We start from the raw sequence: 57,671 nt of genomic DNA, 5'->3' as shown, positions 1-57,671 counted from the left end.
ATTTATATTAAATTTGTTGTTATTATGTAATTTAATCGTAATAATTGAGAAACGAATCTGCATTATATTTCGTTTATATTGAGCATTGGCGAGGTGTCTTGAATGTCAATGCTCAGTCATATATGTAGTTTCGCTTTCAAAAAACGCTATTTGGGAATAGGTTACGGCTCAGGAGCACGATCCTGCCACTGTTCTAGCCAGCGTAAAACTTCTGCGGTAGCTTGGATAAGATCGGCAGGAATATAGTGGTCGATTAGGCCATCCTGATAAAGCGCCCGGGCCAGAGGAATACGTTGTAACACCGGAATACCTTCCTCTTCGGCAATACGTCGAACTTGTAGGGCCTGAGCATCGGTGAACTTGAGCGTGATAAGGGGTAATGGTGTTTCCCCTTTCTTGTAACGGATACCCACTGCAATGTGAGTTGGGTTGGCGACGATCACTGATGAGTTCTTGACGCTAGCACGCATATTGCTCGACTGTAATTCTTGATGAAATTGACGTCGCTTACTTTTGATCTCTGGGCTGCCTTCACTCTCTTTGTATTCCCGTTTGATCTCGTCTTTGCTCATTCTAAGCTGCTTAATATGTTGGTAGTGTTCGAAAGCATAATCAGCGATAGAGATCACGATAAATCCAATGCCACACACGGTCATTAACTGGGTTAACATCATTCCCAGTACAGGGGTGATGCATTTTTCCCCACACTCTGGTAGGTAGAGTAACGCCTGTAGGTTGCCAGCCAAAGTCACCCAAACCAAGGTACAGAGCAGCCCCACTTTAAGTATTGATTTGATGAATTCCACCAGACTCTTGATAGAGAAGATTCTTTTAGCGCCTTCAACAGGATTGATCTTTTTAATATCAGGTTTGATGGAATGTCCACTCAGTAGAAAACCGTATTGGGCGAAGTGTGAAGCCAGCGATAGCAAAGCGGAAACGCTCAGAATTGGCAAGCAGAGGTAGACCAGCTCCTGCATCAAGTTTTCAACCACATGGTTTAAGGCTTGGGGAAAGGGTTTATCTAGCAGATTAGCCGGGATTAGCATCAGTTTACTCAGATGCTCCAAATAGTATTCAGACATGACCATCATCATGCCGATTAGCCCCAAGATTAAGGAGGTAGAGACGACTTCGTTACTCTTGGTTACTTGGCCTTTCTTCCGGGCATCTCTGAGTTTCTTGGGGGTAGGCTTTTCAGTCTTTTCTCCACTCATGGCGCCTCCAGAATAGGGATTAACATGCGTACCGGGGAGAGAATTAACAGCACCTTATCATAGGCGTGATGCATCAATAACTGGATATAGATAACCAGTAGCAGGCTGGCAATTGCGCTTTTGATTGGCATTGCCAACACGAAAACGTTAAGAGAAGGAGCGAAGCGGCTAATCAGTGCTAACCCGAACTCAGCCAGAAACATGGCAATTAACAAAGGGGCGGCCATCAGGGCGCAGAGTTGCAGCAAATAACTAAACTGGCCGTAGAAAAAATGGAGCCATTGGTTGGTAATTTGGGGGAAGAACTGCGTTACCGGCCAACTGTTATAGCTCTGAAAGAGAGCGCCAAGTAGGCTAAGAAAAGCGCCGCCGGAGAAAAAGAGTGTGATTAGCGTTTGAGTTAATAACAGACCTGTGGGTGAGGTTTGACTTCCCAAGGAAGGGTTAAGCACTGACGCCATTGTTGCTCCCCGTTGGTTATCTATAATAAAACCGGTGGCTTCCATCGCCCAAAATGGAATAGAAGCGATAAAGCCAATGAGCAAACCAAGCAGGACTTCTTTACCGAGTAACAGCGTCAACTCCAGGCTACCTAATGTGGGCAGTGGGTTACCGGCTACAGTTGGGTAAGCATAGAGGGCCAGTGAACAAGCCACGCCGTTGCGGATTAACCCACCACCTAGCATCTGTTTGCTGAGCACAGGGAATATCACAAAGCAGCTCATGATGCGCGGTAATAGCAGGGTATAAGCCAGCATTTGCTGCTGGAGCTCTGGTAGGGTCATTTGATCAGCGGCACCTTAAGAAAGGTCATGTTGGCAAAGCTATAGAGTTCGTTGCCAAGCCATGTAGCTGTCGCGAACAAGGTGATAACGACCGCGATTAATTTAATAACAAAACCCAATGTTTGTTCTTGTATTTGGGTGAGTGCTTGGATTAGCGAGACTAATGTTCCCACTGCCGCAGCCATGAGTACCGGAGGCAGGGAAAGGATTAACACTAACCAGAGCGATTGGCTGGTGAAATGCAAAATATCAGCATTACTCATATTCAATCTCCGTAACTGATAACAAGGCCGTGTGTCAGGCGTGTCCAGCCATCAAGCAGGACAAATAACAGTAACTTGAAAGGAAGAGAGATAGTCATTGGAGAAACCATCATCATTCCCATTGCGAGCAGAATGTTAGAAATAATGAGATCGATTGCAATAAACGGCAGATAAAGCAGAAACCCGATTTCAAAAGCTCGGGTTAATTCACTGACTGTAAAGGAGGGTAACAGTATCAACAAGCTGTCTGGTTCTAGCCGATCTGCATACTGGCTTGGCCAAATTTGTCGGGTACTGTCGATAAAAAAAGTACGTTCACTGGGCTTAATATGCTGTTTAAGAAAGTTTCGGTAAGGCGTCAGACCCTCTTCCACAAATTTCTCTACTGATTGTGCGTTGCTGAATGAAACTTCATTTTGACGCAGGTAATCTTGAGTGGCGAAACCCACCGGAGCCATCACATAGATAGTGAGGATAATGGCTAATCCATACATTGCCATGTTAGGTGGGATCTGCTGTACGCCCAACGCGTTACGCAGTAAGGAAAATACCACGGCCAGTTTGAGAAAAGAGGTCGCCATCACCGCAATAAAGGGAAGCAGAGCCAGCAAAGCCAGACCGATGATGAGATCCAATTCGTTTGGTAACTGGATCATGATTGTTTCTCCACGGAGAGATGTTCGATTCTTACTCCCAGACGCCCCTCAATATCGACCAATCGCCCTGAACCCAGGCATTTCTGATTGACAAGAATACGTACTACACCATCTGAGGGAACGCCAAGATCGAGTAATGAACCGGGTTGCAGGCTGGTGAGTGTTTGTAGATCCAAGGTCTGACGACCCACTTCGAAACTGACATGAACCTCTAGGTCGTTTAAGTCCGTTACTGGCAGAGTGTCGTCAGAATTGTCAGAGGAGGGGGTGTGCATAGTGATTAACTCCAGTTTATGGTCATGGGATTTAAAGTAGGCCCAAGGGCGTCCTTCCAGATACGCTAATAAAGGGGCGTCTGGTTGTTGCTGTGGGGGCAGTAGCAGCATATCCCCTGATTCCAGGGTGCGAAACGCATCTAAAGTCAGGGTTATTGCCCCCCATTGCAGAGAAAGTCGTAATGGAATGGACAGGCGCTCGCCAGGTTGACGTTCTGGCAATATAGCAATTAAAGGGGATGGCTCTGGTAACCAGAGCGGCAATGTGGCCCCCGGCCGTTCAAGGCGTAATTGTAAACAAGCTGACAAAGGGCGTTTCGACGTGGTATGCAGTGCTGACCATGACAGAGTGGGTAGCACTTTGCTCTGATATTCCAGCAGTGCCAGCAGCAGATCTTGAGGGAGCGAGGTGAGATCCGCTTGTTGTAGATCAGGAGCGAGCCACAATGCTAGCTCGGCTGCATGGCAGTAAAAGGAAAAAGTTTGTCCCTGCCAATGGGCGATCAATACCCTGTCCAACGTTTGGGGAGGGGGGGCCACATCCAGCGAGAGATGGCTATTATCCCAACTAAATTGTTGCTGGTGGCGACTCAGGGTCTGATGCAGCGTTAATTCTTCTAATGAAACTTTGGATAGGGTTAGGTCATTCATGCATCTTTTTTCCATTCTTCATATACGCTGCGACGTTGACGTGATCCGTGTTCACTATCCGTTTGAGGCGGAAGAGAGAGTTCGACAGTTTGTGTTGGGTAAAGAAGTTGTAAACGTTCAATCAATTCAAAGCGTGCCTGTTTCAGGAGTTGTTGAGCTGCGGGATTCGCCAAAATCTCTATTTGAAGTTTGCCATGCTCATTAGTGAGTTGGATCTCAAGCGCCCCCAGACTAGGAAGTGTCAAATGTAATGTGGCCGGACGCGATTGCTGGGTGAGTTCGATACTGATCTCCACACTCAGTTTGTCGATCAATGCTTCCAAAAGGGGAGATATGGTTGAAGTTGCTTGCATTGCGGCGAGGATACGTTCCCCCGGCAGGAGTTGTGTTTGTGGCAAGAGAGGTGTTTGTCCATCTGATCCGCCGGAGTGAGAGGATTGAGAGTCAGACTTTTTTGGTTTTGATGCCAACAAATGGTAGGTCTCGATTTCATCCAACGCTTTTTTTTCCGTGATGTTGCTTTCGTTGGTATAGCGAGCAGGTATAGGTAAAGTCGGATCTGTTTGTTGGTGAGGAGTAGCACCGCGTTGTGTGTCTGGCTGAGATGGAGATTGGCCAGGCGCTGTCTGCATCACTGCATGATATGCCAGTTCATCGTTTGCGTCTTGCTGTACAGGCGTCATTGTTGCGTCAGGGTGGCCAGTCACAGTGATATCAACCGGTTTCAGGCCAGAATCAGACAAGACGTTCAGGTTTGGCTGATGCGTTGGGATTCCAGGTGCTGACAGAGACTCTTGTATCTCGCTAGCGATCTCACTAAGGCGATGAACAGAGGTCGATAAATTTTTTTTCTGATTTTGAGGTGGCGCAGGCATGTCATGGACTGTCAATGGTAAGGCTTGCTTGCGCGGATCATCAATTACCGGTTGGGGAGAATCGAATAGTGGAAGCTCCTCATCTGAGTCATGTGTAGCATGCCGATCCGCTGTTTTACTATTTGTTGTGTTAGTTAACGTTGTTGTATTAGTTAACGTTGTTGTGTTAGTTAACGGTTGTTCCGTCCGCCGTGTGGCTGACTGGCGCGTGTTGGCGGCATGAGAGGTGATAGCTTGCTCGAAACGGCGTTGCAAATCTGCGTCTGCTTTTGCGGGAGACGACGTTGGGAGGGAGGAGACATCTTTGCCGATAGCTGTCAGTGGGTTCATACTCTTCTGTTTTACACTCTTTCTTGGCGATGGAACTCTTCTTGTTCCAGCTCTTCCTGGTATTCACCTTGGGCACGGATCGCCTCCTGCTGCTGACGACCCAATTCATTAAATTTTTCTTGCTGCTGGCGTGCGTGGTGCAGTACACGCTGACACTCTTGTAATTGACGGAGTTCCAGCTCCACTTTTTCTTTCATTTCAGCCGCTTGCTTTTCCAATTGCGCTTCATTTTCGCGCAACAAGGCAACTTGTTGTTGCCAGCGTTCAAGACCTTTACGGTCAATAGGTTTGCCCTGACACAGTGCAAAAAGCCGCTGTTCCTCTTCTATTCGCCATTGACCGTAATCTTGCAGGGTTTGCAAAGCCTGTTGATGGTTTTGACGGGCTGTTTGTAGTTTCATTTGTTGCAGAGAAAAATGTTTTTCAGCGCGTTCGACTCGTAAGGCTTTTATGCGTTGTAAACGGCTAATCATTATCTTGTTATCTGCTGTAATAGCGCTAAAGTTTGCGGTAAATCACTTGGCTCATGAGTGCCTTGGCGTAACCAGCTACGTATTGCGTCAATACGCGCAATGGCATTGTCAGCAACGAGATCTTGCCCCTTTTGATACTCTCCAATCTGCAACAAAAGCTCCACTTCTTCATATTTAGCTAACCAGTTGCGTAACAGGCCAGCTTGAGCCTGATGTTCAGGAGTAATAATTTGATTCATTACCCTGCTGGCGGAACGTAGCACATCGATAGCGGGATAGTGGTTAGCCGCAGCCAGCTTACGTGACAAAATAATGTGACCATCAAGGATAGATCGAGTCTCATCTGCTACGGGTTCTGTCATGTCATCGCCTTCCACCAATACGGTATAGAGGGCGGTAATCGAACCTTTGTCGGATTGACCCGCGCGTTCCATTAATCGTGGCAAAGCCGCGAACACTGACGGAGGATAACCACGCCGGGTTGGTGGTTCACCGGCAGCTAAACCTATTTCTCGTTGCGCTCGGGCGAAACGGGTCACAGAATCCATCAATAGCAGTACACGTTTGCCTTGATCACGAAAATATTCAGCGATTGACGTAGCGACAAACCCTGCTTTAGCTCGCTCCATTGCCGGGCGATCTGAGGTCGCGACCACCAACACTGAACGTTTTAGTCCCTCTTCACCAAGATCCGATTCGATGAATTCCCGTACTTCACGGCCACGTTCACCAATGAGCGCCAGCACGGTAACATCAACTTCGGCGCTACGAATCAACGTAGATAGCAATGTACTTTTTCCGCCGCCCGCCGCGGCAAAAATCCCCATACGTTGACCTTCACCGCATGTGAGTAAGCCATCAATAGCGCGTACACCGAGTGAAAGCGGGTGTTCAATCCGTTTACGGCTCATAGGAGCCGGGGCATCTCGATAAACGGGATACCAGGCTTGTGGTTCCGGCAATTGGCCGCCGGCAAACGGATTACCTAGCCCATCAAGGACTTGTCCTAACAGGTAATCACCCACACCAACTTGGTGCATGGCTCCGGTTGGACTGACTTCAGTATTTGAAGAGATGCCAAACATTTCACCAAGTGGCGTCAACAGCGCTTGATGTTGTTGGAATCCAATCACCTCCGCCAAAAGCGACAGCGTGTTGTCAGGATTGCGTAAGTGACAAAGTTCACCTATCCGTACACCAGGAATGACGGCTTTAAGTAGTGTACCCGTGACCTGTGTAACCCTGCCGCGAATCTGAATTAGCCGGCATTCATTAATGGCGTGGCGCATTTGGCCGGGAATATGGTCAAGGGAAAGCTTCATGATCGTTTATATAACCTCTGCTGCAAATACTATAAAGAAGGGAGAGGGGGAGGGATTGCAACCTGAGTCGGGAGTTTTTAGAAAATGGTTGGAGTTTGCCTGGACGTTCCCTGCTTTATCGGTGAGATTTCCTGATCTTATTCACGGCGTATTGTTCATGCTTGATGCGCTTTACACCAGACCAATGGGACTCTGCCTTGGGTTACGACGGATTTTGCTAAAAATTCACGACTGATTTTGGCATAGGCGCTGGGACGGTATCTTTATAATTTGTTCATTATTAACTCTGATATGACAAGGTAGGCTATGGATATTATCCAGAATCATCTTCATTCGATAACTTTATCAGAACCGGGTACCGGGGTTACCGCACAACAGGAGCAGGCTAAGGTTGGTCAGTTTCAGGGAGAGAAAGTCGTGTTGGTATCGGCATCCCAATCTTTTGCTGATGCGGCTGAAGAGCTGACCTTTGCATTTTCGGAGCGCAAAGATATGCCGCTCTCCAAGCGTAAAGTTAGCGATGGGCATGCCAGGGTACGAGAAATTGAGGCGCTGGTGGGCGAATATTTGCAGAAGGTGCCGGATTTGGAGCGTCAACAAAAGGTCAAGGCATTGATCTCTCACTTAAATAGCGCTCAACTGACTAATATTGCTCAGTTACAGGCTTATCTGGAAAGTTTCTCTGGCGAGGTGAGTGAGCAATTTTATGCGCTGAGTCAGGCCCGTGACGCGCTGGCTGGCAGGCCGGAGGCACATGCCATATTGACATTGATTGATCAGGAGTTGTCACGTTTAGCGCAAGAGCAAGGGATTGCTATCGAGTTGGGAGCCCGCATTACGCCTGATGCCACGACAGCGGCGAGAAATGGGGTTGGCAACTTGCAAGCGTTGCGCAACATCTATCGTGATGCAGTGATGGATTATCAAGGGCTGTCGGCTGCCTGGCGAGATATTCAAGCCAATTTCAAGAGTAGTTCCCTGATGGAAGTAACCGGATTCATCATGAAAGCGCTGAGCGCTGATTTGGACAGCCAACAGCGACAACTCGATCCGATTAAGCTGGAACGTGTAATGAGTGACATGCATAAACTCCGTTTGCTTAACAGCTTATCGGTTCAGGTTGAGCAGTTATGGAAAAGCGTGATAGAGGGGGAGAGTCATGGCATACGGGCCTTCTGACCTTATGGGGGATGTCGTTTCTCTGGTTGAGAAACGTTGGGCCAACGTGCGGGATATTGAAATGCTCGGTCATGCTTTGGGATTGCAAGATAGCCAAACTCAAATTCATTTCTATCGGGAGTTGAAGCGATTGATTCGCTTGATTCCGGTGGAAGTGTTCAGTGATGAAGAACAGCGTCAAAATTTGCTTAATGCTTGTCAACTGGCGCTGGATACAGCGATTGAGAGAGAAGAAGACGAATTGTGGTCGGGAGAGGGAGCGTCATGAACTGGATAGAGCCACAGTTGCTCCAGTTTTGTCAGGATTTGGGTATGGAGATGTCTGATGTTTCTAGTCCCTTGATTCAAATCGATTTTGAGTATTCTGGTACGTTACAAATTGAGCGCTATGGTGGCGCATTAACACTTTGGCTGGCCCGCGAAATTCCTTGGCATCAGGGAAAAGAGGTCATGATTAAGGCGATGTTACTCACTTTCAGTGGTCAGGGGCCAGAACTGCCCTTGCGTTGTGGCTGGTTGGGGGAAGATCGCCTGTTATTATTTGTGACACTGGATGAACGAGATATAACCTTGCCTTTGCTGCATCAGGCATTTCGCTCTTTATTAAGAGTACAGCGAGAGGTGCTCGCTTCGTGAGCAAAATCGCTGCCGCCCATATAGGAATTGAACAACTAACGGCGATCAGTCGGGAAGAGATAGGGGTTAGTTTACCTGATCGCTACGCGTTATTGCCTGATGGTCAATCCGTTGAGACTCACTCTGCACGTCTTTATCCCGCTAACAAGGCTGATCAGGCTTTGTTGGCTTTTGCTTGCCCGCAAGATGGGTTTCACTCTCTGTTGCGCCCACATGATTTCCGTCAGGCTGTGAGTGGTCTGCGTACAATTTTGCAACAAGATGATGACGTCAGGGTACAGCATGCTGTCTCCCTGTTGGAAAAAATGAATCAAGATGAACAGTTGTTGCAGATGGCTCTGCACCTGTTGCACAAGGTATGACCATGACTCTCAGTGCTAAACAGCAGAGCGCCCTGTTGCTGCTCGGCTGGCTACAACTTCAATACGGTCATCCTGACCGAGCGCGTATTTTATTGGATGCATTGCTGGCTTTGCATCCAGAACATCAGGAAGGGCGTCGCGCCTTGGTGGTTTCATTACTTAAACTGCAAGAGGGGAGCGCGGCAAAAGAACATTGTTCTCTCTTACAAGAACAAGGCGAACAAAGCGCTGCCCTCTGGCTTTGTGTTAGCCGCGCCTGTCAACAGGAGGGGAACCTGGAAGAAGCGCGCAGTGCTTATCAACGTTATCTCGCTCAAGGGGCGCTATTATGAGCCGTGGGTTTGCGTTATTGCGTCTGATTGGCGAGCGTAAAGACATCATGTTGGCGATATTGTTGCTAGCTGTGGTCTTCATGATGGTGTTGCCGCTTCCGCCTATCCTGCTTGACATTTTGATCGCTATTAATATGACCATCTCTGTTGTGCTCATGATGATGGCGGTCTATATCAATTCCCCCTTACAGTTTTCCGCTTTTCCTGCGGTCTTACTGGTGACAACGCTATTTCGTCTGGCGCTTTCAGTCAGTACCACCCGGATGATTCTCCTACAAGCCGATGCCGGTAAGATAGTCTATACCTTCGGTAATTTCGTTGTCGGCGGCAACCTGATTGTCGGGATAGTGATCTTTCTGATCATCACCATTGTACAATTTATCGTCATAACCAAAGGTTCGGAACGCGTAGCTGAGGTGAGCGCCCGTTTTTCCCTTGATGCCATGCCCGGTAAACAGATGAGTATCGACGGAGATATGCGTGCCGGCGTTATTGACGTCAATGAAGCCAGAGAGAGGCGCAGCATTATCGAAAAAGAGAGCCAGATGTTTGGTTCGATGGATGGTGCGATGAAATTTGTTAAGGGTGATGCGATTGCAAGTCTCCTTATCATCTTTGTCAACATTTTGGGTGGGATAACCATAGGAGTCACCCAGAAAGGGATGTCGGCGGCTGATGCATTGCAGCTCTACGCTATTTTGACCGTTGGTGATGGTATGGTCTCTCAGGTTCCGGCGCTATTGATCGCTATCACCGCGGGTATCATTGTTACCCGGGTTTCGTCGGAAGACGCCTCGGATCTGGGTAATGAGATCGGCGAGCAGGTTGTTGCCCAACCAAAGGCGCTGCTGATTGGCGGTGTTTTATTGGTGCTATTTGGCCTTATTCCCGGATTCCCTACATTAACCTTCTTAACGCTTGCACTGGTAGTGGCAGGTGGCGGTTATTTGCTGTTCCAACGCCAGCGACAAGCCAGCGCCAGCCAGGAAACGGATCTTCCTAGCCTATTAGCCCAAGGAGCAGGCGCCCCGGCAGCCAAACCTAAGCCCAAAAGCGGTAGTAAGGCCAAAGCTGGCAAGCTGAGTGAGAAAGAGGAATTTGCGATGACGGTTCCTTTGCTTATTGATGTGGATGCGGGATTACAGGCTGAACTGGAAGCTATTTCACTGAATGATGAATTAATACGGGTACGACGCGCCCTCTATTTGGATTTAGGGGTACCATTTCCGGGTATCCACTTACGCTTTAATGAGGGAATGAAGGAAGGGGAATACCTGATCCAGCTACAAGAAGTGCCTGTTGCCCGTGGTCGGCTTCGTTCATCACATTTGCTGGTGCAGGAACCGGTCAGTCAGTTGGAATTGCTGGCTATTCCTTATGAAGAGGGGGAACCGCTATTACCTAATCAGCCTACTCTGTGGGTAGCCGAAGCACATCAGGAACGTTTGGCGAAGTCCGGGCTGGCGGTTTTATCCATGTCTCAGGTGATCACTTGGCATTTATCACATGTGTTGCGGGAGTACGCCGAAGATTTTATTGGCGTGCAGGAAACCCGTTATCTTCTGGAACAGATGGAGGGTAGCTATGGTGAATTGGTCAAGGAGGCCATGCGCATCATTCCATTGCAGCGGATGACTGAGATATTGCAACGGTTGGTCGGTGAGGATATCTCCATTCGTAATACACGTGCGATTCTTGAAGCTATGGTGGTGTGGGGGCAGAAGGAGAAAGATGTAGTGCAATTAACGGAATATATTCGCAGTAGTCTCAAGCGTTACATTTGTTACAAGTATGCTAATGGTAACAATATCCTGCCCGCCTATCTATTAGATCAACAGGTAGAGGAGCAGATCCGGAGTGGTATTCGTCAAACGAGCGCAGGTAGTTATCTGGCGCTGGACCCAGCGGTGACGCAAAGTTTCCTTGAACAGATGAAGAAAACAGTGGGCGATTTAACACAAATGCAGAATAAGCCAGTGTTAATCGTATCAATGGATATTCGTCGCTATGTCCGTAAGTTAATTGAAGGTGATCACCACGGCTTACCGGTACTCTCGTATCAAGAGTTGACTCAACAGATCAATATCCAACCTCTTGGCAGGGTGTGCCTATGAACCATGATCCACTTACACCTTGGTTTGAGGAGCGGGGTTATTCGGTTCACCCTCACTATATGGGAAGTAGCGCGATCCCTCTTGGTTGGCGTGTGTGGTATGAAGATTGTGAAATTGCCTGGCGCTATGATGCGCCGCGAGTTTGGATCATCATGTTACGTCGCACCCGGCAGCGCCGGGGGCTTGCTAATCCATTTGCGCCTCTTTATCTGTTAGCGACAGCAACGATGGCAGTGCTTGGGCCGGGTAGCCGACTTTATGGTCAAGTAAATACTTTGGTTGATTCTCCCCTTAATGATGAACGTTTGGCCCGCTTTTATCACCGCTGGACAGGCGCAAGTGAAATCGAGCCTGGCTGGTTCGAGTTAGAAGCTAGTTGTGTTATCTCGCTACATCAAATGAGAAAACAACAAAAAAAAGTCCAACTTTGACAGGAAGAATCAATATCTCTCTTTATTATAGGAGTCGCTGATGCAAGAGAAACCTAACGCCAAAGTACTGCAAGCTGCTGAGGCGGCCATTAAGGACAGTGATCACAGACTGCAACTATTGCAGGAGATGTGGCAGTCTCTTGGCATCAACCCAAGTGTGGGTACAGAACTGTTTGGTCATGCTGACGTTACTTTGGCTCAGAATGCTGAGCAAGAGTTGCTGACAGAAGTTAATCGCTTACGAAGCAACCAACCTCCTTCTTTGGAAGAGGGAAAGCGTCTCCGTCGCCCACCTCGTATGCGTGGCATTATTGTATAAGGAGTTTGAAGGTGGAAATTAGGCCATATCAAAATGACCCACAGCTTTTTTTGAAAGATCTGAACGGGGTTTCGCTAGAGCAATTACAAGGTTCTGGATCTTCTGAACTCAATGAATTGGTTGAGCTTATTCTTAATAAAAAGATCAAGATTGAAGCAAAGTATGATCCGAATAGGGATAAAGAGGTATTTAGCGATCAGGTTATTACTCAGGATGGTAGGGACGATAAAGGACTCTTGAAAAAACTGATTGCCTATTTTCTGCCAGCGAACGCTATTGTCGAAAATGGTCATTTCGATAGCCAAATAAAGAATGGTATCAAGAATCTTAAATCCTTCTTGAATAGCCCGACATTAAAAACTGATTGGACATTAAGGGATTTTCTGGCTGCGGTTCATTTTAATTTAACGCCGGATCGTCTTGATGATGATGTAATCGATATATTCGTTTCTGTTATGTCAGGTCATGATAAAAAACGGGAGGATTTGCGCAAGGAATTAGGTGCATTGACCGCAGAGTTAAAGATTTACAGTGTTATTCAATCGGAGATTAATGCGAAATTATCCGCAGGGAAAGACAAACAGAAACTTGATATTAGTGATATATCTTTTGATTTACGGGACCATAAGAAATATGGCTTTAGCGATGAGACTGCTTTTAAAGATAGTGCTGAATATGCTCTGTTAAAAAAGATGTTCCCTAAATTAGAAGAAAGAGTTTCTATTAAGAAATTCTTAGAAAGCCCCAACAAGCAAAGTGGCGCTATGACGGGTCTGGAGAACTCTTACGAATATGACAAGGATAATAATAAGTTAGCCAATTTCTCTACTTCGGTTAATGATCGTGTAAATCCACTAAACAATACTGTCCAGGAAAAAACAACACGCTTAAATGAGGCGAGTTCCCGTTATAACGCGGCTATCGAGGCGTTAAACCGTTTTATTCAAAAGTATGACAGCATCATGCGCAATATTCTCGGCGCAATTTAAGGAATGATTATGGAGCATCAAGAAACATCAACGACTTCTGACCAATATGCACAAGAACTGGAATCTTTTCTTCATGATGGCGGCACCTTTGCCATGTTGAAAGATATTTCTAGTGATACGTTGGAGCAACTTTACTCATTAGCGTTCAACCAGTATCAGTCAGGCAAATGGCAGGATGCACATAAGATATTCCAGGCTTTGTGTATGTTGGATCACTATGATTCCCGGTTCTTCCTTGGATTGGGCGCGTGCCGTCAGGCTATGGGGCAATTGGAACAGGCAATTCAAAGCTATAGCTACGGAGCGATGCTTGATATTAATGAGCCCCGTTTTCCATTTCATGCTGCCGAATGTCTCCTGCAATTAGGAGAACTTGATGGGGCCGAGAGTGGCTTCTACTCGGCTCAACAACTTGCGGCAGCTTTGCCGGAACAGGCCGCTTTGGCTGCCAGTTCCAGTGCAATGTTAGAAGCTATCACAATAAAAAGGACTCAGGAAAATGGTTCAAGTCAGTGAATCTAAAGTTCTTCAACCGAGGGTCGACAGTTTTCAAGTTGATGAAATCCTCGCAACTATACCCCCTAAAAGCGAGCAGCATGTTACGCCTAGCCAGGCAAGTGACTTGTCTACTGATGTAGCTAAGTCACGAAGGGTATCATTGCCAGCGCCATTGGCTGTGAGTAATACCCGCCTTGGGCGAGAAGAAATGGCTAAGCTCGAATCGATTATGCAAGAGGCTAAGCAGGCTACAGGGCTGATAAAGGCACTGACAGCAAAGCTGACAGAAACTTCGCGGTTGGCTTCTCTATTACTATCTTCATCTGAGGCAATAGAGATTGAATTGGGCAAATTGACCAGCGAGCTTGATCGTAATCAGACAAATCTCAAAATCCAAGATATCCAGCGAGCACGTCAGCAAAGCTTGCAGAAAATGGATGAGAACCAGCAGAAGATTAAAGAAGCTGAAAATTCTGCTAAAGAGGCGCAAAAATCTGGATTATTTTCCAAGATCTTTGGTTGGATCAGTGCGATTGCTTCAATTGTGGTCGGAGCAATTATGGTGGCCACCGGTGTTGGCGCGATAGCTGGCGCGATGCTAATTGCCGGAGGAGTAGTGGGAGCAGTATCTCAGGGACTACAACAGGCGGCTCAAGATGGTTTAATCAGCAAGGAAACCATGAAATGGTTGGGTCCAGCAATGATGGCGATTGAGATTATAGTGTCTTTGGCGGCGCTGGCAGTCAGTTTTGGTGGCTCGGCAGCTGGGATTATAGCCAAAATGGGATCTAAGATTGGCGGTAAAGCGGCTGAGATGGCAGCTAAGGCTGCGGAGTTTTCTGCTAAAGCTGCCAGTATGGCCGCGAATACCACGGCTCGGAGCGTGAAATTGGCTGTACAGGTAAGTGACATGACAGTGGATTTTGCTAATGGCGCCGCTCAAACTGTCAATACAGCCTTCCAGAGTAAAGCGGCTGACCGACAAGCTGACGTACAGCTTTCACGTAGTGAATTGACTGCGTTTCAGGCTGTTATGGACAGGCTTAAAGAGGAGTTGTCCCAAATGGTAGAGTCTTTCCAACATGTGATGGAAATGATTTTCCAGATGCTCAATGCCAGGGGAGACATGATAAATAACCTTGCCAGCCGACCACAGGAAATTTAGGGAGTAAGAAGATGGAAGCTATTAATAATATCAGTAGTTCTCAGGTGAACAGTGTCAATAATAGTGTTGATATTGTAACTGACAAAATCCCCACACCGACAACACATGAAGCTGCTATTCAACAGTCGGAAAAAACCAGGCTCACGGATAAGGTTGAATTGATTGTACCGAAACAGGGTTTCGATCCCAGTCGCTTAGGAAATGTCGGACAAGAATTAAATAATACGCTAGATATGATGTCGCTGCTGTTTGAGATTGCAAAGAGGATGCGTGAACTGGGTATTTTGCAGCGTGACACTGAAAATAAAGCGTCCATTGATGCTCAGAAGTCACAAGTGGATGAGATGCGACATAGCGCCAAATTGATGATTGCTATGGCAGTGGTTTCAGGCTTAATGACGATTGGTTCGGGGCTGATAGGTGGTTTTTCTTCCGCTAAAAATAGTCAAGCGATTAAGCAGCAGAAGACGTTGGAAGGTAATATTGCTGGTCGTAACGAATTAATTGATCTTAAGTTGGAACAGCTAGGTAAGAGTAGCGATGCGGATCGGGCAGCAATTGGTAGAGTATGGAATGTAGCACAAGATGCTGACAAGAGTGCTCTGAAATCTATTACCTTGGTTTTTGAAAGTCGTAACAGTAAGCAGCAGTTCTTAAGTTCAGTGATGAAATCTTTAGAGAGTATGTCCAATAATTCGGTGCAGGTAGAACAGGGACTTTCTCAGGCTAAAGCTAAAGAACATGAAGTGGATTCATCTATTTCTCAACATGAAAAACAGAAGAGTGAAGATCAGATCTCATTGAATAACAACTTCATGAGAGAGGTTTTGCAATTGATACAGCAGCTTTATCAGAGTCATGTCCAAGCATGGCGCGCGGCGACTGGCGTGGTGTAATGCTAGCGAATAAGTCTGAGTGCACCGAGAGGTGCGCTCTTATCGATGGATGCTGCTATTTAAGCTCGTTTTTAAAATCTACTAATAGCGTTAAAGGTAAAAGTATAGAAAAGCGAAAATACCCAATTAAGATTTCAATCTTTGACAGGCAGAACGTGTTAAGGAAAAAAAGCACGCGTCTATGCTCTGGTGTTTGGTTTTTGATAATCACCGGAGTGACCTTTTTATTAAAAGAATTGCCCTTGAGTGACAGAGGCACAAAAGATGATGGTAGTAAACTGGCCCCCTTTTCTGCGGGAGTAACCCGTTTGTTTGACCATTCGGTAGTTCAAGTTGGTCTGATTGCCTTCTCTAGCAGGAGTAACCCATGATGGATGTGATAGCCATCGTCAACCAAGTTTTGTCTGAATTTGCTGTTAAATTCGGCTTGCCGCACCTGGCTTTAAATCATGAAGGTGTGGCCGCTCTCTGTTTTGATGAGCACCTTCACCTCTCTTTGATCTTAATTCCTGAACGCGACCAGCTCGTTTTACAGATAGATGTAGCTGATATTACTGCGGTTGGAGAAGGGATTTTCCGTCAATTAGCCAGTTTTAATCGTCATTGGTATCAGTTTGATCTTCATTTTGGTTTTGATGAGTCAACGCTAATGGTACAGCTTTATCGGCAGATGTCAGCTAGTCGGCTAAATTTGGCTCTCTTTGAAGAAAGCCTTTCAAGTATGTTAGATCATGCTGAGTTTTGGCAGGAGTTATTGCAAGCTCAACTTCCGGCTGACTCTCAACAGCGCGAATCTTTGGGAATGCGAGTATGAAAATTGAAAATTCGTTACCCATTCATTTAACAAGCGTGCCCCATGAAAATAATAGTCTTTGTTGCGGCCGTCGGGTTACTTTGGGACACATACCGCAAAATGTTAATGAGCCACTTTCTGTGGTGCTAAGTAGAGGTCTTGTCGTAGGGCTTGAACATGAGACAACATTGCAGCGTTTGTTGGATGGGCAGCATACTCCGTTGTCACAACGTAGGATCAGCCAGCCGTGACCAAAATAGGGCTGGTCTTGTTGTGCTTGCTGATTACTGGTTGTGTCAGTGAAGTAGTCAAGCATGATGCATCACGGTTGATTGAGGGAGATGTGACCATGCCGGTTTCTCTGCCTAAAACGGCAGACGTTGAGGTGTCGTTGCTTACTGTGGTTGAAGGTAAAGTATTGACAGTGGGTGAGATGTATTATCGCTTGGACATGTTACCCCTCACTTTTTCTATGCGTTTAAGCCCACAGTTTTCTCATGGTGAGTTATTCTTAAAGGCCCGTTTACGTTGGGATGGGAAACGAGCGATACAGGCGAAAAGTCAACAACGAGTTGTTGCAGGAAAAAGAATTATAGTGCAATTGTCTCCTTTACCGTGTTATCCAGAATGTTTATGAGTTTTAAATATTTCTCCATTAATAAATAAGGCAATAATTATTGCCTTTTAAATTTTTAAATGCCATTTGATTATAGGTTAAATAAGAGTAGCATCTACTATAATATCTATTTTAATATTATTTTCTAATTGGTCATGATAAGCTTTACATCTATTATATTATTATAGCTAGTAAATATAGTTAATGTTTTTCGCCCTTCTCTATTGTTTTATTCTATTTCTTATTTTTGATTACATTTGTTTTTTTACCTTAAAATATTTAATTGTATTTATATGTGTAAGATTACAGTAATCTTAGTAAATCAAAAATATTCTGTTGATTTTATCTGCTACATTTACCGATTTATTTAAACTGTTCCAATAGGTTTGGATGAATGTTTCTATCTTTACAAGAGACGGTAATGTGTAAATTACAGATATATTCTTTCATCATTATCACACTTAATCATCTGCTTTTTTGATGAAAATTTTAATCCCATCTATAACTGATGCTTAAAATATTGTATGGTCTGTGAATAGCAATGGGGAAAAGGCACATTTTTACTATGAAAATAATGTTCTTATCAAAAACAACTAATTCATTAAAAGGACTATAGATGTTTCAGTTTGATATTACTATCATTATCCCACTATTTAATAATGAAAGTTATATAGCCTGCTTGTTAGATTCAATATCTGTGCAAGAGAATGTTAATTTTGAGGTTGTTATTATTAATGACGGCTCAACGGATAATAGCTTAGGAGTAATTAATGAATATAAAAAAAGAGATAATAGAATACGGATCTTTAATCAAGAAAACCGTGGTGTTTCAGTAGCTAGAAATCATGGCATAAAATATGCAAGAGGAGAGTGGGTTTTATTTATTGATAGTGACGATTGGCTGAAACCGCAAATATTAAGAAAATGGCTTGATCAAGCTATTGCACAGAAATTAGATGTGTTAATTGGCAATGGAGTTAGTTTCACAGAAGAGCCATACTTACAGGAGAATAAAAGAATAACACGTAGACAACCTTATGGCAGGGTATTAACGGGTAAAGAGTGGATAGAGTATTGTGTTGAATGTAGAGAATGGCCACATTTTGTTTGGTTACAACTTATTAAAAAGGAGCTGATTATAAATAACCAGCTAAGTTTTAAAGACAATACCCTTCACGAAGATATTTTATGGACCATTAATTTGTCACTTATCGCGAATCGAATTGGCTTTTGTGAGGAGTTATTATATTGTTATCGACATAATTTGGAATCAATAACTCGCTCAAAAGAAATTAAAAAATTATATCATCGGGCTGATAGCTATATTACTGTAGTTGATTCAATTATTAACATCTCAAAAGAAATTAAAGGTGAAAAGTCGTTAAGAAGATCACTGAGCCGTCATGCAATACGAGAGGTTGGCAGTTTTTTTATTTTGTATAGAAAAAGGATAAAAGATCCTGCCTTAAAAAAATTACTTGCGAAACGTTTTATTGAAAAAATTGCTTTGAGAGATTTATTGCCAGGTGTACATAATTATCATGAATTGTGGTTCATTATACGTTGTAATCTAATATTAGTATTAAGGAGATTTATGGGCTAGTGGCTATGATATGTTAGATGCTCTATTTTTTAATTGTTTTCACCTGATTACTTTGTCATTTCACAATCTATTGGGAAGGGTAATCCAACATTTAAGTTGGCGGTGAGGATATAAAATATTTTGGATATAATTGTTTGTTTGAGTAACAAAAATCTTCCTGTGAACGTTCATTTTTCCAGGTTAAATGATTGAAAATATCAGCATATATTTAGGGGTATTTGCGCAAATTGATAGAAACAAAGGTTTTTATATTAGAAAGATGGAGAAGTGATTTAGCCTTGATTTAGCGTTTATTTTGTTTTTAAATGAATCAGCAGAAATGAGATCACTATAACAAGATAAAAATACATTCCAGATTTTAAGTACACGGTGATCATGTTGATACTTGAAAGTAACAGGTTCAAGGCGAAGTAATAATTCTTTGCTTTTGATTGAAGGATGGATTATTGGGAAATTAAAAAATAGATAGAATATGGTTTCTTGTAGAATAATAGCTAACAGAAAGAGTATTGTTTAATTGGAATAGTTAATGCCTTAATAAATTATGTATCTGTTAATTATTATTATTCCCTTATACGTAATGACATACAACCAGAGTTTGTTGATGAGCTCGATATTATACTAAATGTAAGTAATCACCTTATAAAATTTAAGGCTGCGCTATGTGTGGCCTTTTCTTATTCTACTGATTTCGCAGTATTCCTATTAACTGAAATTTAAGGCTACACGGCAGCCTATGGATTCCCATTATATGAATGGGAGTAAAGGATGAAATACATGGATAAACAGCCTGACATCTGGATGCAGCTATGGGTATGGTTGCTGTCAGTCAAAGAACAAGGTATAGGAGCGGCACTGGCTGCCGCAATGGCTTATCTCAGAGGTCGATATAACGGCGGTAAATTTTGGACGTCAATTATGGATTCTATTATGTGTGCCATGATTGCTTGGTTTATCCGTGATGTGTTGAATTTTTTTGGTATGAGCACGGACTTGGCTTACATCGGCAGTGTCATTATTGGTTATCTGGGAACTGACTATTTTGGTCAGATCTTAAGAAAAGTTGTTAATAACAAAACAGGTAATAAACAGTAGGAGTGAATTATGAGCAGAGGTATTCGAAATAATAACCCTGGCAACATTCGTTGGGGTGATGATTGGCAAGGTTTGGTACCAGAATCACAACGTACCGACAAATCTTTCTGCCAGTTTGTCAGCCCTGAATATGGTATTCGGGCAATGATTAAAATTCTGCATAATTACAATCGGAAATATGGTCTTAAAACAGTGAAAGGTATCATTTCACGATGGGCTCCCCATAATGAAAATAATACTGATGCTTATATTAGCCATGTATGTAAAGACACTGAAGTGACTTGTGATCAGGTTGTTGATGTATTTAATGAAGTATTTATGACAAAGCTTCTTAAGTCCGTTATTACCATGGAAAATGGTAGTCAGCCTTATAGCAATGCGGTCATTGATAAAGCTTTTTCACTTTTGTAGAGCGATATTATGAAGTTTAACTCTCATGGTTATACTGTTATTGCACTAGCGCTTGTCTCGCTTCTGGCTTACCACTATTACGGTAAGTATACCAAACAGCTTGATACGACAGTTAAGCTACAGAGTGAGTTGCTGGAGCAGCAGAATGAAATCGTTAATCAGCAGGAGCGGATAAGGCTCCTGTCTGAACTGGATAATCAGCATACAAAGGAGCTTGCTAATGCGAAATCTGAAATTGATGTGCTTCGCAACGATGTTGCCGCTGGTCATCGCCGGTTGCGCATCGCGGCCACCTGTAATCAAGGCAAAGCCGGTTCCTCCGGCAGCGTGGGCCATGCAGTCCCCCCACGACTTAACCCAGCAGCTGAACAAGATTATTTCGATCTCCGAAGAATGATTGTTGAGAACGAACAGCAAACGAAATACTTGCAAGAATATATCAAAACTCAGTGTCAATAGCTGAGTTTTGATAATGTTATTGCGTAATATAAAACAACGTAGGTATGGGTTGGTTATTAGGGCAAGTATGCTTAAGGTCGATTAATAATCAAACAGGGAATACTGTGTTTTGTAACACAACCCGATAACCATCAATATCTTCGAATGTTTTACCATCAATATCCCAATATGGGTTGTAAGAGGGGACTGCAATAAAGCCAGCGTTTCTCATTAATGATATCTGCTCTAACCATTCTGAATGGTCTGATATATAGAAGGCCAATAAATTGTCCTGCGTGGGGGATCTTCCTACTGTTGTGCCACGATGATGGGTAAATTCGAGATGCCAGAGATGGTTTGGATGCCCTAGAATAATACCATCAAAATTTTCATGATCTTCGAATTGCTCCAGGATAATAAATCCTAAACCTTGGCAGTACATTTCAGAAATTTTAGTTAAGTTGTCAGTTGGTCTGGCGATTCTTAGTATGGTTGATTTTTTCATGGTAATCCCAGTTGATAAAGTTTTTGTGGAATATGCCCAATTCTCAGATCTTCTATTGCTATATAAAACAATCGATAATGGTAGTTGATAAAAGAGAAAAGTACAAAGTGGTGAGCTTCAAAATTAAAACAATCTAAAAATATTCGATACTACCGAGCTATTATTTATAATATGGCAAAATTTATGGTTTTATAATTGGCGTTTTTTGATAGGTTAGTTGGTTGTTTTTTTATTTTCTATCATCTTAATTACTAAAGTCTCTTATATGAACACGGATTTGATGTAAGTAGGTCCGTGTTTTTTCACAATGTTATCGAGAGTATGTATTCAGTTCCGATAAATTCTGATAAATATCTTCACTATTATTTTATGGGTCGCTCTTACTTTCTGTTTGCAATAATATCTTATAAGATATATTAAATAATAAAATAATTAATAAATTTACTACCTATTATTTAATGGCCTGAATTTTTCAAAGCCATTAAGTTGATTTCTATTGTTTTTACCAAGTGATACGACCAGTAGCCTAGTGTCTTGTGGCCCTTAAGCAAAATTTTTATATTATATTATATTTTATTATATTATAATCTAGTTTTGTTAGGGAGATTATAATTAATACTATTTTCTGTATTCTTTTTTGTTTATTATTTTTTAAGGATAAATTTCTGATGAATATTAAGGAATTAATTATAGTTCTGGCGTTGTCCTGTTCTACACTATTAGGTGGTTGTACTGTTGTGCCTGGGAGTGGCCTTACTGTTTATAATAAAGAAATAATCAATGATGATGATAGTAACTATGATATTAATAATTTGGTAAACGTTTATCCAGTAACACCACAGTTAATTGAAAAGTTACGAGTGAATTCTGCTATTGCACGTCCTAATCCTGAATTAGATAAAGAGTTACAACAGTATGAATACCGTATTGGTGTGGGGGATGTCATTATGGTTACTGTTTGGGATCATCCTGAATTGACGATACCAGCCGGGCAATACCGTAGTGCCAGTGATACGGGAAACTGGGTGCATTCTGATGGAACGATTTTTTATCCCTATGTTGGTAAACTTCATGTAAAAGGGAAAACGGTCACTCAGGTGCGCACAATGATTACTGATAAGTTATCGAAGTACATCGAATCACCTCAAGTTGATGTTAATATTGCTGCTTTCCGTTCACAAAAAGCCTATGTAACAGGTGAAGTTGCCAGGTCTGCTCAACAACCTATCACTAACGTTCCTTTAACCATTATTGATGCGATCAACCATGCTGGCGGCTTAACCGAAAATGCTGACTGGCGGAGGATCATTTTGACTCATAAGGGAAAAGAGACGATTATTTCTCTTCAAGATTTAATGCAGAATGGTGATCTAAAGCAAAATCGTCTGCTCTATTCTGGCGATATTTTATACATTCCTCGTAATGATGATTTGAAAGTGTTTGTTATGGGGGAGGTCAAAAAACAGACTACTCTGCGTATGGATCGCAGTGGAATGACTTTGACTGAAGCATTGGGTAATGCCGAAGGTATAGATCAATTATCAAGTGATGCTAATGGCATTTTTGTCATCCGCTCATTGCGTAATGTAACTGATAATAAAGGGAAAATAGCCAATATCTATCAGCTCAATGCGAAAGATGCAACGGCGTTGGTGTTGGGAACTGAGTTTAATTTGCAACCTTACGATATTGTCTATGTCACCAGTGCTCCAGTCGTTCGCTGGAATCGGGTTATTAATCAGTTGGTGCCAACGATATCAAGCATTAATAGCCTGACTGAAACAACTAAGTGGATTCGTAAGTGGCCGAATTAATGTTTAATTCTATTCTGGTCGTTTGTGTGGGTAATATCTGTCGATCTCCGACAGGAGAGCGTTTATTGCGGCAGATATTTCCCCAGAAAGAGATTTATTCTGCGGGGATATCTGCTTTGGCTGGTAATCCTGCAAATGAGCTTTCAAGTAGGGTTGCGGCTAAGTATGGATTGTCCTTGGATGGACATACAGCACGTCAGCTAACCAGTGAATTATGCCAGCAGTCAAGCTTGATTTTGGTTATGGAAAAAAGACATATTGAAGCTGTAAATAGGATAAATCTAGGAGTCAGGGGGAAAACAATGCTTTTTGGCCATTGGTTAAATAAAATGGCAATTCCCGATCCATATAAGTCTGATATCGAGGTTTATGAATATGTGTATCAGTTATTATTTGAGAGTGCTAATAGTTGGCTTGGGAAATTATAACTTATAAGTATTTTCAAATTCTGGGTTTTCTATTTTTCATTACTTATCAATAAAGTAATTATAGGCTTTTTATGACTACATCAGATAAATCAAGTCACACTCATACGGATAGTGATGAAATTGATTTAGGCCGTCTTCTTAGTGCCTTATTCGATTATCGCTGGGTGATTGGTGGAATCACTCTATTGTTTACCGTTATTGGCCTTTGTTATTCCTTGATTGCAACTCCGATATACAAGGCAAATTCTTTATTGCAGGTTGAAAAGAGAAGTAGAGTATTGCCTTTAATCGGCGACATGGCGGATATGCTTTCTGGGAGACCGTCAGATACATCGGCAGAATTGGAGTTATTAACTTCCCGAATGATATTGGGAAAGACGGTAAAGGATCTAAATTTGGATGTTCAGGTTACTGCGGATTATTTTCCTGTGATAGGTAAGGGAATTGCCCGTCTCCGTGGTATGCCAAAACCAGATATTGTTATTAAACATTTTGCAGTATCACCCGAATATATGAACAAAGGGATAAAAATATATGTTGACGATTCAGAAAATTATCGGTTGCTGTTTGATGATCAGGTTTTCCTCGGGCAAGTGAACAAAGTATTTGATACTGATGGCATAAATTTGCTTATCTCAAATATTTCAGCTTCTCCAGGGCAAAGTTTCACGTTGGTTAAACGGGGGCAATTGGGTGTTATTCGTGGGTTGCAACAAGCTTTGCGGGTAAAAGAAAAAGGTAATAGTACAGGTATTATTTCGCTTGAAATGGAAGGTGATGATCGTGCAAGAATAAAGTCAATACTGGATAGTATTGGTAAAAATTACTTGCAACAAAATGTGACAAGAAAGATGGAAGAGGCTGAAAGTAGTCTTAATTTCTTAAAAAATCATTTACCTAAAGTTAAAATTGAGCTCAATCGTTCTGAGGAGTTGCTTAACCAATATCGTCAAGCGAATGAATCTATCGATTTATCACTTGAAGCAAAATCGGCTTTGGAGACATTGGTCCAAATTGAGAAACAGATTAATGAGTTGACTTTCAAAGAAGCTGAATTACAGCAATTGTATACTAAACAACATCCTGCTTATGTTGCGTTGCTTGATAAACGTAAGACTTTGGTTGATACCAAAAAGGAGCTGAATCAGTCAATCAAACGGTTACCTAAAACACAGCAGGAAATTTTACGTTTGACCAGAGATGTTCAAGTTGGTCAAGAAATTTATGTGCAGTTACTCAATAAACAGCAAGAGTTGAACATCTTGAAAGCAGGGACAGTGGGTAATGTACGTATTATTGATGAAGCTATTGTAGAAAATTCAGCGGTAAAACCGAAGAAGTCACTGATTATTGTATCTATGATGGTATTGGGGTTTATATTGTCTGCTGGATTGGTTTGCATACGAGTCATGTTTCGTAAAGGAATCGAAAGCCCTGAACAATTGGAAGAAATAGGTGTTTCTGTTTATGCCACTATTCCACTATCTGGGACTCAGATTAAACTTGAACAACAACAGAAAAAGCGAACTCATCGTCATAAATTACGGTTATTAGCGATTCAAGATCCCACAGATTTAGCTATTGAAGCATTACGTAGCCTTAGAACAACCTTGCATTTTTCAATGATGGAATCTGCAAATAAAATTATTCTTCTTTCAGGTTCTGCGCCTGAACTAGGAAAATCTTTTATTTCAGTAAACCTTGCTGCTGTATTGGCATTAAGTAATAAACGTGTGCTTTTAATCGATGCAGATATGAGAAGAGGTCGTTTACATAAGGTGTTGGAAAGTCCTCAATCTCTGGGGCTGTCTGAATATTTGGCTGGTCAGCATCAGATAAAAGAGATCATTACCAGAACTTACCTTACTGAGCTTGATTTTGTTAATCGAGGTGTTATTCCGCCTAATCCGTCGGAATTACTTATGCATAACAAGCTTAAAGAATTATTATCTTGGGCAGAAGAGCATTATGATTATGTCTTGGTAGATACTCCTCCTATTTTGGCTGTAACTGATGCTGCGATTATTGGGAGATATGCAGGAACTTCATTGTTAATTGCTCGTTATCATAAAACAAGGGTTAAAGAAGTTAATATTGCTATTCGCCGGTTTAGACAAAATGGCATTCATGTTAAAGGTGTGTTGCTAAACGCGGTAGAGAAGAATTCTGGTCTCTATTATGATTATGGCGGATGTTATCAATACAGTTATAAGGATTGATCACCTTTCTCCGGCTTGTGGGGCCGGAGAAATTTTATCAATGAGATCTTATTTCCTTTCATATGTTTCTTCATAGTCAGTCAGTTCGTTCAATTTAAGGGAAAATGGATCATTTTTCCTTTCATCTTACAAACATAGCTATGGTGAAACCCAGAGACTTTTCTTCTGGCGACTTTATGGCTTTACAGTTGTAGAATACCGTCATAAGATGTATTTTAAATGTAGTTTATGGTCAGGGAACCTTCTATGAGCGACCTCATTTGTTATAAACGAATACCAATCTGGCAGAAAAATACTATTCCTGAAATGTTCACTGAAAGACATAACACTAAAGAAGGGACTTACGCTTGTCTTGAGATCTTTGAAGGTGAACTGGAATTTGTGATTTTCGATGGTGATCAGGAAGAAACCGCTTATTTTAATGTGCAAAAGCAGCCTCCCATTATTCAGCCACAGGTCTGGCATAAAATTAAATGGGTGAGTGATGATATTAAGTGCCAGCTCTCTTTTCTATGTGAACCACAATATCTGTTTTATAAACAAAATAATTTGTCATTACCTCACTCTGAAATTAGATATCTGGCAAATATTATTTCTCCTTGTAAGACATTAGATCTGGGGGCTGGTCGTGGCCGGAATACTTTCTATCTGGCAGAAAGAGGTTATGATGTTACAGCCGTGGATATTAATCCACAATATATTAACGCAATTAATGCTATTAAAGAAAAACAGCGGATTAAAAATATCTGTACGGCTGTTTATGATATCAACTCTCACAATATTATCGAAAAATATGATTTAATTATTTCAACGGTGGTGCTGATGTTTCTGCAACGGGAAAAGATCACCGATATTATTTACAATATGCAGAAACAGACGAATAAAGGTGGTATTAATCTGATTGTTTGCCCGGTTGAAACAGATTCTGCGCCATATTCATTATTGCCATTCAAAAGTTTCCTCATGTCAAGTGAATTGGAGAATTATTATTCTGACTGGGAAATTATTAAATATAATGAAAATCCTGGTCATCTTCATAAAACAGATGAAAATGGTAATAGAATAAAATTAAATTTTGCTACGCTTATTGCCAGAAAGCGATGAAACATTTATACCCGTTATTTTTCAAGTTGCCTCTTTGTTGGCTGAGCTCACTCACCCCGGTCACATAGTTTGCTATGCTCCCGGGGATTCGCTCCCTTGCCGTCGCGATCCATCTTGAAATCCATAGGGTATATGCCTGTTTTTATCATTAAAAGTTAATCGCCGATTTGCATGATTTCGTTATATCGTTGCTGGTCCCGGTACATTTGCAGATAGACCTGATATTTGGCTTGATGAAATGAAAATGTCTCTTTTTCCGGTTTGATAATGTTGCCGTCACTTACCATCGATTTCGCTGCTTGAGCGAAGTCGGTAAAGGAACCACAAGCAACGGCACCAAGCAAAGCAGAACCAAGATTGACAGCATCCTCTTCCTGAGTGAGATGGATTTCGCGCCCGGTGGCGTTGGCATATTCACGTAACCATAGTGGGTTTTTAGTTGCGCCGCCACACATCACTAGCCTGTTTATCTTATGACCTGCTTCTACTAATGCATCAATAATATGGCGGGTGCCATAAACGATAGATTGCAGCGTTGCCAAGTAATGGCGGGCCAGAGTATCACGGCTATCTGCCAGCGTCAGCCCGCTTACCACTCCTTTGGCATTAGGGTTTGCCCTTGGTGAGCGGTTGCCGTGATGGTCACCTAAAATATGAAGTTGTGCGGTCGGGTATTTTTCTTGCTTTTCTAACTGTGCGACAGCTTCATTCAGTAGTTGGTAGTAATGGTGACCAGATTCCTTAGCTTCGATTTCTAGCTCCAGCCAGTTATTGTGTTGACGAATTGACCACTCAACTAATGAACCGGCGGCGCTTTGTCCACCTTCGTTGAGCCAATAACCGGGTAGCATAGCGCCGAAATAGGGGCCCCAAACCCCTGGAACCATGACAGGATGAGGACTGACAATCATATGGCAGTTTGAGGTGCCGCTGATAATGGCCAGACTGCCCTCTGGATCGGCGCCAGCCAGGGCCAATCCGCCGGCATGAGCGTCAATAATACCACTGGCGACGATGACCCCTGTGTGCAGCCCAAAATCTTTAGCCACTTCAACAGTCAGGTAACCTGCTTTTTCGCCAAGTTCAATGATGGTAGACGGAACTTTATTTATTAAATCTTCTAACCCCACATCATAAAGTAGTTTTTCGCTGAACTGTTTTTGATGAGCCAAATAGTTCCATTTACAAGTGAGCGTGCAAATACTGGCTACATCAGCGGCAGTTGATTTCCACACCAAAAAATCAGCTAAATCAAAGAAACGCCAGATATCCTGATAACGTTGAGGAAAGTGGTTTTTTAGCCATAAGATTTTCGGTAGTTCCATTTCAGGGCTGATTTCACCACCTACATAGCAGAGTGCAGGATCATTGGTTTGATTTATCGTGATGGCTTCTTTGATTGCCCGATGATCCATCCACATGATGATATCGTGTTCAGGATTGCCATTTTCAGCCACAGAAAAAGGACGTCCTTCTGTTGCTACCGCGACTAATGAACAGGTGGCATCAAAGCCGATTGATTTAACATCAATAGGATTAATATTTGCCAGTGCAATAGCTTCTCTTACTGTTGCACATACTTGCGCCCAGATATCAGTAGAAGATTGTTCAACAAAATTAGCTTTTGGGTGAAATTGTTGGATAGGGCGAGCAGAAAATGCGTGCCGTTTGCCGCGTTGGTCAAAAACCGCAGTGCGGACACTGGCGGAGCCAACATCAACACCAATGAAATATTGTTGTTCCACCATGAGGTTCTCTCTCATTCATTAATCCAGGAGGATAAAATGAGTTGAGTGGAACAATAAAACAATGAGGTTATTCAGTTATTGTGAAGCGGCTCGAAAAAGATTTAGTGGTTTTATGATGATAGAAAGATATCACATATATTTTCTATTACTCTTTTGGTTGATGTATAAACCCATTCCAGAATAGGGATTTATTTCTTAAAAAATCGATTTTAAAAATAATATTAATCAGTTTACTAATGAGCAAAAAATGGAGTGTAAAGGATAATGTTCTGTTGTTTTACTTTAATGATTGGAAAGAGTTAAATGTTTCGGTAAATTATTTTGATTAAGAGAGTGGTTTATACGTAAATATTTTTTAATATATTTGGCGTGATAAATTTTTGAATGTTCTAATCTTAAAATTCTATCGAGTGATATCACTCACAAGTATTAAATCTTTTTCCATTTTTACGAAATTTTTTCTCGCATATTTTCTGTAAATATTCTTTATTAAATTGCTGCGCATATGTTGTTATTTTGTTATGAGATATCCGAGGGAATATATGGGATTAATCACAGAATGGCTGAGTGCTATTAACGGGGTAGTATTGGGAGTACCGATGATGGTCGGTCTTCTGGGGGTTGGATTGTTTATGCAGCTCCGTCTCTCTTTTCTTCCTATACGTAAATTGGGTACGGGTTTTAAATTACTATTTGAGCGTAATCATCAGCGGGGAGAAGGGCAGATATCGCCTTTCAATGCATTGATGACTGCGCTTTCTGCCACCATTGGGACAGGTAATATAGCTGGTGTAGCTACTGCGGTTGTATTGGGAGGGCCAGGCGCACTGTTTTGGATGTGGATAACTGCATTAGTGGGCATGGCAACCAAATATTCAGAGGCGGTACTGGCAGTCCGTTTCCGTGAGGTTGACAAAAATGGTCACTATGTTGGTGGCCCCATGTATTACATAAAAAACGGTTTAGGTAAAAAATGGGCCTGGTTGGGGACGCTGTTTGCGGTATTTGGCAGTATTGCTTGTTTCGGTATCGGCAATACCGTACAGGCAAATTCTGTTGCTGATGTGCTGCAAAGTAACTTCGGCGTTTCTACCACGGTAACGGCCGTAGTATTGGCGATTCTGGTTGGTGCAGTGCTTATTGGGGGTATTAAACGTATTGCTGATGTCGCAGGCAAATTAGTGCCATTTATGACGGTTGCTTATCTTGCCGCCGGGATTATTGTTCTGGGGGTGAATTTTAGTGAAATTCCCGCGGCATTTGTTCTGATTGTTAAATCTGCATTTACACCTGTTGCGGCACAAGGTGGCTTTGCGGGTGCGGCAGTATGGGCGGCAATTCGTTTTGGTGTAGCTCGTGGTATTTTCTCTAATGAAGCGGGATTGGGAAGTGCGCCGATTGCTCATGCAACAGCCAAAACCCAAAACCCGATTCGCCAGGGGTTGATCGCTATGTTAGGTACTTTCATCGATACCATTATCGTTTGTTCTATCACTGGCTTAACTATCGTCATTACTGGTGGTTGGTTGAACGGTCAGACAGGTGCGACACTGACAGCGACTTCTTTCGCTATGGCGATTCCCGGCGGCAACTATATTGTCGCAGGCGCTCTGGTAATATTTGCCTTTACCACAATTCTTGGCTGGAGTTTTTACGGTGAAAAATGTACTCAGTATCTATTTGGGCAAAAAGCTATCACGCCTTTCCGTGTCGTATGGATTATCGCTTTGATGGTAGGTGCTACTCAGTCATTGGATTTTGTCTGGTTATTGGCAGATACATTGAATGCGATGATGGCGATACCGAATCTGATTGCATTAGCATTGTTGAGTCCCGTTGTTTATCGGCTGACAAAAGAACACATTAAAGATGTCAATGCGGATAGTGTTGATATTAAAGCAAATATCTGAATAAAAGCCTTCCGTTTGGAAGGCTTTTCCATCACAGATTGAGATTATTCTTCACTGGTTTTGATATAGATGTTTTTGATCAGCGTGTAAGAATCCAACATCATTTTATGTGTTTCTCTGCCAAGACCTGATTTTTTGTAGCCGCCAAATGGTGCATGAGCTGGCAGTTCATGGTAAGTATTAATCCACATACGGCCAGTTCTGACAGCTTTAGCTACACGTAGTGCACGGTCGATATCCTGTGTCCAGACAGCGCCCGCCAGGCCATAATCAGAATCATTTGCCATTCCGATGACCTCTTCTTCTTCGCTGAACGGAATAACGGTCAATACAGGGCCAAAAATCTCTTCGCGCGCGACTCGCATGTCATTAGTAACGTTGGTAATAATGGTTGGCTGGATAAAGAAGCCATCATCATAACCTTCCCCAGTAATGCGTTTGCCGCCCGTGAGAATGGTTGCGCCCTCTTTTCTCGCAATATCGACATATCCAAGAATTTTTTCCATTTGTTCCTGGCTAACTTGGCTTCCCATTTGAGTATCTTTTGCTAACGGGTCACCAACCTGGATGGATTCGAATTCTACTTTTAAGGATTTGAGGAATTCATCATGAATATCTTTATGCAAGAATAACCGGGAACCTGATTCACACGCTTGACCCTGATTCAGCAAAATCGCTCTGGCTGCATATTTTACTGCCTTTTTCATATTGGCATCAGGGAAGATAATATTGGCTGACTTACCGCCAAGTTCCAGTGTTGCAGGGATCAGCTTTTTGGCTGCGGCTTCGGCTACGGTATAACCTACTCTGGTGGAACCAGTGAATGCCACTTTTTCGACATCTTTGTGATCCAGAATGGCTTGACCAACAACTGAACCACGGCCTGTAACAATGTTAACCACCCCGGCTGGCAGGACTTTATCCAATATTCGACCCAGTTCAAGCAGAGTGATTGGTGTCAGTGTTGCCGGGTTAATCACAACGGTATTGCCTGCGGCAAGAGCAGGAGCCAGTTTCCATGCTGCCATCAGTAGTGGGAAATTCCAGGGAATTACCTGCCCGACAACACCAATGGGTTCACGGATCACCAGGCTGAGTGTATTGGCATCCAGAACTGAAGCTTCATCGGTATGGGAACGGATCACACCCGCAAAATAGCGAAAATGGTCAATGGAGGCCGGTAGATCCATATACAGGGATTCATTTAATGGTTTGCCGGTATCCAGTGATTCAAGGATGGCAAAACGTTCTTGTTCTGCTTCTAGTAAATCAGCAATTTTCAGTAAAGCTGATTGTCTTTCGATGGCGGAGGTTTGACTCCAGGCGTGGAAAGCTTTTTTCGCGGCGCAGACAGCAAGATCGACATCTTCCGCATTACCGGATACATATTCAGCCAGTAATTCCCCTGTCGCCGGGTTATAACTTTTGGTTGTCGCTTTGGATACACTATCTACCCATTGCCCATCAATAAGCATTTTGTAGGATTCAACGGGCAACATCTCTTTCTCAATATCATGTAATCGTTTCATTAATATACTCCGAGTACTTTGGTTTAAGAATAGTTACATCGAGAATCTATCTCATTAGGTTATTTTATTTTCCATTCTTGTTAGTAAAGAGAGAATGATTCTCTGTATATCATGTATATAGCCTGATTTCTGTACTTTACCTGTGTATATGATTTATTGACAATAATGGCCCTGAATTACTGGGATAGATGCTTAATTAACAGGTTTTATATAGTTTCATTATGTGAATATATTTTTACTTTATATTTATTACTTAACCTAATTTATCTTGTCATGTTTTATATTTTTTTTAGCATCAACTATAGTAGAGCACAAAATAATAGATGTCTATTAGCACGTTATATAAAATATTAGGTATATTAACGAACGGAAATTATAAATGAATGGTGAAACTAAGTATCCGTTGGCGTATTCCAACGGATTGAAAAGAAATATTATTTTGCTGTAACCCAGAATATCCCGTTACCGTCAAGAGCGGTAAAGGTTTTATGCAGATATAGGCTATCAGCTTGTGGATCGATATCTTCAAATAACTTCGGATGCAGGAATTTAGCAATGATTTCAACCGCAATGATGTTAAACGGCGTATCGTAATATTGGTGGTACAGTGCTATTACTTGTTTTTCGCGAAATGCTCTTAATACGCTTAATTTAGGGCGTGTCAGTAATTTTTTCAGTCTTTCCTGTGACTGTTTTAGATTGCCGGTGTAGCCTAATGGCACAGAGAAACTTCCGGGATGGACTTTATCCCAATCTGCGGCGGTCATCAGATAAAACTCAGGATTACTGACGATTAATTGTTCTTCGTTTACCTCACCATCCATACCTGAGAACCAGCGAGCACCGAGGTTATCACCTCCGGCGGCCGTAACAAATTCGCCAAAATTGCCATTTCCGAAAGTTTTACAGCAATATTCAGCACCTAACATACCTGCGTGGCGTTCGATAAACACCGGAGGACGCTGTTCTTTACCTAACGTACCAACGCGTTGGTTAATAATTTTCATCCTCTCTTGATAAAACTCAATAAATTTTTGTGCATTTTCTTCTTTACTAAATACTTTCCCAAGTAAAACCATACTTGGAATCGTATTTGTTAGCGGATATTGACGGAAATCGATAAAGATAACCGGAATGCCCGCTTTTTCCAGTAAAGTTATGGTTCCACTATCATTGAATTTAGTTTGAAGACCAATATCAAAGATAACCAGATCGGGTTTATAAGTCAGCGCTTTTTCGACGCTAAAATCGTTTTGATAAGGGCTAGGGAATACCGGAATATCCCGCAATTGCGGGAAGTCTTTTTCATAAACAATTGCTAAATCTGGAGATTTAATTTCCAGTGCATTATCCCAGGCAACAATACTTTTAAGCGGATTATCAGGATGAAGAATATTTAGTGCAATCAATGCTCGGCTGTCAGCCAGCATAACCCGATTAACTGGCGCGTTAACTTTAACCTTCCGGCCCGCAACGTCTTTGACTGTAATTTCTTTTGCTTGCGCAAAGATAGACAGTAGCATCAATATGGCAGTCAGAAAATATTTTGCAGTGCGGTGGATGATTGCCATTATTTCTCCTTTGAATAAAGAATGTTCTTGGTTGAACCGCATAATTTGACAAATTGGGCCCACATCTATTTATACTCATCTTGAAATGATAATGATAACAATTTACATTAATCAAATAATTTTAGTGACTTTGGTAAAATAATATTTTGATTTTTTACTATTTTTAAATAATAACAATGAGTTGAGTGGTATTCCTGAGTTGAAAATAATTCTCATTTGGTGAAAAGTTATGGGGGTGGTTGGCAAAAAAACAGACTAAATTTGCCAAATTTTCTGGCAGATTGTGATGATTCCAACTACATTATTGATCTGAATATCGATAATTACTGTGGTCGTATCTGGGGCTATCATGTTGTCGGTTGGTCGGGTGTTTTAGTCGTCTGATAGATTTAATAGGCAGAAAGTCGTTTTTTATGCTGTTGAAGAAATAACAAGTGATGATATTTTGGTATTGTTGTTGCCAATCACAAGGATAATCATGCTGGAATAGCATGATGAGAAATTTCATCTTATTGCTATTCTTTATCTATTTGGCTAATTATAAACGGCTTATTGTTTCTGCTTCTGTTATTATTCCCTTGTTTAATATTCTGTGGGGGGATGAATATGAAAAAATTGTTAGTAATTTGTTTGTTAGGATTTGTATTAGCTGGTTGTGATAACCAACCTAAAATTGATGCGTCTAATGAAATCTCGTTGAAAGTATCCATTGAGAAAGTAAGAGATACGCTACCTGATGATAAAAAAGCGAAGTTTGATGAGTCAATTCAATCAGCTATGTTTAATAGTATCGATTTTAATGATTTGGTTAAATCAGGTGCTAATGGTGACATGAAAGAGTCGAAACAGAAGTTCTATAAATTGCTGGATGGTAAAACCGCTGACCAATTGATTGCTGAAGTTGAAAAAATTGAAGCTAAGAGATCAGAAAATGAGTAATTCCTTCATGGGATTATTTGCATTAAACGGCAATAAGGTGGAAATCTATGCCGTTTTTTTATTATCATCAATAACTTAAATGGAACTTAAACAAGCCAATTTTCAAATTTGAATTATTACGACTATTGCTTATAATGTGCGCCGCATTCTAAGTGCAGTATCTCGTTAGGCGAGGCTCCTATACAAACACAGGTTGCTGATCTCACGACGTCGAGAGACGCCCAAGATTAGGACAGGATATATCGAACCAAGGTATATCCCCATGTAACTTTCTGATAATTCAGGATACGTTGTATAGTGCTAAAACTGAGACGTAGAGATAGCTGTTGTATTCTCTCATCTGGTTTCGCCCCTATGTGAGTGCTGTTTGAAGTTCACAACAGTAATAGGGACCAACATCATGAAAACCACATCCCATGAAAAAATGGATGCATTAGCGATTGCTAATCATTCTATTAATGAAATAAATGCTGATCAGCAGCGGAAACACCAACTGAAAAATGAAGAGACAACTGTCAGCGCATATATGAGCCAATGTTTCATTTCTGTATCTGTTGCTGATTCTGTGTTGTCGGTAAAGAGTAATTTGATTAATCAGCTTGAGGGTGAACAGATCCCAACTTATTTATATGTCATTGATGATGAAGGCTATCTCAATGGCATATTACCGGTGAAAGTGCTATTAACTGTAGCCGATGATTTATTTGTGTCAGATATTATGAGGCAAAGCTATTTTTCCGTATCACCGGAGCAGTCGCGTCATGATGTTTATAGTTTGATAAATCACAGTGGCATGGATAGTGTTCCGGTCATTCATTTTGGCAAATTAGTTGGGGTGCTACGACCGCAGGATATTGCTGAGCTGATTGAAGATGAAAATACGTTGGATGCTCATTTGCAGGGGGCAACTTTACCTCTGGATCAGCCTTATCTGAGCACCAGCCCAATAACATTATGGCGTAAGCGTGCCGGGTGGTTATTATTGCTATTTGTTGCAGAAGCTTATACTGGTGCTGTGCTTAAAGCATTTGAAGATCAATTGGAAGCGGCAATTTCTCTCGCGTTTTTCATCCCGTTATTAATAGGAACGGGGGGCAATAGTGGGACACAAATTACTTCAACCTTGGTCAGAGCAATGGCTCTGGGGGAAGTGAGTTTGCGTAATTTAGGGGCAGTGTTACGTAAAGAGATTTCTACTTCATTTTTAGTTGCGGTAACGATAGGTTTTGCTGCGCTTATCCGTGCTTGGATATTAGGCGTCGGTATTGAAGTGACAATTGTTGTTAGTTTGACCATCATTGCCATCACCCTATGGAGTGCCATTGTTTCTTCTATTATTCCGATGGTATTGAAAAGGCTTTCTATTGATCCGGCTGTTGTATCAGCTCCTTTTATTGCCACGTTTATTGATGGTACAGGACTGATTATCTATTTCGAAATAGCGAAATTAGTGATGACAGAACTCGTTTAAAATTACCAATAAGATACCCATATTCATTGGGTATCTTATTGACTGGATAAGAGTTTATTCCATATTAATATCTTTTTATTAGGAGTGTAAATAGGGTTTTTATTTAAATAAACTTAATGTTTTTATATGTTTAATGTTGGGTTTAATCATCAATAAATATAAATAAAATGAACTGATTTAATATGGTGAAATATATATTAAAAATCACTTGGTTAAATAAAATAAGTTATTTTCTGTTTTTAATGAATTGATTTGTTTTATTTTTCATTAATCGATATTATTTAGATATATTTTCAAATGGTTTATTTTTAATTTTAAATTTATTTGTGGTAATAAATTAGGTGTTTTTTATTATATTGAATATGCCTGAGGTTTTAATAAAACTCTATTTTACCCCAAGCATAATCAGTGACGCGTGTCATAAGGCCAACTGCGTCCACAGAAGAATCTCTTTAAGTTAATAAAAATTTCTCAGGTATATAATGATAAAGATTATTGACTCGACAATATTCTTCTAATTGAAGAGTGGAGTTAATGTTTATTTTATGATATATCCTGTCTGTATGGTTTTCAATTACACTAGGATCAAGATTCAATATTGTTCCCATTTGATTTATTGTGTATTTCTGTAAGAAAAGGAAAATAATATCCCATTCACGATCAGTAAAAAGATCTGTCGGTGGTTGGAGTAAAATGGATGAGGGAAGTTTATTATGATATTGATACAGACTAATTAGTGAATAATCCTTCGCTTTCCAACAATGATATATAACGCCTATACAACTTCCATCATCATGATAAAAAGGCATCTTTTCACAGAAATAAGATGATAGAATTTTCTCTTTACCAAATAGATGTGTTTCAAGTGAGCATATTTTTTTCCCTTTTTTCATTACTTCTTGATCATGATGAATATATTCCTTTGCAAATTCAGCGCCATCCCAAGGGAGTTCATGATCATAAAGCCCATTGTAATCAAATGATTGTGAGAAATTTTTGATAGAACTTAACGCTTTATTACCATAAATAAAACATGAAGAACTATCTTTTACTCCCCAAGGTTCGTTGCTTATTTCCATTGTATTGATAATCTGAGGTGATATCGTACAGTTCTTCATAAAAACTCCTTGATAATTTGAAGATTAAATAAACATTCTACTATGGGATTCTCTGGTGTTTTCTGGGATATAGCAATAAAATTGACTTTTTTCATAAGAATTTTCTAGTTTTATGTATTATGACGGATTGAATTGCTGTTTATCATATTTAAAATAACGGGTTATAAATAAGATTTCAAAATAGTGCTACATCTTATACCATTCATAATTCTATGTATAACAATGGGTTGAAGAAGGCTATGTGTAGCATAATTACGAAACGTTATTTATAGTAATACCTGGCAATCTGTTAGTTCAAAAGTACATTTATTGGTTAATTGATTATCTTACACGTTCAGATTCATTCTAAGGAACTTCATGATTGTAAAGCTTTCTACAATCAAATAATTTCTCAATATTATGAGTAAATTCTTTTGTTGCTGAATTACCGTAAATAAAGTACGGAGCACTACTTTTTACTCCCCACGGTTCATGATTTTTTTTCCATATGTTAATGAGTTGCGGAGCGATATTTGACATAAAATGCATTATTGAATATCTATCTATTTTAATGTAATTTTTTATTATAGAAGAATTAAGTATAATGTTTAAATAGGACTGGTTACTTAATCGTATCCTTAAATTTCCGGTTTTTTTAGATAAACAAGTATATTCCATACGAGTTTCACTTACTTTATCTTTAAAAATTTTTTGACACTTGGCAATGGGTTATAAACAAGACCAAAAAGCGATACACAAGTCACATTTTTACACTTCATGAAACCGGTTACATGAACAGCAAACTCATCTCACATTCCATTTGAAATAAATTCATTACTCTATACTTCCGACTATGAGGGAATTCCCTTATAGAATGAATAGCTGTTCTTGCTAATTATTGAAATATTTTTCTATATTGAAGGCCATATATGAGTCAAATCACCCCTCAGTTAACGAATATGTGGGATAAAAGCCATGAATCATGGTTTGTAAAAGATAGGAATCTTCGTTTTATATATGCAAATAAAGTGTTTATCAAATTAAGTCAGCTACCTGAAGACTTTGATGTCATTGGATATACTGCTAAAGAATTACCTACACCGTTTAATTATCTTGCTCACCTTTTTGAAAAGCATGATCGTAAAGTCTTACAATCTATGCAACGAATATCATCTATTGGGGCTGATTTGCAAAGCAATGATCAACAATTTAAACCCTATTTTTGTGAAAAATACCCATTAATGGATGAAAATAACCAATGTATTGGAATAATTTGTCGCATTAAAGAAATAAGTCATTTTTCAGTACAAAATTATATTAAAAATTCCTCTTCTATATCTGTTAGGTTAAGGCCACCCAACGATATACTGACAGAGAAAGAGTGGATTGTGATTTTTTTATTCTGCCGAGGTGTTAGCAATAAAGATATTGCTAATGAAATGAACATTTCATGCCGTACCTTGGAAAGATATTTCCAAAGTATCTATGAGAAATTATCAATTAGATCAATTATTGAATTGAAACTTTTTTGCGAAAAAAATGATTATGATCTTTATATTCCACCAAAATACCTTAAATCTATGAACTATTTCCTGCTATATTGAAGGCGCTACTTCTGTTCTAGCTTTTCTGTCACTTAATCAAGGGGAATGATTTAAGTGACAGAGAGACATGACTTTCAGTAGATAGTGACATGGATCACCTTCGTAGCCAGAGCTAAGGATTTCATCGTTGGTATATTTGTCGGTATATTGAAAATCCTATCATGTTCATATTCCCAACAGTTCTTATTCTATTGTTAAGCCGTTCACTCAATATTATTAAGATAAACCCAATTCACATTATTCTCTTGAAATAAGGTATACAAATCCTTTCATGATAATTTGAATAAATTGAGATATGATTCTTCTTCATATTTATTTTGTATAACCGCTGAGGAAAAATTATGGCCACAATGAAAGACGTCGCCCATCTAGCTGGAGTATCTGTGGCCACTGTAAGCCGTGTTATTAATAATACCGCTTATGTTGAACCGGGCACTCGTGAGCGTGTAGAGAAAGCCATGCGTGAGTTCAACTACCATCGTAATTCTGCCGCGCTTGCATTAGCGAAAAGGTGCGGGAATATGTTGGGTTTACTCACCGGCAATTTGGCTGATCCCTTTTTTTCGCTTTTGGCTCGCGGGGTTGAAACAATCGCCCGGCAGAAAGAAGTAAAACTGATGGTTTGTAGTGGAGGACATCAAGCTGAACTCGAGAAATCGGCCTTAGATTTTTTAATCAACCAAGGATGTGAAGCAATAGTAGCGCATATTAGTAGAATGAGTGACATAGATGTATTACGTTATGCAGCTCATATACCAGGATTAGTGGTTATCAATCGATATTTTCCTGCTATCGCCAATCGGTGTATCTGGTTAGATAATGTCAGTGCTTCTCAGGTTGCTACCAACTATCTTCTTCAAAACGGTCATCGAAAAATTGCTTGTGTGACGGCAGATCTACCGATCGATGATAGAAGGCTTCGTCTGGAAGGATATCAGGCTGCAATGGCTAATGCAGGTATCACAGTACCTGGCGATTGGGTTATTAGTGTGCCATTCAACGAAAAAGGTGGGGAATTAGCAGCAGAAAAGCTCTTAGAAAGTCGCATCGACTTTACCGCGGCAGTAACATTTAATGATGTCATGGCTGCCGGTATGATGCGATCCTTACATCAACGGAAAATTAAGTTACCGGAACAACTGTCGATTGTTGGGTTTGATGATATTGTTCCGGCCCGATATCTCTATCCCCCCTTAACTACCGTACACAACCCAATAGAAAAAATGGCTCAGCGGGCGGCTAATCTGGCATTGCAACTCAGTGCCAAAAAAGAAATAACGCCACAAATGAATATGTTCTCAGCCGAACTAGTTATCAGAGATTCTGTTTTTTTAATCGAGTAATAAAAAGCGTCGTAATAAGCGTAAAAGTGATATACAGATCACATTTCACAACTCATGAAACCAGTTACATGAACAAGTAATCTTTGTCACATCTCATTCGAAATAAATTCATTATTCTGTTTCAACAACCACCTGAAAATGGAGTTTTAATATGGATGATAAGAAAAAACTTAATTTGGGACTTGCTATGTTGCCAATCGCAGCAATGCTCTTATTGTTAATTATTGGATATGGTCAACTGAGTTTACGCATCGAATCCCTATTGCTGATATCAGCAGGAATAACAGCAGCCTTGGCATATTGGCAGGGTTATCGCTGGAATGACATTATCGATGCTATTGTGGCAAAGCTAGCTAAAGCGATGCCGGTAATCATGATACTGATTTGCGTCGGCGGGTTAATTGGGACCTGGATGTTCAGCGGAACGATACCTTATATGGTTTACTGGGGATTAAAGCTGATTACTCCTCAATACATACTGATTGCTGCTTTCTTTATTACGAGTGTTATCTCAGTTTGTACCGGTACGTCATGGGGGTCAGCCGGAACAGTTGGTGTCGCTCTGATGGGAGTCGCTGCTGGCCTTGATGTGTCTTTGGCTGCGGCAGCCGGAGCGGTTGTTTCAGGCGCATATTTTGGCGATAAAATTTCACCGTTATCTGACTCAACTAATTTTGCCGCTATTGTTGCCGATACTGATCTTTACAGTCATGTTCAACATTTGATGTATACCACTATTCCCGGCTTTGTTTTAGCTGCTATCGTTTATTTTATTGCTGGTCATACAAGCTTAACAGGTAACGTGGCAACACCTGAAAAAGTCACAGAAATCGTACAATCTCTTGAAAGCCTGTATCACTTCAATTTATTGCTGATTTTGCCACCGATACTGGTTTTGTGGGGAGCAATAACAAAACGTCCGGTGATACCCGTCATGCTTGCTGCCTGTGCATTAGCTATTGTACTTGGCATAGGTTTCCAAGGGCTCACCCTTAAACAGGGCCTTAATGCGTTGATAGATGGTTTCAATCTCTCTATGTTCTCTGATCAGGGACATAACATTACCGGAGTCGTTAGCGATGTTCCCCGTCTGCTCAATCGGGGTGGTATGTTCTCAATGATGGGTACTATCCTGCTTGTATTTTGTGCATTTGCGTTTGCTGGCGCTTTAGCGCTCACTGGCTCCTTGACCATCATCATTAACCGGCTTCTACAAGTTGTTCATACAACCGGGCAACTTATTGCTGCAACCTTGGCAACAACTATTCTGGTGACGGGTGCCACCTGCGACGGAAAGTTGGCTCTCCTCATCCCGGCGGAGCTGTTCAAAGGGGCTTATCGTCGCATGGGACTGGATAATAAAAATCTGTCACGAACAATAGAAGATGGCTGTACTGTCATAGAGCCGTTGCTTCCCTGGACTTCTGCCGGTATTTACATGGCGACTACATTGGGCGTCAGTACGCTTGAGCTACTGCCCTGGGCTATCCAGTGCTATGCCGCCGTCTTCTTTGCTCTCATTTATGGTTTTACTGGTTTCGGTATCGCAAAAATCACGCCGGAAAACTCCCTGAATAAAAAGGAAATCCAAAGTGAAATTGCCTGATTTCAACCAGATAATTGATCGCTACAATACAAGCTCTGTTAAGTGGGATTTTTTAAATCGTCACTTGCACTTAAATAAGAGTGACCTGCTGCCAATGTGGGTGTCTGATTTCGATTTTCAATGCCAAAAAGAAGTCCTGCAAGCGCTTCACTCCAGGGTTGACCACGGTATTTTTGGTTATAGCGAACGCGACGATTGCTATTACCAAGCAGCAATAGATTGGTTTTCAAGACGCCATAAATTGACCTTGTACCGCGATTGGTTTACATCGATAGAAGGCGTCATACCCGGATTGGCTTTATTGATACAAATGCTCAGTAAACCGGGGGAAGGTGTCATTGTACAGGGGCCCTATTATGCTTCATTCGCCAAAATTATTACTATGAATGGCAGGGTAGTTATTGAAAACCCTCTACTTGAAAGCTCGGAAGGTTATAAGATTGACTATGGTCATTTAGAGCAAATGTTAGAACAACACAGGCCACCTTTGCTATTGTTATGTAACCCACATAACCCTACTGGCCGATGTTGGAATAGTGATGAACTGCTCCAGTTATTAATGCTCTGCAAAAGATACGGGACGACGGTAATTTCCGATGAAATCTGGGCTGATTTAATTTTGCCTTGGGGGAAATTTACCTCAATACTGCATTTGGGGAGTGAATGGCATAGCAACGTTATTGTTGCTACCTCGGCAAGTAAAACATTTGGACTTTCATCACTCCGTATATCAAACTTTCTCATTCCAGCTCCCGAACTTCGACGAGCCTTTATCGATCGGTTGAATGCTCATGGACTAGACGTATTTAACGCGCTATCTATGACTGCGGCTACAGCCGCATACCAACATGGGGATGTATGGCTTGATGGGTTACAGAGTTACCTGGCGGAAAATCGTTGCTGGTTCGAGCAAGCTTTAACGTCTGCTGCTCCTTGGTGCCGAATGACAAAAGCGGAAGGTACATATCTGGCTTGGTTGGACTGCCGTGATTTAGGTCTGGATGATGATACTTTGCAACGGGCCTTACTGCAAAAAGCCAAAATAGTCGTTTCAATGGGATTGAATTTTGGTGATCAAGGGAAAGGGTTTATCCGAATAAACTTGGGGTGTCCTCGTCAATATCTTGAAAAAGCAATTACTGGTTTAGTCCAGCTAGCATCATAAAATAAAAAGGTATCCACGGAATTTGGCCTGATTATATATTTTAGCCAGAGCTTGATAACAAAGTAGGGCGTTAATAGCCCTGCTTTAATTCTATGCTCATACCTGAAATTTTCCATGAAGAAAGTTTCAGGTAATGAGCTCTCTCTCATTGGTTTTATATGAGAAGCTCATGTTAACTTTGAAAATGACAACTCATTTAAAATATCTGCTCGGCCATATTTCGCAAGGTTCACAATTTAAAGCGGTAGCAATTAGCCGTTCACCTTTGGGCCACGGACGGTGTAGCGCATTACTTAAGGTAGATGATGCAAGCCCCGCTTCTCTTGAAATAGTAGAAAGATTTGTCCCTTGTTTTTTTAATGCTGCAATAATATCAGCCGGGTGCCAGTCGTCTTTTATAATCATTCCTTATTTTCCTCTCAATTTGGTTATTCAAGGTGCTATGTTCATACTCTCTCTTCAATTTGATATTTTTATATTTCTACAGCTTTTTCCCTGAGTCCGCACAGGCGCGGAATGTTAAAAAATAGCTGTACTAAGAGATTAAACCCCACCAAGTACAGCCAAATATTCTCCGAATAGAAAATTGTCTAACGATAAAAAGTTCATAAATGAACTCTGATTGTTCAAAATTAAACTTTAAATGTGCAGAAATGTTCTTTTTAGATCGCTAGAGTATTCAAAAAGTTTAGTTATTTTTGGAAATGTTGGAAGCGGATGAAATACTTTAATGAATGTCTTAAGCTCTTCAGTTACAGGGAATGGCACCAACTTAGTTAGCTCAGAGAATTGGTGTGCAAGGGGGTATATTTCAAAACTTCTAAATGATCACGCATCACACCTTGTCCATATCCATTGTAAAAATTACACGATCATTATCACCGAACCTCCTGTCATTGCTTACTCAGTTGTCTATCTTATAGACAATAAGACAATTAGTTTTAATGAGTTGCTAGGTTAGGTAAATTCAATTTTTAAATATTTATTAACTGATAAAATCAATCATATAAATAATATTTTATCAAAATAATAACTTTTTTTATATTTTGTGGTATTTATAATGTTATCTTAAAATTAATAAATTGTACACTTTTTGACTGGATTATTGTTGTGATATATTATATGGTTAAGCTGTTTTAAATATAATTCAGATGACAATTCATTCAGATAATGCCTTAATGATAATTAAGTGGTTACTATGTCAAATATAATAAAGGAACAATAGCATGAATAATAAGTTAATTATTTCACCTCAAGTTATTAACACATTGGCAATCAGTAACGATCCTTGGGGAATAAAAGATAAGAATTCGTGTTTTATTTATGGAAATAAAGCGTTGAACTCCATTAAAGGTTTTTCTGATTCATTTGATTTCGAAGGATTTTATGATGATGAGCTTCCTTGGGATGGAGCTGAGTTTGCAAAAGAATATATTCATCATGATCAAAAGGTAATGAAAGAAGAAAAATCATATGTTTCACTCGAAACCCATATTTGGGGAGGAATAAAAACATTATCCTCTTATTTCTGTGAAAAATTACCTATTTATCATGAAAATGGTGAGTGTCTTGGAATTATCTATCACTTGTGGAAAGCCCAAGATTATTCATTAACACGTTTATATCATGGAAAACTCCCTGCATCTATTATATTTCAACCACCGACCAATTTATTTACCCAACGGGAATGGGATGTCATTTTTCTCTCTTTACATAAATATACCAGTAAACAAATTGGTAGAATATTAAATATTTCCTACCGTACTGTTGAACACTATACAGCACAAATATATAGAAAGATTGGTGTTAGGTCTGCTCGGCAATTGGAAGAATACTGTCGCTTTAATGATTATGATCTTTATGTACCAGAAAGATTTTTACATTCTGAAAGTAGTATTTTGGTTTGAGTCTCAAGTCCTAGCAATGCTCACAAGAGGAAATAGACGAACTGAGTTATCGTTATATGTCGTATTTACCGGAAAAGCGTGCATAACTTATTACGCAATAACCTCCTTTACTGTGCGTTTTAAGGAAGAAACGGCAGTAAATACCCTTTATTACCGCCTAAGAACTATCTATTCGTATATCTATGATAGGTGAGAAAAGAAGATATTTTATCATCACGAAAGCCCAAATTTTAAAAGCTACTACCGTTTGTAATAAGACAAAAACGTGATGTAAATTACATAATAAAATTATTACGAGATTGTCACAGTTAAATATTAATCCATTAATAATAGTGCATTTTTCTTATTTCAGGCAGTCAAGCTGTAGACATGTCAGATCAACAACTCATTCATCAATAGGCACGTCAGGCAATTAGTGCCACCCCTTGCGGATGTTTCCGTCTGTGCCCGAAAAGGCGGTGACTACCAACACTTGCTATCTGATAGTTATCTCCCAATCCGCAATAGCATAGCGCCTGTTTTGCCAACTGAGCTAAAAGTCATCATCCAATCTAATCAGAAAAGGTCATTACTTATCACAAATTAAAAATAACTGTCACAGTTCAAGTCATTCAATGCTGAAATCAATCATCATAAATGTGATATCTATCACATTATTAAAATAAAACAATAAAATTAATTTGAAATTATTAATGCTGGTTATTAAATGATTAATATTAATCTATTTTTTATACAATGCTGTTACAAAATAATCACATTGGCCCGTTTTTTGCTTTGTCATATAACCTCTTGTTTTTGCTGCTATCTTAACCAATCCCCTATTTTAGTTGCCCGGTTGATAATCAATCCTAAATATTGATCGTTAAGTTAAATTCGTGGTTAATGCTGTTTCGACATTGTGGAATAGAAAGTCAATGAAAAGCAGTATTTTGGTATTAACGGTTTTTTGTAGCGTAGTCTCAGACAGTCAAGCCGCCGACATCGCAGATCAACAACTCATTCATCAACAGGCCCGCCAGCAAGCGCTGGAGGCGCGATTAGCCCCGCCGCCTGCGGAAGTTCATCTGTCGGTACCGGAAACCGGGGAGTCATCCGCCTTCCCGGTGGAAACCCCCTGTTTTCCTGTCACACATGTAGCATTGGCAGGTACCGGAAATTTCCCGCACTGGTTACCGTTCCGGCGTGTCGCTCAACAGGGCGAAAACCATTGCCTGGGCGATAAAGGCATTAGCCGGCTGATAACCCAATTGCAAGATCAGCTCATTAATCACGGCTATGTCACCAGCCGGGTTCTGGTTCCTCCCCAGGATCTGCGTACCCAAACGCTAAAACTGGTGATGATACCGGGCAAAATCCGGCATATCCGCTATACCCCTGACAGCGGGAAATATATCCAGCGGATAACGCCCTTTCCCGCGCGTGAAGGCAAGCTACTGGATTTACGGGATATTGAGCAGGGATTGGAAAACTTGCAACGTTTCCCGACCGTGCAGGCGGATATGAACATTGTTCCGGCAGCGCAGCCGGGGGAGAGCGATATTGTGCTGGACTGGCGTCAGTCACGGCACTGGCGAGTCGCCACGTATCTGGATGATACCGGCTCCAAAAGCACCGGGCGTTATCAGGGCGGATTCACTTTCTTTCTGGATAACCCGCTGGCGTTGAGTGATCTGTTTTATCTCTCCGGTGGACGCGATATTCATTCATCTGCCGGGAAGGGCAGCCAAAATGACACGCTCTATTACTCTTTGCCCTTCGGCTACTGGATGGCGAGTGTGACGGCCAGTCATTACGATTATACCCAGACGATAGCCGGGCTGAATCAGGCGATCCAATACCGGGGCAAAAGCCAAAACCTGGCGGTTCAGCTTAGCCGTGTTCTGCACCGTAACGCCGACCAGAAAACTCTGCTTAACGGTGAAATTTATCGCCGGACGTCGCGCAATTTTATTGATAAGACCGAAGTTGATGTTCAGCGCCGGGAAACCGCGGGCTGGAAGCTGGGGCTGTCCCATCATCACTTTATCGGCAGTGCGACGCTGGATACCCGGGTGACTTACCAGCAGGGCATGCGCTGGTTTGGCGCACAACCGGCGCCGGAAGAGTACCGCAATGAAGGGACCGCCTTACCCAAAATCACCCAGTTCTCGGCGACGCTGGCCGGGCCGTTAACGCTGTTTTCTCAGCCCTTTTCTTATCAGACCCAATATTTGCGTCAGATAAGCGCCAGCCCATTGACGCCCCAGGATCGCTTCTCGATTGGCGGCCGCTGGACGGTGCGCGGCTTTGATGGCGAGTTGACCTTATCCGCAGATCGGGGCTGGTACAGCCGCAACGAACTGGACTGGCAAACCCCGCTGCGCGGGCAGTCGCTGTATCTGGCAATGGATTATGGCGAAGTGGGCGGCCGGGGCAGCGACGCGCTGCTCGGAAAACACCTGGCGGGGAGCGCTCTGGGCTGGCGCGGCAGCCTGAAAAAGGTGAGCTACGACCTGTTTGTCGGCGTCCCGCTGTCCAAGCCCGCCGGTTTCCAAACTTCCCCCGTCACGGCCGGATTCAACCTGTATTGGCAGTATTAATTCAAATAACAAAACTGCCGGTGGGTAGTGTTGTGTGGAGCAAAAATCATGAACAAGCAGTTATATCGTATTATCTTTAATCAATCTCGCCAGCTGTGGATAGTGGTGGCCGAGATAGCGCGGGCCGGACGGGGAAGAACCGGACGCCGCGCTCATCGCCCCTCTTCACCGCAGCATCGTTGCCGACTCACCGCGCTACGGTTTGGATTGTTATTCGCCCTTGGCGGGATTTCGCTCACCGCGCAGGCGGCGATTGTGGCCGACGGACAGGCGCCGGGCCGTCAGCAGCCCACCATCATTCGCAGCGCCAACGGCACGCCGCAGGTCAATATCCAGACCCCGGGCGCCGACGGCGTTTCCCACAACCGCTACCGCCAGTTTGACGTGGATAAACAGGGGGTTATCCTCAATAACAGCCATGAGGCCACCCAGACGCAACTGGGCGGTATGGTCGCAGGCAATCCGTGGCTAGCCAAAGGGGACGCCAGCGTTATTCTTAACGAGGTCAACAGTCGTGACCCCAGTCACCTTAATGGCTGGATTGAAGTGGCCGGGCATAAAGCCGAGGTGATTATTGCCAATCCTTCGGGCATCACCTGTAACGGTTGCGGTTTCATTAACGCGCATCGCACCACGCTCACCACCGGACAGGCGCTGATGGAGCGGGGCCGATTGAAAGGGTTTGATGTCAATCAGGGGGAAGTGCGGATTGACGGGCGCGGCATGGACAGCACACAGCAAAGTTACACCGATATTATCGCCCGCTCCGTGGCGATTAACGCCAAATTACACGCGCAAGACCTGAAAGTGACTACCGGGCGCAATATTGTCGATGCGACGCATCAGCAGATGGAGAAAAAATCGATTGACGATGAAAAGCACCCGGCGTTTGCGCTGGATGTGGCGGCGCTGGGCGGCATGTACGCCCATAAAATCAGGTTGATAGGCACCGAGGCGGGGGTGGGCGTACATAATGCCGGCAATATCGGCGCGTCTGCCGGGGAGGTCCATATCACCGCCGATGGTCGGATAGAGAACCGCGGTACCCTCAGCAGCCGGGATACGTTGCAATTAACCAGTACCGCAAAGATAGACAATCAGGGCAAACTCCTGTCTCAATCGACGGCGACCTTGCAATCAGGCGAACAACTGAACAATAGTGGTCGGGTTGAGGCACGGGGCAATATCACCGCCAGAGCAGGCACGATACAAAGTGGTCACGGCAGTGTGTGGGCCGCGGGGCTGGATGATAACGGCAACACCACCCGCCCCGGCTCCCTGACCCTGACCGCGCAGCACGTTCAGGCTAATGGCAAAAATCTGGCCACTGATACGCTGACTATCCACAGCCAACAGATTGACCTGAGCGACAGCCAGACGGCGGCCGGGCAAATTCAACTGACTGCCAGTCAATCGGGCATCAGTACCGCTCGCGCTACCGTCAACGCCGACCGTTTTAGCGCGAAAACCCCGGGCCAGTTTAACAACGACAGCGGCCAGTTAGTGGCGCGGGAAATCCACCTCACGACCCCGGATATCTCTAACCTGAAAGGAAAAATTAACCAGACCGGGACCGGTGAACTGGCGCTTAACACCCACGCCCTGAATAACCATGAGGGGATGGTATTCAATCAGGGGAAACTGACCCTCACCACAGACCGGCTTAATAACCGTCAGGGCACTATTGCCAGTCAGGGCGAGGACCTGCATCTGACCGCGCATCAGGCCGATAATACTCAGGGCACCGTGCAACTGGCGGGCAACGGTCAATTATCACTCAATACCCAACGGTGGCTGGGCAATCAGGGCAAACTGCTCACCAATGGCGCCCTGACGATACAGGCCGGTGAACTGCAACTCAACCACGCCGAAACTCAGGCCGGGCAGATAACCGTCAACGCCGACACCCTGAGCCATCAAGGCGGCGTGATGCAACAACAGGGCAAAGATACGCTGTCCCTCACCACTCGGAGGCTGGATAACCAGCACGGCACCCTTGCGGGCAACGGCAACCTGAACCTTAAAGCAACGACCGTCGATAATCGTCACGGCAACATCGTGGCCGCCGAAAAAGGCTCGCTGACACTGGCGGTCAAAGACACGCTGGACAATCAGTCGGGCCGGGTGTTAAGCGGCGGGCAATTAACCCTGCGCGCCGGCGATGTTGATAACACCGGCGGGATAATCGCCGCGGACGGTAAAACCACGCTGACCGGCGCCAGGCTCACTAATACTCAGGGACAGATTGCCGGGAATGGCGGGCTGGACATTCACAGCCGACAACTGATAAACCGCGAGGGGACCTTACAATCCGCCGACGCCCTGACTCTGGATACCAACGGGCAGTTACTGGATAACCAGCAGGGCCAGATTATTGGCGCAGGAAAAACCACAATCACCAGCGGTCAACTGGATAATCGCCACGGTCATCTCCAGGGCGGACAGGTGGCTATCGATACCCGACACGCCGCGCTGGATAACCGGGACGGCAAATTGTTATCCACGGACACCTTAACCCTGAACACTCATCAGCTCGACAATCGTCACGGGCAGGTGCAGGCGGTGGGCGACACTCAGCTTCATGTTGATACTCAAACCGATAACACCGGCGGCCTTATCCGTGGCGGCGCACAACTGACCCTGAACACCGCTCACCTGATTAACCGGGAAACAAAGCAGACGGATAACGGAGTGGAAGCACAAAACCTGACGGTCAACGCTCAACAGGTGGACAATACCCAGGGTGCTTTACGGGCAGCTAACCATCTGCAAGCGAACATCAGCCAGACCTTGAATAATACTCAGGGGCTGGTCTCCGCGGGCAAACAGCTCACTCTCAAAAGCGAGGCCCAGCAACCGCATCTGGCGATTAACAACCGGCAAGGCACGCTGATTGCCGGGGAGCACGCCACGATTAACGCCCATGCTCTGAGCGGTGACGGCCAACTATTGTCGCAGGGCGATATGGCGATCACCTTAACTGAGGATTTTCATCATACCGGCAACACCGCGGCCAATGGCAATCTGACCCTGAAAACGACCGGTAATCTTATCAATGACCGCCAGATAAAAGCCGGTCAGGCGCTGCATCTTGACGCTCACAATCTCACCAATAGTGCCTCCGGTGAAATCAGCGCCGGGCAAACGCAAATCCAGGCTCACGATACCCTGAACAACACCGGACTGATTGACGGCGGCCTGACCCATCTCACTGCTAGCACCCTGAACAATACCGGCACCGGGCGCATTTACGGGGACCAGATCGCCCTCCAGACGAGCACGTTGAATAACACCGCGCAGGATGGCAAAGCCGCCGTCATTGCGGCGCGTGACCGGCTGGATATCGGCACCGGAACACTGAACAACAGTCACCATGCCCAGATTTACAGCGTGGGCGACATGCACATCGGCGGCCGGTTGGATAATACCCTGGCGGCCACCGGTCAAGCCCGTGAACTGAATAACCACGCGGCGACGATTGAAGCCGGGCGCCATTTGAAGATGAATGCCGACCAGATTAACAACACCAACGCCGGGTTAGTGACTCAGGTCGTCGAAACGGAAAAGTCTCAGCATCATGACGCGGTACTGAGCGGCCAGACCACCCGTTACGACTGGTCACAGGTGGACACTTCCCGCCACAATAAATACAAAGTGCACGATGCCATCATGCCGGATGGCAGCCGCAGTAATGACTTTTACGAATATCAGTACACCCGGACCGTCAAGGAAACTCAGGTTAAACAGAGTGACCCCGGTAAAATTCTGGCCGGGGGTAATATCACGCTCAACAGTGCGCAGGTCACCAATCACGACAGCCAAATTATCGCCGGTGGGGCGCTAAACGGGGAGATAGGCGAGCTGCACAATATCGCCACTCAGGGCGAACGCGTGACCACTGATACCGGCAGCCAGACCCACTGGTATGCCAAAAAAACCAAGAAGAAAAAGTTCGGGTTCGGGGGGACCAAAACCTCACAGGGGAAAAGCCGCAGCCATTATGACCCGGCCCCCGTCATAGAAACCCTCGACCTGAAAACGCTGGCCTGGCAGGCGCATACCCGTCCACAGGGTACGAATATCACGATTACAGACCGACAAACCGGTCAGATACATTCTGCCCCCACAGCGGTCACGCCGGTGAACGGTATCAAAAATCAGCCACTGAGTTTGCCCCCGGAGACCGTCAAAGGGCAAACTGTCGACCCGGTAATACGCGTGGTGACGCCCGATACCCGCCTGCCGGATAACAGCCTGTATACCGTGCAACCGGGCAGCGACAGCCACTATCTGGTGGAGACCGACCCGAAATTTACCCAGTACAAACAGTGGCTGGGCTCGGACTATATGCGGCAACAGTTAACGCATGACCCGGCGCTGGTTCACAAACGCCTGGGCGATGGGTTCTACGAACAGCGTTTGGTGCGCGACCAAATCACCCAACTGACCGGCCAGCGCTATCTGCCGGGCTACAACAACGATGAAGCGCAGTTTAAAGCGCTGATGGATGCCGGTATCGCCTTTGGCAAACAGCAGCAATTAACGCCGGGCGTGGCGCTGAGTGCGGCGCAGATGGCGTTGCTGACCTCAGACATTATCTGGCTGACTAACCAAACCGTCACCTTGCCGGATGGCACTACCGAGGTGGTCACCGTGCCGCAGGTTTATGCCCGCGTCCGTCAGGGCGACCTGAGCAGTGACGGCACCTTGCTGGCCGGGAATACCGTGGCGCTCAACAGTCAGGGCGATATCACCAACAGCGGCACAATTAGCGGGCGTGACGTCACCCAACTGACCGCCAACAATCTAACCAACAGCGGCTTTATTCGCGGCGGCAAAGTGGATTTAGCGGCCCAACAGACGCTCACCAACCGGGGCGGCCGGATTCAGGGCGATGACCGGGTGACTCTGACAGGCCGCGATATCACCAGCGCATCGACGGTGCGCGGGGATGAGGCTAACCGCTGGTTAGACCGTCCGGCAGGCATCTATGTGCGGAACGATAAGGGTGCCTTATCGCTGAGCGCCATCAACAATGTGCAATTAACCGCCAGTGACGTCAAGAATGCCGGTAAAGACGGTCACACCGAGATAACGGCAGGCCATGACCTGACGCTGGACGCCTTAAGCACGCGCCGCACAGAGCAAGGGAATTGGGGGAAAGATAACTATCGCCATCTGACCCAACAACAGGATATCGGCAGCCAGATAACCGGCGCCGGTGAGGTGACCCTGCAAGCCGGACATGACTTACAGGCCACCGCCGCCCAGGTCAACGCCGGTCGACAACTGACGGCGCAGGCCGGCAATAACCTGACGCTGACCACCGGGACGGCTTCATCCGATTTAGTGGAGCACAGTAAACAAACCAGCAAAGGCTGGCTGTCGAAATCGTCAGTGGAAACCCACGACGAAGTGCATGACCGGCAGGCGCTCAGCACCACATTCAGTGGCGATAAGGTGAATCTCCAGGCCGGTAAAGACCTCAATATCCGCGGCAGCAATGTCGCCGGTACGCAGGATATCAGCCTGAACGCCGGTCATCAGCTCACCGTCACCACCGCCGCGGAAGCGCACGATGAAACCCATTGGCGGCAGGAGAAAAAATCCGGTCTGATGGGCACCGGCGGGATTGGCTTCACCTTAGGCAAAGCCAGCCAGAAAGTCACCACCGACAGTGACAGCCAGCTGAGTAAAGGCAGCACGGTCGGCAGCAGCCAGGGTAACGTGACCCTCAACGCAGGAGAACAGCTCCGGGTTCACGGCAGTGAGGTGATTGCCGGTAAAGACCTGACGCTGGCCGGTCAACAGGTCGATATCACCAGCGCGGAAAACCGCCATCACACCACGACAAAAACCGAACAAAAACAGAGCGGCTTAACCGTGGCGCTGAGTGGCGCAGCCGGTGGGGCCGTCAACAGCGCAGTGCAAGCCGCCAGAACTGCCCGCACTGAAAGTGACCCGCGAGTGAAAGCCCTGCAAAACACTCAAGCCGCCCTCAGCGGAGTGCAAGCGGCGCAGGCTGGCCGACTGGCGGAAGCTCAGGGCAGTGATGATAAAGGCAATAATAATCTAGCTGGGGTGAGCCTGTCCTACGGTCGCCAATCTTCTCGTTCAGAACAGCAGCACCGCCAGACCACTCAACAGGGCAGCCATCTCACTGCCGGGGATAACCTGACCATAACCGCCAAAGGGGATGGCAAAGGCGCATCAGGCCAGAATGGCGATATCCGTATTCAGGGCAGCCAGTTACAGGCGGGTAAAGACCTGCAACTGAATGCTCACCGGGATATTCAGCTCTCCTCCAGCCAGAACACCGAACAGACCACCGGCAAAAACAGCAGCCACGGCAGCTCGCTGGGCGTGGGCCTGACTGTCGGGCCGGGGGGCACCGGCCTGAGCGTCTCAGCCAATGTCAGTCGGGGCACCGGCCATGAAAACGGCAACGGCGTCAGTCACACTAACACCACGTTACAGGCGGGACAGACCGTCGGGCTGAACAGTGGCCGGGATACGACGCTGAAAGGGGCTCAGGTCAGCGGCGAGCAGATTACCGCCGACGTAAAACGTCATTTGACATTAAGCAGCGAGCAGGACAGCCAGCGCTATGACAGCCAGCAACACAACGCCAGCGCGGGCGTCAGCGCCACCGCAGGTCCCCTCACTAACGGCACAGCGAGCCTCAATGCCAGCCGCAATAAACTGCACAGCAACTATGACAGCGTGCAGGAGCAGACCGGGCTGTTTGCCGGCAAAAGCGGCTATCAGGTTAACGTCGGCGACCACACCCAACTGGACGGCGCGGTGATAGCCAGTCAAGCCGACAAAACCAACAACACCCTGAACACCGGAACGCTGGGCTTCAAGGATATTAAAAATCAAGCGGACTTTACTGTTGAGCAGCAAAGCGCGGGCGTCAGCCTCGGCCAACCCACCGCCGGTCAGGTCCTGAATAATCTGGCGGTCAATGGGCTGAGCGGTTCCCATAACCAGGGCCATGACAGCACCACCACGCACGCCGCCGTCAGCGACGGCAACCTGATTATCCGGGATAAGGCGCACCAGACGCAGGATATCGCGAACTTAAGTCGCGATACCGATAATGCCGCGAATGTCCTGAGTCCGATATTTGATAAGGAAAAAGAACAGCAACGGCTGAAACAGGCGCAACTGATTGGCGAAATCAGCGCCCAGATGACCGAGATAGCCAGTACCGAAGGGAAAATTATCGCCACCAAAGCGGCGAAAGCGAAGCTGGACCATATCAGTGAACCGGACAAAGCCGCAGCCAGAAAAAAACTGGTCGACAGTGGCAATCCACACCCGACTGCGGCGGATATCAATAAGCAAGTTTATGACACCGCTTACACACAGGCGCTGAATGACTCAGGCTTTGGGACCGGCGGAACCTATCAGAAAGCCTTACAGGCCGCTACGGCAGCCATTCAGGGCTTAGCGGGCAACAATCTCGGTCAGGCGCTGGCCGGGGGCGCTTCACCGTATCTGGCAGGAGTGATTAAGGACTTGACTACTGACCCGCAAACCCATCAGGTGGATATCGCCACCAACACGCTGGCCCATGCGATTTTAGGCGCGGTAGCGGCGGAAGTGAGCGGTAACAATGCCCTGTCGGGTGCAGTCGGTGCCGCGTCGGGGGAACTGGCGGCTCAGGTCCTGATTAAGCAACTTTACGGCGACGGGGCCAACGTCAGTGAGTTAACGGAAGAGCAAAAACAAACTATCAGCACCCTTTCCACTCTGGCGGCCGGGCTGGCCGGTGGTATTGCCGGTGACTCCAGCGCCAGTGCCCTCACTGGGGCGCAGGCAGGGAAGAATGCCATTGAGAATAATGCGCTGGCCTCGCGAAATCTGGGTGATTGCCGCACGCTGTCACCGGAAGCGTGCGGTAAGGCCAAAGAATTGAGCCAGCGGATTCTGGATAAAGGTCTGCCGTCGGTTGAAGACATGCGCGGTAAACTGGCATCGTGTCAGGATGACAGCTGCCGTAAAGGGGTCTGGACGGAATATCGGCAGGCCAGTGATGCGACCATCAATACCCTGAAACAGATGGCGTTGAATGGCGAGTTGAGCCGAGAAGAACTGGCGTTCATCAACCATGAGGTGGGTAAAGAACTGGCGGTATCGGGATACCGTGCCAATGACAAGATAGGCCGCTCAGAGCAGAGCAGCTGGTTAAATGGCGGTAGTGGACCCCTCTCCGGGTTCTTTAATACTGAATTGCGTCAGAAGGAGCTGGAGAACGCCGGATTATCTAAAGCGGATGCGGCACAGTACGTTAAGGAAGAGCAGCGTAACCTGTTGTTGCTGGAGACTGCGACCGGAATTATTGGAGGAGCAGCCAGTAATAAGATCCAGGCGAAGCCATCATCTGTATCGTCAACAAAAGGTTCGACGGATAACAAACCCCATGATGAAACTCAACCTGTTAGAGCGCTAGATGTTAGTTCCTATAAGGAGTTAAAATCTCGAGCGAAGGTAGGGGATGGGCTAGAACATGATCACATTCCGTCATTTGCGGCGCTTAAAAAAGCAAAAGAAAATGAACTGGGACGCCCTCTTACAAAGGATGAAACAAAAGCTCTTTACCAAAATGCAACAGCTGTTGAGATACCACGGGATGCACATAAAGCCAGCCCGACTTACGGAGGTAAAAATACTCCGGCTCAAGTTCAGAAAGACGCAATGGATCTTTGTGGTGCAGTATGTCGTGATACTGATGCATTAAGAAAAAATATGATAGAACGTGGTTATGATCCACAATTGGTTGATGACGCGGTTAAGAAGGTCATAGAACGTAATCGTCAAACGGGGGTTATGAAGTGATGATTGAATGGAACAAGTTTACTAGCGTCCTTGGTGTATCGGAATCATCCAAAGAATTTAATGAGCTGTGTCTGGCGATAGGAGAGCAGGCTCAAGTAACACAAGATCCCTTAGAATATAACGACCCAGTGGGACAAACGACATACTATAGCTTTGTTCGTGCGGGGATAGAGATAGGGTTCAGGCAAGGAGGGGTGAATCATATACACTTTTACTTTGATAACAGTGATGGATACGAAAATTTTAAAGGAGTCCTGATCTCAGATATACAAGCGGGATGGGATGAAGAAAAAGTACTTAAAGTACTAGGAACCCCGTTGATGAATGGTGGCGGTAAAACGGATATGCTTCTTGGTTATATTAATAGCTGGGTGAAATATGAATATCCAAAATATGCATTACATCTTCAATTTAGTTCAAATGGCTTATTATGCCGTAGTAGTTTAATACGACTGTAACGCTAAGGTAGCCCTGGGTTAGAACTGCACTCCAAAAGTTAGCTCTTAATTGATTAAAGTGCAGTTTTTATAGGTCTGAGAGCCGTCAGTTGTGCTCAACGAGCCGGATAATCAACTGTCCGTGCTCAACACTGACCTGTACTGGCTGCCCGGTCGCAAAGCCCGCTTCTTCCAGCCAGTTCCCTTTTAAGTGCAAACTGGGGTGCTGGCTGTAATAGCGGGTCATGCCAGTGTGGCGGTCGGCGTGACACCGGCTGATATAGCCGACCTTATAGCGGCGTTGCGCTTTCGAACTGCCTGAATTTACATTACAATCGCGTTCAGCCATAGCTAACTACCTCTGATAGTGGGTTGTGGTTAGCAGCGTTATCCGGGTGGCAGCCCGGTAATGCTGCGTTGATAAAAGTCGTCTCTTCTGTAGCAAATGTCTTCTACGATGTCAGTAACTGCGTCATCTTGGAACGTTTAAGTAAACTGTCCATTAATACAATCAGCGCCTGCTGATCTTCATCCGAAAGCGAATCCATCTGAGTCACGAGCGCCTGTAAACGGGGATTATGTATCTGTGGTGGTGCCATCGGTTCCAGCCCGACGAGTGCATCCAGGCTACTCTGTAATACCTGAGCGATCCTGACCACAGCATCTAGTTGGGGAACAGAAGCCCCCCGTTCCCAACGGTTATACACCCGGCGATCGACATTGAGCAGTTCAGCGAGTCTGGCCTGTGTCATTTTACGGGCCTCTCTGGCTTCCTTTAGTCGCTTGGCAAACAGTTGCATATCTTCCTCACAAATCCAGTTCGGTAATGAGATGTGCATTGTAAGCCCTCCTTTTTAATTGCTTGACTCAATGGCTATATTATAGTCTCATATTAATGCTACTACAATGTCTATTGACAGGTTTTTACAGGAGGTCACTGATGACCCGCGTTCCCGATACCGATTTAGCCCGCTTAAAGCAAACCGTCTCGTTGCTGGGGCTGGCGCGTAAGCAAGGCCGTGCGATGAAAAAACGCGGTGAGGATTATGTGCTGCGCTGTCCGTTCCATCACGAGAAAACGCCCTCAATGGTGATATCGCCGGCTAAGAACCTGTATCACTGCTTTG

General features: G+C 43.9%; 54 protein-coding genes and 1 riboswitch. Of the genes, 38 read left to right on the top strand and 16 right to left on the bottom strand.

What is annotated here, in order from left to right; genetic code table 11:
- Positions 1–161 precede the first annotated feature (161 nt).
- Genes sctU through sctN form a run of 8 tightly spaced genes read right to left on the bottom strand, consistent with a single transcriptional unit; the run spans position 162 to position 6,847 of the window.
- A complete protein-coding gene (sctU, locus tag EAE93_RS10480) occupies positions 162–1,217 on the bottom strand; it encodes a type III secretion system export apparatus subunit SctU (protein WP_036775284.1) in 1,056 nt (351 codons plus the stop codon).
- Positions 1,214–2,002: a type III secretion system export apparatus subunit SctT gene (sctT, locus tag EAE93_RS10475; RefSeq protein ID WP_036775287.1), complete on the bottom strand. Its 789-nt coding sequence runs from the start codon at positions 2,000–2,002 to the stop codon at positions 1,214–1,216. Before sctT ends, sctU begins: the two co-directional genes overlap by 4 nt.
- Positions 1,999–2,265, bottom strand: coding sequence for a type III secretion system export apparatus subunit SctS (gene sctS / locus EAE93_RS10470; protein WP_036775290.1), 267 nt, complete (start codon positions 2,263–2,265; stop codon positions 1,999–2,001). The genes sctT and sctS overlap by 4 nt, the downstream gene beginning before the upstream one ends.
- 2 nt (positions 2,266–2,267) lie before the next feature.
- Positions 2,268–2,921 (bottom strand): type III secretion system export apparatus subunit SctR, encoded by a 654-nt coding sequence (sctR, locus tag EAE93_RS10465; protein WP_036775291.1) that lies wholly within the window; start codon positions 2,919–2,921, stop codon positions 2,268–2,270.
- Positions 2,918–3,847 (bottom strand): type III secretion system cytoplasmic ring protein SctQ, encoded by a 930-nt coding sequence (gene sctQ / locus EAE93_RS10460; RefSeq protein WP_214039626.1) that lies wholly within the window; start codon positions 3,845–3,847, stop codon positions 2,918–2,920. The genes sctR and sctQ overlap by 4 nt, the downstream gene beginning before the upstream one ends.
- Positions 3,844–5,052, bottom strand: coding sequence for a type III secretion system needle length determinant (locus tag EAE93_RS10455; RefSeq protein ID WP_214039625.1), 1,209 nt, complete (start codon positions 5,050–5,052; stop codon positions 3,844–3,846). Before EAE93_RS10455 ends, sctQ begins: the two co-directional genes overlap by 4 nt.
- An 11-nt stretch (positions 5,053–5,063) precedes the next feature.
- Positions 5,064–5,525, bottom strand: a complete 462-nt coding sequence (locus EAE93_RS10450; RefSeq protein ID WP_036775296.1) for a type III secretion protein — start codon at positions 5,523–5,525, stop codon at positions 5,064–5,066.
- Entirely contained in the window at positions 5,525–6,847 is a 1,323-nt protein-coding gene (gene sctN / locus EAE93_RS10445) for a type III secretion system ATPase SctN (RefSeq protein WP_036809056.1), read from the bottom strand. The genes EAE93_RS10450 and sctN overlap by 1 nt, the downstream gene beginning before the upstream one ends.
- On the opposite strand from sctN, the gene EAE93_RS10440 reads away from it, so the two are divergent.
- The 21 genes from EAE93_RS10440 to EAE93_RS10345 all read left to right on the top strand — a co-directional run bounded on the left by EAE93_RS10440 (position 6,846) and on the right by EAE93_RS10345 (position 20,745).
- Positions 6,846–7,082, top strand: coding sequence for a hypothetical protein (locus EAE93_RS10440; protein ID WP_036775300.1), 237 nt, complete (start codon positions 6,846–6,848; stop codon positions 7,080–7,082). The two genes, sctN and EAE93_RS10440, sit on opposite strands and share 2 nt — an antisense overlap.
- 71 nt (positions 7,083–7,153) lie before the next feature.
- Positions 7,154–8,026 (top strand): type III secretion system gatekeeper subunit SctW, encoded by an 873-nt coding sequence (gene sctW, locus EAE93_RS10435; RefSeq protein WP_036775302.1) that lies wholly within the window; start codon positions 7,154–7,156, stop codon positions 8,024–8,026.
- On the top strand, positions 8,007–8,294 hold the full coding sequence (locus EAE93_RS10430; protein ID WP_036775304.1) for a TyeA family type III secretion system gatekeeper subunit: 288 nt from the start codon (positions 8,007–8,009) through the stop codon (positions 8,292–8,294). The genes sctW and EAE93_RS10430 overlap by 20 nt, the downstream gene beginning before the upstream one ends.
- Positions 8,291–8,662 carry a type III secretion chaperone SycN gene (gene sycN / locus EAE93_RS10425; RefSeq protein ID WP_040150129.1) on the top strand — a complete coding sequence of 124 codons (372 nt, stop codon included), beginning with the start codon at positions 8,291–8,293 and terminating at the stop codon, positions 8,660–8,662. Before EAE93_RS10430 ends, sycN begins: the two co-directional genes overlap by 4 nt.
- Positions 8,659–9,024 carry a YscX family type III secretion system protein SctX gene (gene sctX / locus EAE93_RS10420; RefSeq protein WP_036775307.1) on the top strand — a complete coding sequence of 122 codons (366 nt, stop codon included), beginning with the start codon at positions 8,659–8,661 and terminating at the stop codon, positions 9,022–9,024. Before sycN ends, sctX begins: the two co-directional genes overlap by 4 nt.
- Before the next feature lie 2 nt (positions 9,025–9,026).
- Positions 9,027–9,356, top strand: a complete 330-nt coding sequence (gene sctY / locus EAE93_RS10415) for a type III secretion apparatus assembly chaperone SctY (protein ID WP_214039624.1) — start codon at positions 9,027–9,029, stop codon at positions 9,354–9,356.
- Positions 9,353–11,470: a type III secretion system export apparatus subunit SctV gene (sctV, locus tag EAE93_RS10410; protein WP_214039623.1), complete on the top strand. Its 2,118-nt coding sequence runs from the start codon at positions 9,353–9,355 to the stop codon at positions 11,468–11,470. The genes sctY and sctV overlap by 4 nt, the downstream gene beginning before the upstream one ends.
- A complete protein-coding gene (locus EAE93_RS10405; RefSeq protein WP_214039622.1) occupies positions 11,467–11,901 on the top strand; it encodes an LcrR family type III secretion system chaperone in 435 nt (144 codons plus the stop codon). Before sctV ends, EAE93_RS10405 begins: the two co-directional genes overlap by 4 nt.
- 40 nt (positions 11,902–11,941) lie before the next feature.
- Positions 11,942–12,220, top strand: a complete 279-nt coding sequence (locus EAE93_RS10400) for an LcrG family type III secretion system chaperone (protein WP_036809079.1) — start codon at positions 11,942–11,944, stop codon at positions 12,218–12,220.
- Between the two features lie 11 nt (positions 12,221–12,231).
- Positions 12,232–13,209 (top strand): virulence-associated V antigen, encoded by a 978-nt coding sequence (locus EAE93_RS10395; RefSeq protein WP_214039621.1) that lies wholly within the window; start codon positions 12,232–12,234, stop codon positions 13,207–13,209.
- Between the two features lie 9 nt (positions 13,210–13,218).
- A complete protein-coding gene (locus tag EAE93_RS10390; protein WP_214039620.1) occupies positions 13,219–13,725 on the top strand; it encodes a SycD/LcrH family type III secretion system chaperone in 507 nt (168 codons plus the stop codon).
- A complete protein-coding gene (gene sctE, locus EAE93_RS10385; RefSeq protein ID WP_214039619.1) occupies positions 13,709–14,872 on the top strand; it encodes a type III secretion system translocon subunit SseC family protein in 1,164 nt (387 codons plus the stop codon). The genes EAE93_RS10390 and sctE overlap by 17 nt, the downstream gene beginning before the upstream one ends.
- 11 nt (positions 14,873–14,883) lie before the next feature.
- Positions 14,884–15,768, top strand: coding sequence for a YopD family type III secretion system translocon subunit (locus EAE93_RS10380; protein WP_214039618.1), 885 nt, complete (start codon positions 14,884–14,886; stop codon positions 15,766–15,768).
- Positions 15,769–16,010: 242 nt separating this feature from the next.
- A complete protein-coding gene (locus tag EAE93_RS25065; protein WP_256448142.1) occupies positions 16,011–16,139 on the top strand; it encodes a hypothetical protein in 129 nt (42 codons plus the stop codon).
- Positions 16,136–16,582 (top strand): type III secretion system chaperone, encoded by a 447-nt coding sequence (locus tag EAE93_RS10375; RefSeq protein WP_269468834.1) that lies wholly within the window; start codon positions 16,136–16,138, stop codon positions 16,580–16,582. Before EAE93_RS25065 ends, EAE93_RS10375 begins: the two co-directional genes overlap by 4 nt.
- Entirely contained in the window at positions 16,579–16,812 is a 234-nt protein-coding gene (locus tag EAE93_RS10370) for a T3SS regulon translocated regulator ExsE family protein (protein ID WP_214039617.1), read from the top strand. The genes EAE93_RS10375 and EAE93_RS10370 overlap by 4 nt, the downstream gene beginning before the upstream one ends.
- Positions 16,809–17,198 (top strand): YscW family type III secretion system pilotin, encoded by a 390-nt coding sequence (locus EAE93_RS10365; RefSeq protein ID WP_214039616.1) that lies wholly within the window; start codon positions 16,809–16,811, stop codon positions 17,196–17,198. The genes EAE93_RS10370 and EAE93_RS10365 overlap by 4 nt, the downstream gene beginning before the upstream one ends.
- Positions 17,199–17,793: 595 nt before the next feature.
- Positions 17,794–18,780: a glycosyltransferase gene (locus tag EAE93_RS10360; protein WP_214039615.1), complete on the top strand. Its 987-nt coding sequence runs from the start codon at positions 17,794–17,796 to the stop codon at positions 18,778–18,780.
- A 768-nt stretch (positions 18,781–19,548) separates the two neighbouring features.
- Positions 19,549–19,875 carry a phage holin, lambda family gene (locus EAE93_RS10355; protein WP_036775333.1) on the top strand — a complete coding sequence of 109 codons (327 nt, stop codon included), beginning with the start codon at positions 19,549–19,551 and terminating at the stop codon, positions 19,873–19,875.
- Positions 19,876–19,884: 9 nt separating this feature from the next.
- Positions 19,885–20,286, top strand: coding sequence for a structural protein (locus EAE93_RS10350; protein WP_036809100.1), 402 nt, complete (start codon positions 19,885–19,887; stop codon positions 20,284–20,286).
- Positions 20,287–20,295: 9 nt separating this feature from the next.
- Complete coding sequence (locus EAE93_RS10345; protein ID WP_036775337.1) at positions 20,296–20,745, top strand: lysis protein; 450 nt, start codon at positions 20,296–20,298, stop codon at positions 20,743–20,745.
- Between the two features lie 88 nt (positions 20,746–20,833).
- Here the strand turns inward: EAE93_RS10345 and EAE93_RS10340 are convergent, their stop codons facing one another.
- Positions 20,834–21,229, bottom strand: a complete 396-nt coding sequence (locus tag EAE93_RS10340) for a VOC family protein (RefSeq protein WP_036809103.1) — start codon at positions 21,227–21,229, stop codon at positions 20,834–20,836.
- Between the two features lie 668 nt (positions 21,230–21,897).
- Here EAE93_RS10340 and EAE93_RS10335 point away from each other — a divergent pair.
- The 4 genes from EAE93_RS10335 (at position 21,898) to tehB (ending at position 26,794) form a co-directional block, all read left to right on the top strand.
- Entirely contained in the window at positions 21,898–23,043 is a 1,146-nt protein-coding gene (locus EAE93_RS10335; RefSeq protein ID WP_040150157.1) for a polysaccharide export protein, read from the top strand.
- On the top strand, positions 23,043–23,471 hold the full coding sequence (locus tag EAE93_RS10330) for an arsenate reductase/protein-tyrosine-phosphatase family protein (RefSeq protein ID WP_036809197.1): 429 nt from the start codon (positions 23,043–23,045) through the stop codon (positions 23,469–23,471). Before EAE93_RS10335 ends, EAE93_RS10330 begins: the two co-directional genes overlap by 1 nt.
- Before the next feature lie 71 nt (positions 23,472–23,542).
- Entirely contained in the window at positions 23,543–25,690 is a 2,148-nt protein-coding gene (locus EAE93_RS10325) for a polysaccharide biosynthesis tyrosine autokinase (protein WP_036809109.1), read from the top strand.
- A gap of 246 nt (positions 25,691–25,936) precedes the next feature.
- Positions 25,937–26,794, top strand: a complete 858-nt coding sequence (gene tehB, locus EAE93_RS10320; protein WP_214039614.1) for an SAM-dependent methyltransferase TehB — start codon at positions 25,937–25,939, stop codon at positions 26,792–26,794.
- 155 nt (positions 26,795–26,949) lie between these two features.
- Here the strand turns inward: tehB and EAE93_RS10315 are convergent, their stop codons facing one another.
- Positions 26,950–28,539, bottom strand: coding sequence for an FGGY-family carbohydrate kinase (locus EAE93_RS10315; RefSeq protein ID WP_214039666.1), 1,590 nt, complete (start codon positions 28,537–28,539; stop codon positions 26,950–26,952).
- A 545-nt stretch (positions 28,540–29,084) separates the two neighbouring features.
- Between EAE93_RS10315 and EAE93_RS10310 the strand changes: the two genes are divergently transcribed.
- On the top strand, positions 29,085–30,452 hold the full coding sequence (locus EAE93_RS10310; RefSeq protein WP_036809114.1) for an alanine/glycine:cation symporter family protein: 1,368 nt from the start codon (positions 29,085–29,087) through the stop codon (positions 30,450–30,452).
- 44 nt (positions 30,453–30,496) lie between these two features.
- Here EAE93_RS10310 and EAE93_RS10305 read toward each other — a convergent pair whose 3' ends face one another.
- Together EAE93_RS10305 and EAE93_RS10300 are read right to left on the bottom strand one after the other, a co-directional pair.
- The gene (locus EAE93_RS10305; RefSeq protein WP_036809118.1) at positions 30,497–31,981 is read right to left on the bottom strand and encodes an aldehyde dehydrogenase family protein; all 1,485 of its coding nucleotides are present in this window, start codon (positions 31,979–31,981) and stop codon (positions 30,497–30,499) included.
- A 434-nt stretch (positions 31,982–32,415) separates the two neighbouring features.
- A complete protein-coding gene (locus EAE93_RS10300; RefSeq protein ID WP_044467059.1) occupies positions 32,416–33,552 on the bottom strand; it encodes an ABC transporter substrate-binding protein in 1,137 nt (378 codons plus the stop codon).
- 219 nt (positions 33,553–33,771) lie between these two features.
- Here EAE93_RS10300 and EAE93_RS10295 point away from each other — a divergent pair, with 219 nt between their 5' ends.
- From EAE93_RS10295 to EAE93_RS10285, 3 genes are all read left to right on the top strand, one after another.
- Positions 33,772–33,936, top strand: coding sequence for a hypothetical protein (locus EAE93_RS10295; RefSeq protein WP_160297699.1), 165 nt, complete (start codon positions 33,772–33,774; stop codon positions 33,934–33,936).
- 222 nt (positions 33,937–34,158) lie between these two features.
- Positions 34,159–34,491, top strand: coding sequence for a DUF6694 family lipoprotein (locus tag EAE93_RS10290; protein ID WP_036809121.1), 333 nt, complete (start codon positions 34,159–34,161; stop codon positions 34,489–34,491).
- Between the two features lie 154 nt (positions 34,492–34,645).
- Positions 34,646–34,817, top strand: a riboswitch (M-box (ykoK) riboswitch).
- Positions 34,818–34,891: 74 nt separating this feature from the next.
- Positions 34,892–35,962 carry a magnesium transporter gene (locus EAE93_RS10285; protein WP_040150166.1) on the top strand — a complete coding sequence of 357 codons (1,071 nt, stop codon included), beginning with the start codon at positions 34,892–34,894 and terminating at the stop codon, positions 35,960–35,962.
- A 452-nt stretch (positions 35,963–36,414) separates the two neighbouring features.
- Here the strand turns inward: EAE93_RS10285 and EAE93_RS10280 are convergent, their stop codons facing one another.
- Positions 36,415–37,080, bottom strand: a complete 666-nt coding sequence (locus EAE93_RS10280; protein ID WP_214039613.1) for a PAS domain-containing protein — start codon at positions 37,078–37,080, stop codon at positions 36,415–36,417.
- Positions 37,081–37,988: 908 nt separating this feature from the next.
- Between EAE93_RS10280 and EAE93_RS10275 the strand changes: the two genes are divergently transcribed.
- The 4 genes from EAE93_RS10275 to EAE93_RS10260 all read left to right on the top strand — a co-directional run bounded on the left by EAE93_RS10275 (position 37,989) and on the right by EAE93_RS10260 (position 42,777).
- The gene (locus tag EAE93_RS10275) at positions 37,989–38,663 is read left to right on the top strand and encodes a helix-turn-helix transcriptional regulator (protein WP_036809132.1); all 675 of its coding nucleotides are present in this window, start codon (positions 37,989–37,991) and stop codon (positions 38,661–38,663) included.
- A 341-nt stretch (positions 38,664–39,004) separates the two neighbouring features.
- Entirely contained in the window at positions 39,005–40,006 is a 1,002-nt protein-coding gene (locus EAE93_RS10270) for a LacI family DNA-binding transcriptional regulator (protein WP_036809135.1), read from the top strand.
- A gap of 151 nt (positions 40,007–40,157) precedes the next feature.
- Positions 40,158–41,612: a Na+/H+ antiporter NhaC gene (gene nhaC, locus EAE93_RS10265; RefSeq protein ID WP_036809138.1), complete on the top strand. Its 1,455-nt coding sequence runs from the start codon at positions 40,158–40,160 to the stop codon at positions 41,610–41,612.
- The gene (locus tag EAE93_RS10260) at positions 41,599–42,777 is read left to right on the top strand and encodes a MalY/PatB family protein (protein WP_036809141.1); all 1,179 of its coding nucleotides are present in this window, start codon (positions 41,599–41,601) and stop codon (positions 42,775–42,777) included. The genes nhaC and EAE93_RS10260 overlap by 14 nt, the downstream gene beginning before the upstream one ends.
- A 192-nt stretch (positions 42,778–42,969) precedes the next feature.
- Here EAE93_RS10260 and EAE93_RS10255 read toward each other — a convergent pair whose 3' ends face one another.
- Positions 42,970–43,182: a helix-turn-helix domain-containing protein gene (locus tag EAE93_RS10255; RefSeq protein WP_036809145.1), complete on the bottom strand. Its 213-nt coding sequence runs from the start codon at positions 43,180–43,182 to the stop codon at positions 42,970–42,972.
- An 821-nt stretch (positions 43,183–44,003) separates the two neighbouring features.
- Between EAE93_RS10255 and EAE93_RS10250 the strand changes: the two genes are divergently transcribed.
- From EAE93_RS10250 to EAE93_RS10235, 4 genes are all read left to right on the top strand, one after another.
- Positions 44,004–44,684 (top strand): helix-turn-helix transcriptional regulator, encoded by a 681-nt coding sequence (locus tag EAE93_RS10250; RefSeq protein ID WP_214039612.1) that lies wholly within the window; start codon positions 44,004–44,006, stop codon positions 44,682–44,684.
- A gap of 914 nt (positions 44,685–45,598) precedes the next feature.
- Positions 45,599–47,263: a ShlB/FhaC/HecB family hemolysin secretion/activation protein gene (locus tag EAE93_RS10245; RefSeq protein ID WP_214039611.1), complete on the top strand. Its 1,665-nt coding sequence runs from the start codon at positions 45,599–45,601 to the stop codon at positions 47,261–47,263.
- A gap of 48 nt (positions 47,264–47,311) precedes the next feature.
- Positions 47,312–56,107 carry a hemagglutinin repeat-containing protein gene (locus EAE93_RS10240; RefSeq protein ID WP_415186283.1) on the top strand — a complete coding sequence of 2,932 codons (8,796 nt, stop codon included), beginning with the start codon at positions 47,312–47,314 and terminating at the stop codon, positions 56,105–56,107.
- Positions 56,104–56,565 carry a hypothetical protein gene (locus EAE93_RS10235; RefSeq protein ID WP_144408099.1) on the top strand — a complete coding sequence of 154 codons (462 nt, stop codon included), beginning with the start codon at positions 56,104–56,106 and terminating at the stop codon, positions 56,563–56,565. Before EAE93_RS10240 ends, EAE93_RS10235 begins: the two co-directional genes overlap by 4 nt.
- An 85-nt stretch (positions 56,566–56,650) precedes the next feature.
- On the opposite strand, the gene EAE93_RS10230 is transcribed toward EAE93_RS10235, so the two are convergent.
- Positions 56,651–56,893 (bottom strand): SymE family type I addiction module toxin, encoded by a 243-nt coding sequence (locus EAE93_RS10230; protein ID WP_040154758.1) that lies wholly within the window; start codon positions 56,891–56,893, stop codon positions 56,651–56,653.
- Between the two features lie 103 nt (positions 56,894–56,996).
- Positions 56,997–57,383: a helix-turn-helix transcriptional regulator gene (locus EAE93_RS10225; RefSeq protein WP_075161656.1), complete on the bottom strand. Its 387-nt coding sequence runs from the start codon at positions 57,381–57,383 to the stop codon at positions 56,997–56,999.
- A 101-nt stretch (positions 57,384–57,484) separates the two neighbouring features.
- Here EAE93_RS10225 and EAE93_RS10220 point away from each other — a divergent pair.
- A partial coding sequence (locus tag EAE93_RS10220) for a CHC2 zinc finger domain-containing protein (protein ID WP_214039610.1) occupies positions 57,485–57,671 on the top strand: 187 nt, incomplete at its 3' end.

Source organism: Photorhabdus akhurstii (genome assembly GCF_018448925.1).
GTDB lineage: Bacteria > Pseudomonadota > Gammaproteobacteria > Enterobacterales > Enterobacteriaceae > Photorhabdus > Photorhabdus akhurstii.
Note: the sequence above shows the minus strand (reverse complement) of the source record. Positions and strands in the feature narration are given on the sequence as shown.

Excerpts from the sequence above, each read along its gene's own strand:
- sctT (WP_036775287.1), bottom strand. The coding sequence starts at position 2,002 with ATGACCCTACCAGAGCTCCAGCAGCAAATGCTGGCTTATACCCTGCTA.
- sctE (WP_214039619.1), top strand. The coding sequence starts at position 13,709 with ATGGTTCAAGTCAGTGAATCTAAAGTTCTTCAACCGAGGGTCGACAGT.
- tehB (WP_214039614.1), top strand. The coding sequence starts at position 25,937 with ATGAGCGACCTCATTTGTTATAAACGAATACCAATCTGGCAGAAAAAT.
- sctR (WP_036775291.1), bottom strand. The coding sequence starts at position 2,921 with ATGATCCAGTTACCAAACGAATTGGATCTCATCATCGGTCTGGCTTTG.
- EAE93_RS10290 (WP_036809121.1), top strand. The coding sequence starts at position 34,159 with ATGAAAAAATTGTTAGTAATTTGTTTGTTAGGATTTGTATTAGCTGGT.
- EAE93_RS10390 (WP_214039620.1), top strand. The coding sequence starts at position 13,219 with ATGGAGCATCAAGAAACATCAACGACTTCTGACCAATATGCACAAGAA.
- EAE93_RS10405 (WP_214039622.1), top strand. The coding sequence starts at position 11,467 with ATGAACCATGATCCACTTACACCTTGGTTTGAGGAGCGGGGTTATTCG.
- EAE93_RS10250 (WP_214039612.1), top strand. The coding sequence starts at position 44,004 with ATGAATAATAAGTTAATTATTTCACCTCAAGTTATTAACACATTGGCA.
- EAE93_RS10255 (WP_036809145.1), bottom strand. The coding sequence starts at position 43,182 with ATGATTATAAAAGACGACTGGCACCCGGCTGATATTATTGCAGCATTA.
- EAE93_RS10225 (WP_075161656.1), bottom strand. The coding sequence starts at position 57,383 with ATGCACATCTCATTACCGAACTGGATTTGTGAGGAAGATATGCAACTG.
- sctS (WP_036775290.1), bottom strand. The coding sequence starts at position 2,265 with ATGAGTAATGCTGATATTTTGCATTTCACCAGCCAATCGCTCTGGTTA.
- nhaC (WP_036809138.1), top strand. The coding sequence starts at position 40,158 with ATGGATGATAAGAAAAAACTTAATTTGGGACTTGCTATGTTGCCAATC.
- EAE93_RS10280 (WP_214039613.1), bottom strand. The coding sequence starts at position 37,080 with ATGAAGAACTGTACGATATCACCTCAGATTATCAATACAATGGAAATA.
- EAE93_RS10305 (WP_036809118.1), bottom strand. The coding sequence starts at position 31,981 with ATGAAACGATTACATGATATTGAGAAAGAGATGTTGCCCGTTGAATCC.
- sctW (WP_036775302.1), top strand. The coding sequence starts at position 7,154 with ATGGATATTATCCAGAATCATCTTCATTCGATAACTTTATCAGAACCG.
- EAE93_RS10240 (WP_415186283.1), top strand. The coding sequence starts at position 47,312 with ATGAACAAGCAGTTATATCGTATTATCTTTAATCAATCTCGCCAGCTG.
- sctQ (WP_214039626.1), bottom strand. The coding sequence starts at position 3,847 with ATGAATGACCTAACCCTATCCAAAGTTTCATTAGAAGAATTAACGCTG.
- sycN (WP_040150129.1), top strand. The coding sequence starts at position 8,291 with ATGAACTGGATAGAGCCACAGTTGCTCCAGTTTTGTCAGGATTTGGGT.
- EAE93_RS10440 (WP_036775300.1), top strand. The coding sequence starts at position 6,846 with ATGATCGTTTATATAACCTCTGCTGCAAATACTATAAAGAAGGGAGAG.
- EAE93_RS10455 (WP_214039625.1), bottom strand. The coding sequence starts at position 5,052 with ATGAACCCACTGACAGCTATCGGCAAAGATGTCTCCTCCCTCCCAACG.
- EAE93_RS10345 (WP_036775337.1), top strand. The coding sequence starts at position 20,296 with ATGAAGTTTAACTCTCATGGTTATACTGTTATTGCACTAGCGCTTGTC.
- sctU (WP_036775284.1), bottom strand. The coding sequence starts at position 1,217 with ATGAGTGGAGAAAAGACTGAAAAGCCTACCCCCAAGAAACTCAGAGAT.
- EAE93_RS10245 (WP_214039611.1), top strand. The coding sequence starts at position 45,599 with ATGAAAAGCAGTATTTTGGTATTAACGGTTTTTTGTAGCGTAGTCTCA.
- EAE93_RS10450 (WP_036775296.1), bottom strand. The coding sequence starts at position 5,525 with ATGATTAGCCGTTTACAACGCATAAAAGCCTTACGAGTCGAACGCGCT.
- EAE93_RS10275 (WP_036809132.1), top strand. The coding sequence starts at position 37,989 with ATGAGTCAAATCACCCCTCAGTTAACGAATATGTGGGATAAAAGCCAT.
- EAE93_RS10430 (WP_036775304.1), top strand. The coding sequence starts at position 8,007 with ATGGCATACGGGCCTTCTGACCTTATGGGGGATGTCGTTTCTCTGGTT.
- sctN (WP_036809056.1), bottom strand. The coding sequence starts at position 6,847 with ATGAAGCTTTCCCTTGACCATATTCCCGGCCAAATGCGCCACGCCATT.
- EAE93_RS10270 (WP_036809135.1), top strand. The coding sequence starts at position 39,005 with ATGGCCACAATGAAAGACGTCGCCCATCTAGCTGGAGTATCTGTGGCC.
- EAE93_RS10340 (WP_036809103.1), bottom strand. The coding sequence starts at position 21,229 with ATGAAAAAATCAACCATACTAAGAATCGCCAGACCAACTGACAACTTA.
- EAE93_RS10335 (WP_040150157.1), top strand. The coding sequence starts at position 21,898 with ATGAATATTAAGGAATTAATTATAGTTCTGGCGTTGTCCTGTTCTACA.
- EAE93_RS10230 (WP_040154758.1), bottom strand. The coding sequence starts at position 56,893 with ATGGCTGAACGCGATTGTAATGTAAATTCAGGCAGTTCGAAAGCGCAA.
- EAE93_RS10330 (WP_036809197.1), top strand. The coding sequence starts at position 23,043 with ATGTTTAATTCTATTCTGGTCGTTTGTGTGGGTAATATCTGTCGATCT.
- sctY (WP_214039624.1), top strand. The coding sequence starts at position 9,027 with ATGACTCTCAGTGCTAAACAGCAGAGCGCCCTGTTGCTGCTCGGCTGG.
- EAE93_RS10400 (WP_036809079.1), top strand. The coding sequence starts at position 11,942 with ATGCAAGAGAAACCTAACGCCAAAGTACTGCAAGCTGCTGAGGCGGCC.
- sctV (WP_214039623.1), top strand. The coding sequence starts at position 9,353 with ATGAGCCGTGGGTTTGCGTTATTGCGTCTGATTGGCGAGCGTAAAGAC.
- EAE93_RS10285 (WP_040150166.1), top strand. The coding sequence starts at position 34,892 with ATGAAAACCACATCCCATGAAAAAATGGATGCATTAGCGATTGCTAAT.
- EAE93_RS10360 (WP_214039615.1), top strand. The coding sequence starts at position 17,794 with ATGTTTCAGTTTGATATTACTATCATTATCCCACTATTTAATAATGAA.
- EAE93_RS10325 (WP_036809109.1), top strand. The coding sequence starts at position 23,543 with ATGACTACATCAGATAAATCAAGTCACACTCATACGGATAGTGATGAA.
- EAE93_RS10370 (WP_214039617.1), top strand. The coding sequence starts at position 16,579 with ATGAAAATTGAAAATTCGTTACCCATTCATTTAACAAGCGTGCCCCAT.
- EAE93_RS10380 (WP_214039618.1), top strand. The coding sequence starts at position 14,884 with ATGGAAGCTATTAATAATATCAGTAGTTCTCAGGTGAACAGTGTCAAT.
- EAE93_RS10310 (WP_036809114.1), top strand. The coding sequence starts at position 29,085 with ATGGGATTAATCACAGAATGGCTGAGTGCTATTAACGGGGTAGTATTG.
- EAE93_RS10355 (WP_036775333.1), top strand. The coding sequence starts at position 19,549 with ATGAAATACATGGATAAACAGCCTGACATCTGGATGCAGCTATGGGTA.
- EAE93_RS10300 (WP_044467059.1), bottom strand. The coding sequence starts at position 33,552 with ATGGCAATCATCCACCGCACTGCAAAATATTTTCTGACTGCCATATTG.
- EAE93_RS10375 (WP_269468834.1), top strand. The coding sequence starts at position 16,136 with ATGATGGATGTGATAGCCATCGTCAACCAAGTTTTGTCTGAATTTGCT.
- EAE93_RS10350 (WP_036809100.1), top strand. The coding sequence starts at position 19,885 with ATGAGCAGAGGTATTCGAAATAATAACCCTGGCAACATTCGTTGGGGT.